At 70.0% G+C, this 47,491-nt stretch carries 39 protein-coding genes and 1 tRNA gene; 19 read left to right on the top strand and 21 right to left on the bottom strand.

The genetic code is table 11. The features are described 5' to 3' along the window. The coding region (locus tag MET9862_RS14950; protein ID WP_280178970.1) for a Holliday junction DNA helicase RuvB C-terminal domain-containing protein at positions 1-138 on the top strand (138 nt) is incomplete at its 5' end. A 54-nt stretch (positions 139-192) separates the two neighbouring features. Here the strand turns inward: MET9862_RS14950 and MET9862_RS14945 are convergent. Then, entirely contained in the window at positions 193-642 is a 450-nt protein-coding gene (locus MET9862_RS14945; protein WP_142583735.1) for a GNAT family N-acetyltransferase, read from the bottom strand. A 62-nt stretch (positions 643-704) separates the two neighbouring features. Beyond that, positions 705-2,327, bottom strand: a complete 1,623-nt coding sequence (locus MET9862_RS14940; protein WP_142583734.1) for an ABC transporter substrate-binding protein — start codon at positions 2,325-2,327, stop codon at positions 705-707. A 276-nt stretch (positions 2,328-2,603) separates the two neighbouring features. Here MET9862_RS14940 and MET9862_RS30765 point away from each other — a divergent pair, with 276 nt between their 5' ends. Both MET9862_RS30765 and MET9862_RS14930 read left to right on the top strand, forming a co-directional pair. Continuing rightward, a complete protein-coding gene (locus MET9862_RS30765) occupies positions 2,604-2,915 on the top strand; it encodes a DUF6894 family protein (RefSeq protein WP_142583733.1) in 312 nt (103 codons plus the stop codon). Between the two features lie 372 nt (positions 2,916-3,287). Further along, positions 3,288-5,333, top strand: a complete 2,046-nt coding sequence (locus MET9862_RS14930) for a putative bifunctional diguanylate cyclase/phosphodiesterase (protein ID WP_142583732.1) — start codon at positions 3,288-3,290, stop codon at positions 5,331-5,333. On the opposite strand, the gene MET9862_RS14925 is transcribed toward MET9862_RS14930, so the two are convergent. Then, positions 5,309-6,256 (bottom strand): class I SAM-dependent methyltransferase, encoded by a 948-nt coding sequence (locus MET9862_RS14925; RefSeq protein ID WP_142583731.1) that lies wholly within the window; start codon positions 6,254-6,256, stop codon positions 5,309-5,311. The genes MET9862_RS14930 and MET9862_RS14925 overlap by 25 nt on opposite strands. A 666-nt stretch (positions 6,257-6,922) precedes the next feature. Here MET9862_RS14925 and MET9862_RS14920 point away from each other — a divergent pair. From MET9862_RS14920 to MET9862_RS14910, 3 genes are all read left to right on the top strand, one after another. After that, entirely contained in the window at positions 6,923-8,488 is a 1,566-nt protein-coding gene (locus MET9862_RS14920; protein WP_142583730.1) for a 2-isopropylmalate synthase, read from the top strand. 106 nt (positions 8,489-8,594) lie between these two features. Continuing rightward, a tRNA-Lys gene (locus MET9862_RS14915) sits at positions 8,595-8,670 on the top strand. Between the two features lie 431 nt (positions 8,671-9,101). Further along, positions 9,102-9,281 (top strand): hypothetical protein, encoded by a 180-nt coding sequence (locus tag MET9862_RS14910; protein ID WP_142583729.1) that lies wholly within the window; start codon positions 9,102-9,104, stop codon positions 9,279-9,281. 179 nt (positions 9,282-9,460) lie between these two features. On the opposite strand, the gene MET9862_RS29410 is transcribed toward MET9862_RS14910, so the two are convergent. Together MET9862_RS29410 and MET9862_RS14905 are read right to left on the bottom strand one after the other, a co-directional pair. Beyond that, the gene (locus MET9862_RS29410) at positions 9,461-9,610 is read right to left on the bottom strand and encodes a hypothetical protein (RefSeq protein ID WP_185156877.1); all 150 of its coding nucleotides are present in this window, start codon (positions 9,608-9,610) and stop codon (positions 9,461-9,463) included. Positions 9,611-9,938: 328 nt separating this feature from the next. After that, positions 9,939-10,577: a DNA-3-methyladenine glycosylase family protein gene (locus tag MET9862_RS14905; RefSeq protein ID WP_142583728.1), complete on the bottom strand. Its 639-nt coding sequence runs from the start codon at positions 10,575-10,577 to the stop codon at positions 9,939-9,941. A 986-nt stretch (positions 10,578-11,563) separates the two neighbouring features. Between MET9862_RS14905 and oxc the strand changes: the two genes are divergently transcribed. Beyond that, a complete protein-coding gene (oxc, locus tag MET9862_RS14895; protein ID WP_142583726.1) occupies positions 11,564-13,369 on the top strand; it encodes an oxalyl-CoA decarboxylase in 1,806 nt (601 codons plus the stop codon). An 83-nt stretch (positions 13,370-13,452) separates the two neighbouring features. Next, positions 13,453-14,181 carry an alpha/beta hydrolase gene (locus MET9862_RS14890; RefSeq protein ID WP_142583725.1) on the top strand — a complete coding sequence of 243 codons (729 nt, stop codon included), beginning with the start codon at positions 13,453-13,455 and terminating at the stop codon, positions 14,179-14,181. A 170-nt stretch (positions 14,182-14,351) separates the two neighbouring features. On the opposite strand, the gene MET9862_RS14885 is transcribed toward MET9862_RS14890, so the two are convergent. Further along, the gene (locus tag MET9862_RS14885) at positions 14,352-15,764 is read right to left on the bottom strand and encodes a TAXI family TRAP transporter solute-binding subunit (protein ID WP_142583724.1); all 1,413 of its coding nucleotides are present in this window, start codon (positions 15,762-15,764) and stop codon (positions 14,352-14,354) included. A 678-nt stretch (positions 15,765-16,442) separates the two neighbouring features. Between MET9862_RS14885 and MET9862_RS14880 the strand changes: the two genes are divergently transcribed. Beyond that, the gene (locus MET9862_RS14880) at positions 16,443-17,822 is read left to right on the top strand and encodes an HD-GYP domain-containing protein (protein WP_142583723.1); all 1,380 of its coding nucleotides are present in this window, start codon (positions 16,443-16,445) and stop codon (positions 17,820-17,822) included. Positions 17,823-17,849: 27 nt separating this feature from the next. On the opposite strand, the gene MET9862_RS29405 is transcribed toward MET9862_RS14880, so the two are convergent. The 3 genes from MET9862_RS29405 to MET9862_RS14870 all read right to left on the bottom strand — a co-directional run bounded on the left by MET9862_RS29405 (position 17,850) and on the right by MET9862_RS14870 (position 20,427). Beyond that, positions 17,850-17,999 carry a hypothetical protein gene (locus MET9862_RS29405; RefSeq protein WP_185156876.1) on the bottom strand — a complete coding sequence of 50 codons (150 nt, stop codon included), beginning with the start codon at positions 17,997-17,999 and terminating at the stop codon, positions 17,850-17,852. Positions 18,000-18,538: 539 nt separating this feature from the next. Continuing rightward, positions 18,539-19,789, bottom strand: a complete 1,251-nt coding sequence (frc, locus tag MET9862_RS14875) for a formyl-CoA transferase (protein ID WP_142583722.1) — start codon at positions 19,787-19,789, stop codon at positions 18,539-18,541. Positions 19,790-19,974: 185 nt separating this feature from the next. Continuing rightward, on the bottom strand, positions 19,975-20,427 hold the full coding sequence (locus tag MET9862_RS14870; RefSeq protein WP_142583721.1) for a PAS domain-containing protein: 453 nt from the start codon (positions 20,425-20,427) through the stop codon (positions 19,975-19,977). A 429-nt stretch (positions 20,428-20,856) separates the two neighbouring features. Here MET9862_RS14870 and MET9862_RS14865 point away from each other — a divergent pair, with 429 nt between their 5' ends. From MET9862_RS14865 to putA, 4 genes are all read left to right on the top strand, one after another. Further along, positions 20,857-21,339, top strand: coding sequence for an OsmC family protein (locus MET9862_RS14865; RefSeq protein ID WP_142583720.1), 483 nt, complete (start codon positions 20,857-20,859; stop codon positions 21,337-21,339). Then, positions 21,336-21,728, top strand: a complete 393-nt coding sequence (locus MET9862_RS14860; protein WP_142583719.1) for a YybH family protein — start codon at positions 21,336-21,338, stop codon at positions 21,726-21,728. The genes MET9862_RS14865 and MET9862_RS14860 overlap by 4 nt, the downstream gene beginning before the upstream one ends. Positions 21,729-21,785: 57 nt before the next feature. Continuing rightward, positions 21,786-22,544: a GntR family transcriptional regulator gene (locus tag MET9862_RS14855; RefSeq protein WP_142583718.1), complete on the top strand. Its 759-nt coding sequence runs from the start codon at positions 21,786-21,788 to the stop codon at positions 22,542-22,544. 84 nt (positions 22,545-22,628) lie between these two features. Further along, positions 22,629-26,285 (top strand): bifunctional proline dehydrogenase/L-glutamate gamma-semialdehyde dehydrogenase PutA, encoded by a 3,657-nt coding sequence (gene putA, locus MET9862_RS14850; RefSeq protein ID WP_142583717.1) that lies wholly within the window; start codon positions 22,629-22,631, stop codon positions 26,283-26,285. A gap of 119 nt (positions 26,286-26,404) precedes the next feature. On the opposite strand, the gene hemC is transcribed toward putA, so the two are convergent. From hemC to kdoO, 3 genes are read right to left on the bottom strand one after another with little or no spacing between them, the layout of a single operon-like run. After that, positions 26,405-27,328, bottom strand: a complete 924-nt coding sequence (hemC, locus tag MET9862_RS14845) for a hydroxymethylbilane synthase (RefSeq protein WP_142583716.1) — start codon at positions 27,326-27,328, stop codon at positions 26,405-26,407. A gap of 8 nt (positions 27,329-27,336) precedes the next feature. Then, positions 27,337-27,636, bottom strand: coding sequence for an antibiotic biosynthesis monooxygenase family protein (locus MET9862_RS14840; protein WP_142583715.1), 300 nt, complete (start codon positions 27,634-27,636; stop codon positions 27,337-27,339). A 9-nt stretch (positions 27,637-27,645) separates the two neighbouring features. Next, positions 27,646-28,506 carry a Kdo hydroxylase KdoO gene (gene kdoO / locus MET9862_RS14835; RefSeq protein ID WP_142583714.1) on the bottom strand — a complete coding sequence of 287 codons (861 nt, stop codon included), beginning with the start codon at positions 28,504-28,506 and terminating at the stop codon, positions 27,646-27,648. 228 nt (positions 28,507-28,734) lie between these two features. On the opposite strand from kdoO, the gene MET9862_RS14830 reads away from it, so the two are divergent. Together MET9862_RS14830 and MET9862_RS14825 are read left to right on the top strand one after the other, a co-directional pair. Then, the gene (locus MET9862_RS14830) at positions 28,735-29,157 is read left to right on the top strand and encodes an RNA polymerase subunit sigma-70 (protein ID WP_142583713.1); all 423 of its coding nucleotides are present in this window, start codon (positions 28,735-28,737) and stop codon (positions 29,155-29,157) included. A gap of 63 nt (positions 29,158-29,220) precedes the next feature. Further along, positions 29,221-29,517 carry a hypothetical protein gene (locus MET9862_RS14825; RefSeq protein WP_142583712.1) on the top strand — a complete coding sequence of 99 codons (297 nt, stop codon included), beginning with the start codon at positions 29,221-29,223 and terminating at the stop codon, positions 29,515-29,517. A gap of 59 nt (positions 29,518-29,576) precedes the next feature. On the opposite strand, the gene MET9862_RS14820 is transcribed toward MET9862_RS14825, so the two are convergent. Continuing rightward, positions 29,577-30,044, bottom strand: a complete 468-nt coding sequence (locus MET9862_RS14820) for an Hsp20 family protein (protein WP_142583711.1) — start codon at positions 30,042-30,044, stop codon at positions 29,577-29,579. Between the two features lie 197 nt (positions 30,045-30,241). Here MET9862_RS14820 and MET9862_RS14815 point away from each other — a divergent pair, with 197 nt between their 5' ends. Then, positions 30,242-31,315 carry an alpha/beta fold hydrolase gene (locus MET9862_RS14815; RefSeq protein ID WP_142583710.1) on the top strand — a complete coding sequence of 358 codons (1,074 nt, stop codon included), beginning with the start codon at positions 30,242-30,244 and terminating at the stop codon, positions 31,313-31,315. A 10-nt stretch (positions 31,316-31,325) separates the two neighbouring features. Here the strand turns inward: MET9862_RS14815 and MET9862_RS14810 are convergent, their stop codons facing one another. From MET9862_RS14810 to MET9862_RS14795, 5 genes are all read right to left on the bottom strand, one after another. Continuing rightward, entirely contained in the window at positions 31,326-31,853 is a 528-nt protein-coding gene (locus MET9862_RS14810) for a SixA phosphatase family protein (protein ID WP_142583709.1), read from the bottom strand. A 165-nt stretch (positions 31,854-32,018) separates the two neighbouring features. Next, entirely contained in the window at positions 32,019-32,876 is an 858-nt protein-coding gene (locus MET9862_RS14805) for an AAA family ATPase (protein ID WP_142583708.1), read from the bottom strand. An 85-nt stretch (positions 32,877-32,961) separates the two neighbouring features. Next, positions 32,962-33,108, bottom strand: coding sequence for a hypothetical protein (locus tag MET9862_RS29400; RefSeq protein ID WP_185156875.1), 147 nt, complete (start codon positions 33,106-33,108; stop codon positions 32,962-32,964). 164 nt (positions 33,109-33,272) lie between these two features. After that, the gene (locus tag MET9862_RS14800) at positions 33,273-33,905 is read right to left on the bottom strand and encodes a hypothetical protein (RefSeq protein WP_142583707.1); all 633 of its coding nucleotides are present in this window, start codon (positions 33,903-33,905) and stop codon (positions 33,273-33,275) included. After that, positions 33,902-35,104: an ATPase gene (locus MET9862_RS14795; protein WP_142583706.1), complete on the bottom strand. Its 1,203-nt coding sequence runs from the start codon at positions 35,102-35,104 to the stop codon at positions 33,902-33,904. The genes MET9862_RS14800 and MET9862_RS14795 overlap by 4 nt, the downstream gene beginning before the upstream one ends. Before the next feature lie 356 nt (positions 35,105-35,460). Here MET9862_RS14795 and MET9862_RS14790 point away from each other — a divergent pair, with 356 nt between their 5' ends. Then, positions 35,461-37,308: a cation:proton antiporter domain-containing protein gene (locus tag MET9862_RS14790; RefSeq protein WP_142583736.1), complete on the top strand. Its 1,848-nt coding sequence runs from the start codon at positions 35,461-35,463 to the stop codon at positions 37,306-37,308. A gap of 4 nt (positions 37,309-37,312) precedes the next feature. Here MET9862_RS14790 and MET9862_RS14785 read toward each other — a convergent pair whose 3' ends face one another. Further along, complete coding sequence (locus MET9862_RS14785) at positions 37,313-37,720, bottom strand: hypothetical protein (RefSeq protein ID WP_142583705.1); 408 nt, start codon at positions 37,718-37,720, stop codon at positions 37,313-37,315. Between the two features lie 234 nt (positions 37,721-37,954). Between MET9862_RS14785 and MET9862_RS14780 the strand changes: the two genes are divergently transcribed. Further along, the gene (locus tag MET9862_RS14780) at positions 37,955-39,130 is read left to right on the top strand and encodes a vWA domain-containing protein (RefSeq protein ID WP_142583704.1); all 1,176 of its coding nucleotides are present in this window, start codon (positions 37,955-37,957) and stop codon (positions 39,128-39,130) included. A gap of 31 nt (positions 39,131-39,161) precedes the next feature. Here MET9862_RS14780 and MET9862_RS14775 read toward each other — a convergent pair whose 3' ends face one another. Together MET9862_RS14775 and MET9862_RS14770 are read right to left on the bottom strand one after the other, a co-directional pair. Then, positions 39,162-39,482 (bottom strand): 2Fe-2S iron-sulfur cluster-binding protein, encoded by a 321-nt coding sequence (locus tag MET9862_RS14775; protein ID WP_142583703.1) that lies wholly within the window; start codon positions 39,480-39,482, stop codon positions 39,162-39,164. Between the two features lie 149 nt (positions 39,483-39,631). Continuing rightward, positions 39,632-39,952: an Hpt domain-containing protein gene (locus tag MET9862_RS14770; protein WP_142583702.1), complete on the bottom strand. Its 321-nt coding sequence runs from the start codon at positions 39,950-39,952 to the stop codon at positions 39,632-39,634. 395 nt (positions 39,953-40,347) lie between these two features. Here MET9862_RS14770 and MET9862_RS14765 point away from each other — a divergent pair. Then, a partial coding sequence (locus MET9862_RS14765; protein WP_142583701.1) for an apolipoprotein A-IV repeat region-like domain-containing protein occupies positions 40,348-47,491 on the top strand: 7,144 nt, incomplete at its 3' end.

Raw genomic sequence — 47,491 nt, 5'->3', positions numbered from 1 at the left:
CCCTACCTGATCCAGCAGGGCTTCGTGCAGCGCACCCCGCGCGGACGCGTCCTCACACCACACGCCTTCCGCCATATGGGCCTCACTCCACCCAGGCGGCCGGACATGCCGGCGGCCTACGAGGCCGAGGACGCGTGAACCATCCACAGTGTCCACGGGCCGTCACCCACAGGCGCGATCCATCGGCTGCCCTCAGCTCCGCTTGCGCAGCGGACGCTCGTAGATCGCCGCGCCGGGGGTGAAGCCGGTCGCCGCGCAGAAGGCGCGCAGCTCCGCCTGATCGGGCGCGATCTCCATGTGCAGCGTGCCACATCCCGCGATCCGGGCCGCCTGAGAGGCCGCCTTGAGGAGCAGACGGCCGATGCCGCGGCGGCGCTCGTCCGGGCTGACGAGGAGCCCATCGATCCGCGCCACCGCGAGATCCGCATCGAGGGTGTGGTGCCGGTGGAAGGTGACGAGACCGCTCGGCGGCCCCCAGGCGACCGCGATCAACGCGCTGCCGCCGGCCTGCCGCAGCGCCTCCAGGCGCTCGGCCAGCCGGTGCGGCTCGATGGGCCGGCCGGCCGCCGCCAGGAATTCCGCGAGGCCGGCTGCATCGGCACCGGTCGCGGCGCGGATCTCAAGACCGTAACGCTGTCCCACATCCGGCCCCGGCGCCCTGCCCCCCGTCGAGGTGCGGCTGGCACCGGTGCCGGTCAAGCCCCTCAGGCGAGGGTCGTCAGGTCCTGGAACCAGTGCTGGGCTTGGGTATAGCCCTTCACCCGCGGCGAGAGAGCGTGCGGATTGGTATCATGGACCACCCAGACCTGCACCGCGTCGTCCACCACGATCTCATGCATGCGGGCGAGGAGCTTGTCCTGCTCGGCCGTGTCGAGGCTGTTGCGGATCTTGTCGCAGAGCGCGTCGACCTCAGCGTTGCGGTAGTGGCTCCAGTTCACGCCGTTCGGCGCGATCTGCCGGGAATCGTAGAAGCGCAGCATCGCGTAAAACGGGTCGGAGGTGACGTAGGCGATGTTGCCTCCAGTCACGTCCTTCAGGCTCGGATCGGTCGCGCCTTGGCGCCAAGCGGTGTAGGCCACCTCCAGTTCCACAGTGCGGAACTCGACCTGGATGCCGACCTCGGCCCAGCTCTGCTGGATGAACTCGTTGATCGGGAGAGAGAGCATCTGCCCGGTGCCCCCGGTCGGGATGAGGAACTTGGTCTTGAGCGGGTTCTGGACGGAGTAGCCCGCCTCCTTCACGAGCTTGCGGGCCTCATCCATGTCGGTCCGGATCTGGAAGCCCGGCTTGCCGAACCACGGGCTTGAGGGCTGGACCTGCCCGACCGCGGGGGCGGCGAGGCCGCCCATGAGTTGCACCACGCCCTCGCGATCGACGGCGAGGTTCGCGGCCTTGCGCAGGCGCAGGTCCCGCCAGGGCGAGCCCTCGACCATCGAGAGGTGATAGTTCCAGACATGCGGCGTGTCATTGCCGACGACGCGCATGCCGGCGGCCTTGAGACGCGGCACCGCGTCGGGCGCGGGTAGCTCGATCAGGTCGAGATTGCCGGAGAGCAGCGCGTTTACTCGGGCAAGATCCTCCGGCACGCAGGCGAGCGTCAGCTTGGCAAGTTTCGGCGCGCGCTTCGGATTCCAGTAGCTCTCGTTCGGCACGAACTCGGCGCGGACTCGCGGGGTCAGACCAGCCAGCTTGTAGGGGCCGGTGCCCGACGGGGCGAAGGCGAATTTCGACCAGTCGCGCCCGACCTTCTCGAACTGTGCCGGCGACGAGATCAGGAACCATAGCATCTGGTAGGGGAACAGGCTGTCGACGCTCTTCGTCGTCACCTGCACCGTCATCGCGTCGAGCTTCTTGTAGGCGGCGACACCCGGCAGGCGCGGACGCACCTGCGCCGCTTGGCGCTGATCGAAATGCCCCGCCTCCTTATTGAGCACCTTGTCGAAGTTCCAGATCACCGCGTCAGCGTCAAAAGCCGAGCCGTCGTGGAAGGTGACGCCCTCGCGGAGTTTGAAGATCCAGTTCTTGCGATCGGCCGGGTCGCTCTCCCAACTCGTCGCCAAGCCCGGCACCATCTTTCCCGGCCGGTCGGCCAAGTCGAGCTCCCAGGCGACCAACGGATCGTAGAGCGTGAGTCCCGTGAACTGATAGCCGCCCGCGCCTCGGTCCGGCTGCCCGGTGGTCAGCGGCAGATCAGTCATCGAGATGCCGTAGGTCAGGCTGCCGTTCGGCCGGCCCGTCTGCGCGAGCAGGCTGCCGGTCGGGCCGAGAGCAGCGACGGCGGCGCTTCCGGCGAGCAGCGTGCGGCGGGTCAACGGGATGCGATCCATTGAAACTCTCTCAACAGGCGAAGGGCGTGCGGCGCGAAAGGAAGAAGACGACCTCACGGATGCGTGAGGCTTGGCAGATGGCATGCAATGTACAGGCCAGTGCCGGCCGGGCTTGCGGGCATTGGGCGCGGGCTTTGCTCGCGGCTTCGATGTGGAGGACTACCCGCGCGGCCATGCCGCGCTGCCGCGTGACAGCACGGCTGGCGGCGCGCACACTGGCTCCGACGCGACCGGGCAGAGATTCCGGCACGACCGGGGGCGGCAACGGAGGGCGCGATGCCGCGGTACTTCTTCGACGTTCAATCCGGGTCCGGGCTTGTCTGCCTCGACTATGAAGGGCTCGACTGCGCCGACGATCAGGCTGCCCTCGATGCGGCCCGGCACGGTGCCGGGTTCACCTCGCACGGCGATTGCGCGCGTAACCCGCAACTCACACGCTACCGGTTCTCGGTCGCTGATGCTGAGCATCGCCCACTCTTTGAGGTCCCGTTCACGGAATTGGAGCCTGACCGGCCAATGGCCCGCAAGCGTCCACGCAACCCGGCCCGCGCGTCCCGCAGCGGACGAAACCGAGCGGCCCTCCACTAGGGCGCTCTTTGCCGGAGCGGACACCGGCTCCGCGCATGAGCGCAGTTAAAGCAGAGATTTTAGAGCCTGACCGACAGCCCACTCGATCAGGTTCTCACGCGCATCAGAGCTATGCTTGACCTCGTGGCGAACGAAAGGATGGCACGAGCCGGATCTCCGTACGACGATCGGCCGATCCTGCTTGAACAGGTTCTGAGCGGGGCAGCCACTCTTGCCCTCTTACGCCGTATACAACCGTGAACTGCGGCGCTCGATCGCATCCAGCACTGATCGGAAGGGGCGGAACCGACGCTTTCCCACAAGGGGAGACCGTGACCTTCATAGTTTCGTAAGGCAGGCGACGGCCATGTGGTTCGGTACGTGGACCGAACCATGCAACCGGAAATTGCCGATCTGATAGACGGCGAACTGGCGAAGGGCTGGCACGAGCGGCGGTCGCAGGATCTCTGCCGACTTCTGCGCGCGCGTCGCGATTCCGCGCAGGAAAGGCAGGATTACCGCGCCGCTGTCTGGGTCGCGGGACTACTCTACCTGATCTTCACGGCCACCGACGCACTGTTGATCCCCGACGTCCTGGCCTATACGAGCATCGCCCGCCTCGGCATCTGGGTGGTCTTCGTCTTCGGCCTCGACGCGCAACTTCGCAGGGGCCAGCCCCTGTCGCGGATTGACAAGCAATGCGCCGTCGGGGTGATCGCCGCTTACGCGGCGTGGCTGTGCCTAACGAGCTTCAGCGTCCATCATCTGAGCGCATCGTATTACATCATCTACGGGATCATCTTCATGATGGTCTCGAACTTGTTTTTCAACTTCGGCTTCAGCCTTGCCGCAGCGACGTCGGGAGTTATCCTGGCGGGTTTCTTCCTGGCCTTGGCAACGCTGTTCCCGGTCGGCGCCACCTACACGGTCGTGGTCGGCACGCTCTACGTCGCCACCTACTTGCTGACCCTGTTCGTCAACTGGAAACTCAACCGCGAGCGATACCGGGTCTTCCTCAATGCGGTGCGTGCGGAGATCCAGCAGCGGAAGGTCGCCGAGCGCGGCGCCGACCTGCTGCGGCTCTCCACTACCGACGCCATGACCGGCCTGCCGAACCGTCGGGCGATAGACGAGGAATTGCGCATCACCTGGGAGGCCTGGCAGGCGGGAGGCGCGTCCTTCGGCGTGATCCTCATCGATATCGACTACTTCAAGCGCTACAACGACTTCTACGGCCACCAAGCGGGCGATGCCTGCCTTACGGCGGTCGCCCGCGCCATGGAGGCGGCAAGCGGCCGGCACGGTGGCTCGATTGGCCGGTTCGGCGGCGAGGAGTTCATCGTGCTCGTCTGCTCGGAGAGCCGGGACGCGACTATCGCCATCGCCGAGGGAATACGCCGCGCGGTCGCCGATCTCGACCTCGAACACGCACAGCGGCCCGACCGGCTCCGCACGGTGACGGCGAGCGTCGGCGCGGTGTTCAGCGCGGACTTGCCCGGCGCCAAGGCGGAGCGGCTGGTAACCGAGGCCGATCGCGCCCTGTACCGGGCCAAGGCGAGCGACCGGAACTGCGTGCGCGCATTCGACCGCCACGATCCCGAGCGGCTCGACCTGCGCGAGAGCGTGGCCGACATCGTGCGCACGGCGCTGGCGCAGGATCGGGTCTCCCTCGTCTACCAGCCGATCCTCGACGCCCGCACCGGCCGGGTCGATGCCGTCGAGACCCTGATGCGCCTCACGGCGCCGGGCGGCGCGCCGATCTCCCCGGCTACCTTCATCCCGGTTGCCGAACGGACCGGCGCCATTGTCGAGCTCGGCCGCTGGGCGATCCGTACCGCCTGCCGCGAGGTGCTGGTGCCCGGGCTCGCCCCACGCATCAGCGTGAACGTCTCGACGGTACAATTCCGCAATCCGGGCTTTGTGCTCGGTATCGCCGAGGTTCTGGGCAGCCTCGGCCTGCAGCCGGCACGCCTCGCCGTAGAGGTGACCGAGGGTCTGGAGATTGAGAGCCGACCCGAAGTGCTGCAAGGGATCGCCGAGCTGAGGCAGCTTGGCGTGCAGGTCTGGCTCGACGATTTCGGCACCGGCTTCTCCGGCCTCTCATGCCTCCAGACCGTCCCCTTCGACGTGGTAAAGGTCGACCGGTCCTTCCTGCACGCTGCGGCGACAGAGCGGGGCGCCGGGATGCTGCGCGACATGATCGGACTCGTGCGGAATGCCGGCCACAGGCCCTTAGTGGAAGGGGTCGAGAATGTCGGCCATCTTGATCGGCTGGCCGGGCTTCCCGTCGATCTAATCCAGGGCTTCCATATCGGTCGGCCGATGCCGATCGAGTTGCTGCGGACCCACCTCCGGCACAACGTTCAGCAGGATCTCGGGCCGGAGGCCGAACGGCATCCCGACACGGCCGCCCGTCAGGCCCGCTCCAGTTCTAGATAGCCCACGCAGCCAGCCTTGTCGGGAAAATAGCGGGTGGATCGGATGTCGTTCTCCGAGATCTCACCCGCGAAGCCGCGGATCTCGGCTTCCGTTCGGTAGATCAGCCACCAATCCATAAAGGCTTCCATGTAGCCCTGCTCGCCGAGCCCCGGCAGGAAATTCGCCACCACGAGGCGCCCCCTGGGCTTGAGCAGAGCAAAGAGCCGGCGGGTGAGCCGCGCGGCGATGCGGTCGTCGAGATAGTCGTAGAGTCCGGCTGCGTAGATCAGATCGAAGCGGCCGAGATCCTCCCGCGCCGCGATGAAGTCGCGCACGCTGCGCGCGCGGCAAGCAATGGCGGGCGACAGCGTCCTGGCTTGGTCCGCGACGACCCGGAGGCTATCTGCATCCTGATCGGTGGCGAGGAAGCGGGCGACGCGTCCCGCCCTGAGGGCCGCGCTGATCTCGGCCTCGCGCAGGTGGCCGCAGGCGACCGCCAGCATCTCGGCGCCCGGTCGCTCGGCGGCGACGCGGTCGATGGCAAGGGCGAGGATCTCACGACGCTCGCGCACGGAGCGGCAGGGCGCAGAATCCTGCGTGACGGCGTAGACCGCGCGGCCGGCCTCACCTGCCTCCGCGACCGCATCCGCCGCGTCGGGATGGCGATAGATCAGGTCGAGCAGGCCAGCATCGCCCGGATAGCCCCGCGGCCGCTGGAAAGCGTGGTCGGTGAGTGGGCAGGACCAGAGTAACGCGGCGAGCGGATGCGCACGGACCGCATCGAGCGCCAGATCGGGCCAAGCCCCCTCCCCTGCCGTCTCGCGGATCACGCGCAGGGCATCGATCACGGCCGCGGTGCGGCCCTCCGTGTCACGGATGGCACCAGCGCGGTCGAGAACCGCGACAACTTCGGTCTGCAGACGGACTTCGTCAGGGCCGAGCACGCGCGGTGGGGCGATGTCCGGCAAGACCTGCGGATGTAGCAACGCAGGCGTGGCACGCAGCGGAGCCGCTGTTGCAGCGATACCGGCATGTATTCTTCGCCGCGCGTTGCGCGCACGAAGCTGTGGCGTCGGCAAGGGACGCATGCAAATTTTCCCAAGACAAGCCCCGGACACGCGCAGCGTGCCACTGACGGGCCTTTGTTCTCAACGTTTGTTAGGTTACCGAAAGCATAACGCGTTCGTTACACATGTTTGTTCCGGCTCGGTGGTTTTCCACGGTTGACGCATGTTGTGCACAGCCCCGGCCGGCATGGCCGCACCAACCGTTCCCCTCGCCTGTGCGCGCCTACGGCTGGAGGGTTCGCTTGTGTTTTGCAGGCCGGGGGGATAGGTAGCCCCGCTGATGACATGCGGGCCGGCAACCGGTCCGCGCCCCGCCCGGAGTGACGAGCCTTGGCCAGAGCCGGCTCAGCGTCTGTGACCAAGAGCGCCGCCTTCGCGGCCGCACGGTCGCGCGCGCTCCTTCTCGGCCTTCCGCTTACCCGCCCCTGAGGGCCGTCCGGGCGCGCGCCTGGGCTCTCAGGGGGTCGCGAATCGTCATCATCGTCATTTCCAGAGTCGCCACGGCCGCAGGCTGCGCCGGGCCTCTCGCGACAGGGTTATCTTATGAGCACAACTTCTCCCGCCTCGGCTCGCGATCGCGTGCTGATCTTCGACACCACTCTGCGCGACGGCGAGCAATGCCCCGGCGCGACCATGACGCTCGACGAGAAGCTGGCGGTGGCCGAACTCCTCGACACGATGGGCGTCGACATCATCGAAGCCGGCTTCCCGATTGCCTCGATCGGCGATTTCGAGGCGGTTTCCGAGATCGCGCGGCGCTCCAAGCGCGCGGTGATCGCGGGTCTAGCCCGCGCCATCCCTGCCGACATCGCGCGGGCGGGTGAGGCCGTGCGCCATGCGCAGCGGGGCCGCATCCACACCTTCGTCTCGACCTCGCCGATCCACCTCGCCTACCAGATGCGCAAGAGCGAGGACGAAGTTGTCGAGATCATCCTCAGGACGGTGGCCCAGGCCCGCGACCTTGTCGAGGACGTGGAATGGTCGGCTATGGACGCGACCCGCACCGGAATCGACTACCTGTGCCGCTGCGTCGAGGCGGCGATCAAGGCCGGCGCCACCACGATCAACCTGCCCGACACGGTGGGCTATGCGACGCCCACCGAGTACCGCGCCATGTTCGAGGCCGTGCGCGAGCGCGTGCCGAATTCCGACAAAGCGATCTTCTCCGTCCACTGTCACAACGACCTGGGCTTGGCGATCGCCAACTCGCTGGCGGGCATCGAGGGCGGAGCGCGGCAGGTGGAGTGCACCGTCAACGGCATCGGCGAGCGGGCCGGGAACGCGGCGCTGGAGGAGATCGTGATGGCGATCCGCACCCGCGCCGACGCTCTCCCCTACGAGACCGGCATCGAGAGCACAATGCTGACCCGCGCCTCGAAGCTCGTGAGCCACGCCACGAACTTCCCCGTGCAATTCAACAAGGCGATCGTCGGCCGCAATGCCTTCGCGCACGAGAGCGGCATCCATCAGGATGGCATGCTGAAGCATGCCGAGACCTACGAGATCATGACCCCGGCCTCCGTGGGATTGACCAAGACCTCCCTGGTCATGGGCAAGCATTCGGGTCGCGCGGCCTTCCGCTCGAAGCTTGGCGAGCTCGGCCTGCACCTTTCTGACAACCAATTCCAGGATGTATTCGAGCGCTTCAAGGCACTCGCCGACCGGAAGAAGCATGTCTACGATGAGGATATCGAGGCTCTGGTCGATGAGAACCTTGCCACGGCCCACGACCGCATCCGCCTAGTCTCGCTCTCCGTGATCGCCGGGACGCACGGGCCGCAGCGCGCGACGCTGAAGCTCGCCATGGACGGCCGCACGCTGACCGAGGAGGCCGACGGCAACGGGCCGGTCGACGCAGTGTTCAACGCGATCCACGCACTCGTGCCCCATGAGGCGGTGCTGGAACTCTATCAGGTCCACGCGGTGACCGAGGGCACGGATGCGCAGGCCGAGGTCTCGGTGCGGTTGAAGGATGGCGAGCGCGGTGTCACGGCGCGCGGCGCCGATCCGGACACGCTGGTGGCCTCCGCAAAGGCCTATCTTTCGGCGCTGAACAAGCTCGCGGCGTCGGCTCGCCGCCTGCATGCACAGGATCCCGCCACCGCTTGAGAAAACCTGCGATCTGGGGGTGGACAGCCCCCGGATCGCTTGCTATCAGGCCTCACCTCGACGGCGGAACTTGGTGGCCGCCACGAGAGATCGCCGAAAGGCGGTCGGGCGCATAGCTCAGTTGGTAGAGCAGCTGACTCTTAATCAGCGGGTCCTAGGTTCGAACCCTAGTGCGCCCACCAAGATCTTCCCAGGACATCTCGGGCACATAACATCCATCATAGATAGATCTGAATATCGTTCCGAGAACGACAATCACACCTCTGTCCACGCGAGACGCGCGTACGCATTCTTAGTAGCCGCAGCTTCCGCGTGCATGCCCATGCCCAATGGGCCGCGGACCGCACCGCTACGGCTCTAAGTCCGAATCTGCCGTCGGTTCGAAGCCGAGTACTGATGGCGTACGGAGCCGAGTGAGATCTGATTGCTTGGCTTAAGCCCACCCGCGCCATGGGTCCTGGCGAAGGCACGCCGCCAAGCTTTCCGCTGGCCCGAAACTCGAGTTGATCCCGTGGGACACATGGCGCGGATCAACCGAAGGTGACGTCGATTCCCTAGAACTTCGCGGAGCTGAGGTTTGTTGACTCGGTAGTTCAATTACGAGGAGACGCTCATGTCGGACAACGGCCAACTCATCATTGCTCTAGCCCTGATGACCCTCGTCATCGCCGTGGCCGTAGCCCTCGTGATGCGGATCCGGGTCGCGCAGCAGAAAGGCGACCCAAGGCGATCCAGTTTCATCCACGATCATGGGGAGGCTCCGCGCCAGAATATGCCGGGCACGGAGCACTGAGCCGTCACAACGCTTGCAAGGATTTGTTTGAGGCGGAAGGCGGATCGCTTGCGAAGCCGACCTTCCGCTCATTGGCTGATGCGGCGATCGTCCGAACCGCTATCCGCGTTGGATCGAGTTTGCAGCCCTGCCATCATAGGCTCGGGCGCGGAACAGCCAGCCACCTCACGAGGGCGAAGTCAGCCCGGCTGTCGCTCGAAGCGCTTGGCGACCTGCGCCATGCCCTCGGCCACGGCAGACAAGGCGGCGTCGCTGCCGGTGGAGACGGCCGCATGCATGCCGAGCACCGGCACGAAGACCAGAGCCATCATGAAGGCGATAACGATCACGCTGTGATCACGGCGGGCACCGCGCGCGGCACGCCGAGAGGCTCCGTTGAGAACAAACATGGCTCACCTCGTTTGCGACCAGCCGCCAAGGCCGGTCGCGGGGCGAGCCGATCCGACGATCAGGCGCGGCCCGCTCGCGCGGCCATAGGCGGCATGGTCGATCGACTACTGTCGTCGGGCATAGGGTTCGTGGTTCCAGTGAGACCGCAGGGTTCGGCGCGCGGACGCAGCACCCTGACGGACGACTAGCGCATGATGCGGCACGCATCGTTCGTCAAGTGTTAATGTCTCGTAGGCGATCCGGTTTCCGACCTTTCCCGCACATCCTTCAGGCCGCCACCAGAGAGGTCGCCGCAGCGTCGCGGCTGCGCCACAGGTAGCGGGCAAGCAACGACCGATAGGGAACGAAGGCTGCCGCCACGGGCATGGTATCGGTGCAGCCGGCGAGGCGACGCAGCGTACCGACTGCGGCAACATCGCCGACAGGCCAGATGTCGGGATCGAGGAAATGGAAGATTCCGATCATGTCGGCGGTCCACGGCCCGACCCCACGGATTCGACAGAGACGACGCGCGCGCTCCGAATGCGGGAGGGCAGCCAGATCGGGGCCGAGCAGGCCCGCGACGTCGGCCGCATGGATCGCCTGCAGCGCCCGCACCTTGTTGCCAGAGACACCACAGGCGCGCAGCAGCGCGGCGGCCTCTTGGCGTTCAGCATCGGCGAACAGATTCCGGACGGGCTCGCCGCGACGCGCGGCAGCGGCCTCGATCCGCCCCCAAATCGAAAGGGCAGCGCGGATCGAGAGTTGCTGGTTCACCACCTCCACGAACAGTCGGTCGGCGACACTCGCATGACTCGGCGGTGGCACGACAATCGGCCCGATATCCCGGAAGACCGCGTGTAGGTCGGAGGAGACTGTTGCGGCCGTCCGGCACAGGCCCTCATAGATGTCCGGGTCGAGGTGCATGCACCAACCTCCGCGGCGGGCCCGAACAGGCTTGGCCGCTTAGTGTGGAATGGCTGCGTCCGGCGAAGACTCCGCGAATGCGCGGCGCCGCTTATCCGCGCGTCGGGGGTGACCTGAGCACAGCCTCAACCTCCTCGCGGGACTTGCCACGCACTGCGTAGCCAAGGGCCTCTAGTTGCTCGATCAACGGCCCACTCTCCGCGGCCGAACAGGCAGCCCAGGCAGCAAGCAGAGCGTTGGTGCGCTCCAGCCGCTCAGCTGACGTTTTGTCGGCATGGTCCGCCGCGGTCTGCTGGTGGTCCGTCGCCATGCCTGACCCTCCGTCCATGTGGCCGGGGTGCCGCGCCCGGCCAAGCATGTCTTTGATCGCATTTCCCCCAACGCCCGGATGGCGCGAAAGTGGCCATCCACCGCGCCCGAACTGCAATGCCCTCGGATCCCGGCAGCAAAGTGCCTGCCCCCGTAGCGCGAGAGAAACGAGTGACAACCCGGCTGCAATTTCGTGCCGGATTGATTGACACCCCTCAGCGAATCTGCGCAAGGTTGCATCTGGTATACCGTCGACCAAGAAGTCGAGCAGGACATAGGATAGCAGACTTCGGCTCCGCGCACAGTTGAGCACGGAGTGCCGCTGACTTCCGCCCGAAGCTCGACAGTGCGGGCCGAAAGGATCCGTACACCGGGAGGAATGGGATGCTGGATTACAAGCGAGCGACGGGCGCTGGAAGGCGGCCAAAGCCCAGACTTGCAGCATCCCGCCTTCTCGCAACTGCGGCCGAGCATTTCATTCGGCGAGCGATGTCAGCCCTCGGGAGTGCGACGGCATTCATTATGCCTGCTCAGGCACGGATGGAGCTCGCCCGCACTCTCTGACGGACCCAACGCTCTCGCGATGCCCGCGAGGCACCGCCGCCAGCATTCGAGGCACCGCCCGGTACGGGCGGCCGAACGACAAGATCGAGAGACAAGACCTGGAAGGACGCGCCATGGACCGCACCGCCAACGACCGCACCACCGCCGATCTCGCAGCGAGCACCGTCGAGACGATCACGGAGGAGCTGCGCCAGTCGCATGCCGAGGGACCGGTCGCGGCCGAGCCCGAGCTCACCGACGGCTTCAACCTCGTCATCGACGCGCTGAAGCTCAATGGCATCGAGACGATCTACGGCGTGCCGGGCATCCCGATCACCGATCTCGGCCGCCTCGCCCAGGCTCGCGGCATGCGCGTCGTGTCCTTTCGCCACGAGCAGAACGCCGGTAACGCTGCGGCGATCGCGGGCTTCCTCACCAAAAAGCCCGGCATCTGCCTCACGGTCTCGGCCCCCGGCTTCCTCAACGGCCTGACCGCTTTGGCCAACGCGACCACGAACTGCTTCCCGATGATCCTGATCTCGGGCTCGTCCGAGCGCGAGATCGTCGACCTGCAGCAGGGCGATTACGAGGAAATGGACCAGCTCGCCATCGCCAAGCCGCTCTGCAAGGCCGCCTTCCGCGTTCTGCACGCCTGTGACATCGGCATCGGCGTGGCCCGCGCCATCCGCGCTGCGGTCTCGGGCCGTCCGGGCGGCGTCTATCTCGACCTGCCAGCCAAGCTGTTCTCGCAGGTGATGGAGGCCGAGGCCGGCGAAAAATCGCTCGTGAAGGTCATCGATCCGGCCCCGGCCCAACGCCCGGGCGAAGAGGCGATCCAGCGCGCGCTCGACGTGCTGAAGGGCGCGCAGCGTCCGCTGATCGTGCTGGGGAAGGGCGCCGCCTATGCCCAGGCGGATGAGGGGGTGCGGGCGCTGGTCGAGCGGAGCGGGATTCCCTACGTGCCGATGAGCATGGCCAAGGGCTTGCTGCCCGACACCCATCCGCTGTCGGCCGGCGCCGCCCGGTCGACGGCACTCAAGGATTCGGATGTCGTGCTGCTCGTCGGGGCGCGGCTGAACTGGCTCCTGTCGCACGGCAAGGGCAAGACCTGGGGCGCGCCCGGCTCGAAGAAGTTCATCCAGATCGACATCGAGCCGAAGGAGATGGATTCGAACGTCGAGATCGTCGCCCCCGTCGTCGGCGATATCGGCTCCTGCGTGCAGGCCCTCCTCGACGGGATGGGCAAGGACTGGCAGAAGCCCCCGGCCGCCTGGCTCGACACGCTCAAGGCCAAGAAGGAGGCCAACGTCGCCAAGATGGAGCAGAAGCTCCGCCGCAACGTGGCGCCGATGGACTTCCACGGCGCGCTCGGCGCCCTGAAGACGGTCATCAAGGAGCGGCCCGACGCCATCCTCGTCAACGAGGGCGCCAACACCCTCGACCTCGCCCGCGGCGTCATCGACATGTACCAGCCGCGCAAGCGCCTGGACGTCGGCACCTGGGGCGTGATGGGCATCGGCATGGGCTTCGCCATCGCCGCCGCCATCGAGACCGGCAAGCCGGTGCTCGCGGTCGAGGGCGACTCGGCCTTCGGCTTCTCCGGCATGGAGGTCGAGACGATCTGCCGGTACGAGCTGCCGGTCTGCATCGTGGTCTTCAACAACAACGGCATCTACCGCGGCACCGACACCGACCCGACCGGGCGCGACCCAGGCACCACGGTCTTCGTGAAGGACTCGCGCTACGACCGGATGATGGAGGCCTTCGGCGGCGTCGGCGTGAACGCCACCACGCCGGACGAGCTCAAGCGCGCCGTCGACGAAGCGATGGATTCGGGCCGTCCGACCCTAATCAACGCCGTGATCGACCCCGAGGCCGGCAGCGAGAGCGGCAATATCGGCAGCCTCAACCCGCAGAGCCAGCTCAAGAAGAAGGCCTGATGCGCCTGACATCCTGATGCGATCTCGAGCGCCGCGGCCGTCACCGGCCGCGGCGCTTCGCGTTTCGGCCCGGAGGTTTCCCGATGCTCGATGGTCTTCAGCTCGATCCCGCCCTGGCGGGCCGCCTGAGCTTCCGCCCCCGCCTGCCCGACCGGGCGCCGCTGCCGCCGGGCCGGCAGCCCCTCGGCCTGTTCGCCGAGCGCGACGCCGTGCTCGTGGTGCCGGAGGGGATCGACGCGAGCCGGCCCACGCCCCTGGTCGTGCTCTTCCACGGCGGCGGCGGCAGCGCCGAGCGCATCCTGCCGATGCTCGAGGCCCACGCGCAGGCCCGCGGCTTCCTGCTCCTCGCGCCGCAATCGCTGTTCCCGACCTGGGACCTCGTGATCGCGGGCAACGGCCCGGACCGGGAGCGCCTCGACCAGGCGCTGGCCCGCGTCTCCGCGCATGTCCTGATCGACCCGCGCCGCCTCGCCTTCGCGGGCCATTCGGATGGCGGCAGCTACGCCCTGTCGATGGGCCTGACCAACGGCGACCTCGCGAGCCACGTGATCATCTCGTCGGCGGGCTTCCTCACGGTGCAGATGCAGGCGGGCGCCCCGCGCCTGTTCCTGTCGCACGGTCGCCAGGACGAACAGATCCCGATCGACCGCAGCGCCCGGGTCCACGCGCGCAAGCTGCGGGAGGCCGGCTACGACCTGACCTATGTCGAGTATGACGGGCCCCATGCCTGGAACCCGGACGTGGTTTCCCGCGCCGTCTCGTTCTTCCTGGACGAGGCCGCGCCGGGCTCCGTCGAGGCCGCAGCCGAGTGAGCCTGTTTGCGCGAGACAGATCGCGTCATCCGGCGGACGCGCAGCCCGCCCCGCGCCGATCTCCTCCGAGGCTCAAAGCCCGCTCGGCTTGAGCGTATCGGACTCCGCCTCCGGCGTTCTGCGGGCCCTCGGAAGGTCCGGGTGCCGGCAGAGCGGTCGATGCCGCTCGTTCACGTGTCCGGCCCATGCAGGCGAAGGGGTCTGAGGGTCCGAAGCGGACCCTGGTCTTTCGCGGGGACTGCAAGGGACCGGCAATCGGCGATCGTTGCCTTCGCCGTATCGATGGCAATTGACGCGGCGGCCATCGTCCGCTCGTCCGGGTCACGCGCTCGCGCGTAGCGCACGACCTCCGTAGCAAGCCGGTCGACCTCGACGTTGAGCGCCTCGATGGCGGCCGGATCGGTCAGCGCGCGTGCCTGGTCGGTGACCTCCAGCAATCGATCGATGATTTCGTCGATCCGCTCGCGGCGCAGGCTGGACAAGCGCTGTCGCAGCCAGGCGAGCGCCGAGAACAGGCCGCCGGCCAGGGCACCGAGGAGATAGAGGGTGTCGCCGTAGCGATCGACGAAACCGTGCTGCTCGCGCTCATAGTAGTCGATGGCACCGGGATGGATCGGGACGCGCGCGCTCGTCGCCGCGGCGGTCGTGTCGTAGGCCGGCGCCTGGACGTACTCGGCGGCATCCGTCTTCTCGGCGGCCGCAGTGCGCTTCTCGAACAGCTGTTGCGTGACATCGGCTGCCACGACCCGGCTGAGGGAGGCACGCGCCATCAGCCGATAGGAGGCCCCCACGGTCTTCACGTCGTCGGCGGGCAGCTTGGGATCGCCGGCGAACAGGCCGCCCGGGATGGTCACGGCCTGGAGCCGCGGGAAGCGCTCGATGATGGCGCCATCGTCCTCGACCGCCACGAACTCGACCTTACCGGTGCGGGAGGCCGAGCGCACGGCGCCGACCAGCCCCAGCGCTTTCGGCGCCGAAGGCGCGATGATGCTGACGAAGGCATCGATCCGCTTGTCCTTGAAGGCCGCTGCGACGGCATCCTGATCGACCCGGACGAGATGCACGGACCCCTCGCGCACCGGGCCGCCTGCCGGCTCGGTGTCCAGCGCCAAGCCATGGTAGCCGAGGATGTTCTTCAGGAGCGAGACGTCCGCATCCCGGTGTGCGGCGATGCCGAGCCGCCTGCCGGCGAGCTTGGGGAAGCTCTTGATGCCGGCCTGGGCCGGTGAGGCAATGACCATCGCCTGATCGCGCAGGATGGCGAGCGTCAGCCCGTTCGTCGGCAGAAGAACATCCGGCCGGACCACCGCAAGGTCGGCGCGCCCGTCCTGGAGGGCGGCGGCGCTCTCGCGCACGTCGTCGAACGACAGGATCTTCAAGCGGACCGTCTCGTGCCCCGCATCGAGAGCATCGGCATAGGCCTTGATCAGCTCCGGCTCGGTGCCGTCGCGCGGAGCGACGGCGATCGTGAGCACGGTCGCTTGCAGCAGGTACCAGGCGATGCCGCCACTGGCACAGATCGCGAGGATGGCTGCCAGCAGCAGCGTCTCGCGGCGCATCAGCCAAGCTGGAACGGCAGGCATAGGCCTCGCGCCTCACGGAGGGAACGGGGGGTGCGCGGTCAATGCTCGAGACTGCAGGAAGTGCCGCAGCCACGCGTCTTTAGAGCCGTTCCCGATCGCGTTGCGACCGGGAACGGCTCTCAACCTTTGTTGTGACGCGCTCTCTGGCGCCGAACCGGCATCCACTTCGGCTTAAGAGCGCTCTAAGAGCCTGTTTGAGGTCGAGCGGTGTTGATCACGCGTATCCCCTCCTCGCATCTCAGGATGAGGTGGATGGGCGGGATGAGCCAAGTCTCTGCATGACGATCCGTCGATCCCGCTCAAACAGGCTCTCAGGGCGAATGATCGGATGAGGTCTTCTGATCCGTGGTCTGATTGATTCATGGACAACGGAAATGTGCCCCCTCGTCCCGACGGTGAAGCACAAGGCTGAATCTCGGCACCCTGGCGGCCAGGGGGTGGCTCTGGACGGCGTTGCGGACCCAGGGACGCTCCGCCGTCACGCTCGTGATGAGGCCTTCCGACGGCCGGGTTGGGTGGATGCGCGACGATCCGGCTCTTGGATCACGTGTCCGGAGATCGGACACGCGCAGGGCGGCTCACCGGTCTTTCGGCGCTCGTTTCGACCAGCCAGCAACGGTTTCGTCAACTTCCGTTGATACTTGTCTCGGCTACAAGACAATGGATTGAGCTGGAACGATGCGGATCGTGGCAGGTGGTGAGGCTGAAACCGAGACGGTGCAGCTGTCAGAGATCCTCGGCGCCTTGAGCCACGCCCTCGATCTCACGGAGGGTCAGCCCGCTGGCCATTGCGTCCGTGCAACTTGGATCGGCACCCATATCGGCCAACAGCTGGGCCTGCCGGAAGCCCAGCTTTGGGAACTCTATCATACGGTCATGCTGAAGGATCTGGGCTGCTCCAGCAACGCCGCCCGCATCTGTGAACTTTATTTATCGGACGATCTCAGCTTCAAGCGTGACTTCAAGACTGTCAGCGACAGCCTTCCCAAAGTGCTTGGGTTCGTCTTCTCGCACACGGGCCTCAAGGCAGGCTTGGCCGAACGGTTCCGGGCCGTGCTCAACATCCTGCAGAACGGTGGGACGATCGTCGACGACCTCATCCAAACCCGCTGCCAACGCGGAGCCGAGATCGCGCGGCAGCTTCGTTTCCCCGCAAGCGTCTGCCAGGCGATCCACGCGCTGGATGAACACTGGAACGGCAGCGGACGGCCCGACCGTCTGACCGGCCCTGCGATCCCCCTCTATGCGCGTGTGGCCCTGCTCGCCCAAGTGGTGGATGTGTTCCATACCGCAGCCGGCCCCGCAGCCGCCCTGGCTGAGGTTCGGGCGCGCTCCGGCACATGGTTCGATCCGCACATCGTCGCTTGCTTCGAGGCGGTCGCAGCCAATCCTGCCTTCTGGGAGACGCTCGCGTCCGCGGAGGTCGAGGCGGCCGTGTTCGCGCTGGCGCCGGCCAGCCCGATCATCGTGGATGAGGATTACCTCGACGACATCGCCCGAGCCTTCGCTCAGATCATCGACGCCAAGAGCCCCTTCACCTCCGGCCACTCGGAGCGGGTCGCGGTCTACGCCGACATGATCGCCGCCGAGCTCGGCTATTCACCGGAGCGCCGCCGCTGGCTGAAGCGGGCGGCGCTCCTGCACGATGTCGGCAAGCTCGGGGTATCGAACACGATCCTCGACAAGAACGGCAAGCTCGACGATGCGGAATGGCGCGACATGCGCAACCACGCCTCGCTGTCCGAGACCATCCTGACCCGCGTGGCGGCCTTCCGCGAGATGGCCCGCATCGGCGGCGATCATCATGAGCGCCTCGACGGCAAGGGGTACCCGCGGGGGCTGGAAGGCGATGCGATTGCGCGGGAAACCCGTATCGTGTCGGTGGCCGACGTTTTCGATGCGCTGACCGCCGACCGGCCCTACCGAGCGGCGATGCCGCTCGACAAGGCTCTCGGCATCATGCGCGCCGACCTCGGCACGGCCTTTGATCCGACCTGTTTCGCGGCCCTGGAGCGGGCCTTGGCAACCATCGAGGGTGATCTCGCTCGGGCCGCCTGAGCGGCTCCGGCTCAGCCGCGTACCGGATCAGGGCCGCACGCCTGACGGGCTGCGGACGGTGCTGCGACCGGGCAGGCGATCCTGCACGGTCAGGCGGGTGATCGCACGCACAGCGCCGCCGCAGGCCCGCGACTGCATGAAGCGAAGGAACAGCGAGGTGGTGACGCGGCTCAGCATGAGCACAAACTCCGGTCCTGCAAGGTGCTGACATCGGTCGGACGCGGATCGCCGCTCCCGCCATCATCCTCTCAGCACCTGCAGAATGATCGGTCCCGCAGTCTACGAATGGAAGAATGTTGGTTGCATTTGATACAACCGTGATTTCACTTTTAAATTGAAATTGTGGGCCTTGGGTGGCGGCGGGCCGTCGGTTGCCGCTCTTGCCCGCCACCTCCGCCGGCAACACGTTCCTCAGGACCAGCCTCGCAGGTCGTCGTCTCCGACCCGATCTCGGGCCTCGTGCCCAGTGCGCTCCGACCCCGAGATGAAGACCTGAGCCAAAACTCGCAGGAACCCTCCTTCGAGGTCGCCCCGTTCTGCGACAGCACCTCGGGATGAGAACGCGGGCAGGAATGACCGATCCGGATCGGTCGAACAGGCTCGGAGCGACCGGGCCGCCCGGGATGCCGGGACGGCCCGCCCAAAAGGAAGGCGGCGCGCCCCGCGAGGGACGCGCCGCCGTTTCGTCTTGACGCTGGCGCCTGAGCCTGTGCGGATCAGACCGCGCGGGCCGCGTGCAGTTCCTTGATCTGGTCGGCCGTGTAGCCGAGATCCTGCAGCACCTGGTCCGTGTGCTCGCCGAGCAGCGGCGAGGCCTTCACCTCGACCTCCATGTCGGAGAACTTGATCGGGCTGCCGACCGTCAGGTACGAGCCGAGCTTCGGGTGGGGCACCTCGACGATCGTGCCGCTGGCGCGCAGCGACGGATCGTCGGCGATCTCCTTCATCGACAGGACCGGCGCGCAGGGGATGTCGAACTTGCGCAGGATGTCGACGGCCTCGAACTTGGTCTTGTCGGCCAGCCAATCCTCGATGAAGGCGAAGATCTCGAAGATCTTGTCCTGGCGGGCGCGGGCGGTGTTGTAGGCCGGATCGTCGATCCACTCGGGCTTGCCGAGCGCCTTGCAGATCGGGGCCCAGGCATGGCCCTGGATCGTGAAGTAGATGTAGGCGTTCGGGTCCGACTGCCAGCCCTTGCACTTCAGCACCCAGCCCGGCTGGCCGCCGCCGCCCGCGTTGCCGCCGCGCGGCACCACGTCCGAGAAGGTCCCGTGCGGGTACTGGGGGTACTCCTCGAGGTAGCCCAGCGCGTCGAGGCGCTGCTGATCGCGCAGCTTCACGCGGCAGAGGTTGATCACCGAATCCTGCATCGACACGGCGACCTTCTGGCCCTTGCCGGTCTTGGACTTCTGGTGCAGCGCCGTGAGGATGCCGATGGCGAGGTGCATGCCGGTGTTCGAATCGCCGAGCGCGGCGGCCGACACGGTGGGCGGGCCGTCCCAGAAGCCCGTGGTGGAGGCGGCGCCGCCGGCGCACTGGGCGACGTTCTCGTAGACCTTCAGGTCCTCGTAGTGGTGGCCGTCCGAGAAGCCCTTCACCGAGGCGAGGATCATGCCGGAGTTGAGCTCCTGGATGCGGGCCCAGGAGAAGCCCATGCGATCGAGCGCGCCGGGGCCGAAATTCTCGACCATCACGTCGGATTCGCGGATCAGCTTCTCCAGCACTTCCTTGCCGGCCGGCGTCTTGGTGTCCAGCGTGAGCGAGCGCTTGTTGGAGTTCAGCATCGTGAAGTAGAGCGCGTCGGCATCGTCCACGTGGCGGAGCTGGGTGCGGGTGACGTCACCGGCGCCGGGACGCTCGACCTTGATCACGTCGGCGCCGAACCAGGCCAGCAGCTGCGTGCAGGCGGGACCGGCCTGGACGTGGGTGAAGTCGATGATCTTGATCCCCTCGAGCGGCTTGCTCATCTTGCGTGTTCTCCCTAATCGGCAGCGTATGCGACTGACGTGTCGTCGAGCTTGGGTTTTCCGATCCGGCCTTACCGGCCTGTTGAGCGGGCCTGACCGAGGCCGGGCCCGCAGCGTCTTCGCGTCCTCGGCGACCGGTTGCGTGGCCGGCTCCCGCGAATCCGTCTCGTGTGCCGCGTCGGCGCTCAGGCCGGCGCGGCGACCTCGGCTTCGAGTTCCGCCAGCCGGCGACGCAGCCGGCGGTCCTCGTCCCAGCGGGCGGTGTCGTCGCGGATCACCGCCACGATCCCGCTGATCGCGCCGGCCCCGTCGCGGACGAGGCCGACCGTGAAGGCGATGGAGAGGGGCCGCCCCTCCTTGTGAAGCGCGGGAACCCGCAGCACCTCGGCGCCGTAGCGGGTGACGCCCGTGCGCATGGTCTCGGCATAGCCCTGCCAGTGCCGGCGGCGGTGCCGCTCCGGCGTGATCAGGTCGAGGGTCTGGCCCAGCGCCTCGGCCTCGGAGAAGCCGAAGATGCGCTCGGCGGCCGGGCTCCAGACCGTGATCGTGCCGTCCGGATCGGACACCACGACGGCGTCACCGGAGGCGGCGACGATCGCGGCGAAATCGATGTCTCGGCTCAACGCGTCCACGCTCATGGCGGTCGCTCCTTCACTCGACACAGGCGATCCGCCGGCCTGCACCGCAGGTCCTTCGGACACCCCCGGGGCGCCCGACGGGGCCGCCCCGATCATCCTCGTCGTAAGGTCAGCGCGGGCGCTCTCGCCCGGCTTCGGGAACGGCTCTCGTCACAGCATGCGACGCCTCCCCTCGCGCGACCGGCTCGAACCGGTCTCTCTCACGGTCCGCGGCGGAATCGCCTGACCTTTCATAATGGTATGTGGTATGCCAAATGCGATGGACAGGTCAAGTCCCGGGTCGGGGGCCGAGTTACAGAACACGCCGTCTGATCGACTCGCAGGCCCAAGGCGGCGCCGTGCCGGATCGGCCGCGGATCGGATCGCCGCCTGCGGACTTGTCTGACGGCGCTCCCGATGCGGAGCGAAGCCGATGGGGACGCGGGCAGCATGAGCCAGGACGCGATCGTCACGCTGCGGCATATCGCCGATTACCGCTTCGAGGTGGATTTCGGCGGCGCCCTCCCCGCTCTCGCGGTGGACGAGGCCGAGCCGATCGGCACCGGCGCCGGGCCCTTCCCCGAGCAGTTGCTGACGGCCGCGGTCGCGAACTGCCTCTGCGCCAGCCTCGTCTTCGCCCTGGCGAAGTATCGACAACGGGCGATAGGCATCGCCGCGCAGGCCCGCGCCCAGGTCGAGCGCAACGCGGCGGGTCGCCTGCGGATGACGGGCATCACCGTCGAGATCGCCTTGGGCGCCGAGGCCGCGAGCCTCGACCGGATCGACCGGGTGCTCGCGCAGTTCCAGAACTTCTGCACCGTGTCCGAGAGCGTGAAGGCCGGCATCCCGGTCGCCGTCACCGTCTCGGACAGCGCCGGACGGCTCCTCAGCGAGAGCCACGCCGTCGCGAGCCCAACGGAGGACGCGCCATGACGGACCCCATCATAACGGATGCGAACGAGACCGCGCGCGAGCCGGGCGACCTCGCCCGCCTGTTCAACGCGCGCGCCAATGCCGGCGACGCGGACGGGCTGGTCGCCCTCTACGAGCCCGGAGCCGTGGTCGCGGCGGGCCGGGTTGTCGCCACCGGGCACGCGGAGATCCGCCGCTTCTACACGGACCTGCTGGCGCGCAAGTCGGACTTTCCCCTCCCCGACACGCCGGAGCCGATCGTCAACGGAGACGTGGCGCTGACCTCGGCGCGCCTGCCCAACGGCGTCATCTCGGTCGAGCTCGCCCGGCGGCAGCCGGACGGAAGCTGGCTCTGGGCGATCGACCAGCTCAAGATCCGCGCGCTCGTGGACGACAACGCCCAGCGTTGACTTTTGGAATTCCGTATACCAGTTTGCCTCGCACACCCGGCGGGAGGTGGACGAGCGATGGCGGAGGACGACGAGATCTCCCTGGCGCCCCTCTCTGCGGGCGCCTCGCTCAGCACCCTCGCCTACCGCGCCATCAAGGATGCCCTGGCGGGGCTCGACATCTATGCCAGCCCCGAGACGGTGCGCCTCGATGCCCGCCGCCTCTCGCGCGACCTCGGCGTCAGCCGCACCCCGGTGCGCGAGGCGCTGATGGTGCTGGAGCAGGAAGGCTTCGTCCGCTGCGAGGCCCGGCGCGGCGTCTACGTGGTGCGGCGCACGCGGGACGAGATCGTCGACATCGTCCATGCCTGGACCGCTCTGGAAGGCATGGCGGCGCGCCCCGCCTGTAGCCGGGCGACCGACGCCCAGCTCGCCGGGCTGCGCAGCGCCTTCCCGGACTTCTACGGCGAGGCGCCGCCGCCGGGCGCGACGGCCTATGCGGACGCCAATATCCGCTTCCACCAGACGATCATCGCCCTCGGGGACTGCCCGGTGATCTCGGGCCTCGCCGAGAACCTGCTCATGCACGTGCGCGGTATCCGGAACCTGGCCCTGCGCCAGGACGGGCGCGCCGAGCGCTCCACGCGCGAGCACGCCGCGATCATCGACGCCCTCTGCGCCCGCGATGGCGCGCGCGCGGAGCAGCTGGTCCTCACGCACGGGCTCAGCCTCGCGACGCTGATCGAGCAGTCCGACGAGGAGCCCGCCTGGAGCTTCGAGCCGGAGGATGCGGGACACGATCTCGGCATCCCGCACCCGACCGGCGCGGCGGGATAGGCCTGCGGCGCCCCGGGGCATCGTGCGGCGTGCCGGTTGCGTCTACACTCCGGGACAGGTGATGGCCCCGGGGGGCGCGGCACGATGAGCGAGAGCGCCGATCTGCGCGAGGCCCTCCCCCGCCCCTTCGCAACCTTCGCCGACCCCGCTTCCCCGGGTGGCCCCTTGCGCGAGCGGATCCGCGCCGCGACCCGCCGGCCCGAGCCCGAATGCCTGAGCCCGCTCCTCGAACAGGCCGCACCGACCCCGCGCGAGGAGGCGGTCGCCGCCCCCCTGGCCCGCCGCCTCGTCGGCGCCCTGCGCGCCAAGGGCACCCGCGGCCCGGTGGCGCAGGTGATGCAGGAATTCGCCCTCTCAAGCGCCGAGGGCGTGGCGCTGATGTGCCTCGCCGAGGCGTTGCTGCGCATCCCCGACGAGCCCACCCGCGACGCACTGATCCGCGACAAGATCGGCACGGGCGATTGGAGCGCCCATCTCGGCCACGCTCACGGCCTGTTTGCCGGGGCCGCGACCTGGGGCCTCGTCGTCACCGGGCACCTCGTCGCGCCGCATGACGAATCCGGCCTGTCGGCGGCACTTTCGGGCCTCGTCCGCCGACTCGGCGAGCCGGTGATCCGCCGCGGCGTCGATCTCGCCATGCGGATGCTGGGCGGCCAGTTCGTCACCGGGCGCGACATCGGCGAGGCGCTGGACCGGGCCCGCGCCATGGAGGCGCGCGGCTTCTCCTATTCCTACGACATGCTCGGCGAGGCGGCGCTGACCGCTGCCGACGCCGCGCGCTACGAGCGCGACTACGCTGGCGCCATCGCGGCCATCGGCCGGGCGGCGGCCGGGCGCGGGCCCTATGCCGGGCCCGGCATCTCGATCAAGCTCTCGGCGCTCCACCCGCGCTATGCCCGGGTGCAACGCGGCCGGGTGATGGCCGAGTTGCTGCCGCGGGTGCAGGGCCTCGCCCGCGCGGCCCGCAGCCACGATATCGGCCTCAACATCGACGCCGAGGAGGCCGACCGGCTCGATCTCTCCCTCGACATCCTCGAGGGCCTCGCCCTCGATCCCGACCTTGCCGGCTGGGACGGCCTCGGCTTCGTGGTCCAGGCCTACGGCAAGCGCGCCCCGGCGGTTCTGGACGCCCTGATCGACCTCGCGGCACGCGGCCGGCGGCGGATCATGGTCCGCCTCGTCAAGGGCGCCTACTGGGACGCCGAGATCAAGCGCGCCCAGGTGGATGGGCTCGACGATTTCCCGGTCTTCACCCGCAAGCTCCACACGGACGTGTCCTACCTCGCCTGCGCCCGAACGATGCTGGCCGCCCGCGACCGGATCTTCCCGCAATTCGCCACCCACAACGCGCGCACGCTCGCCTCGATCGTCGCGATGGCCGGCCCGGATTTCCGGTTCGGCGACTACGAGTTCCAGTGCCTGCACGGCATGGGCGAGGCGCTCTATGAGGAGGTGGTGGAGAGCGAGTTCGGCCCGCCCTGCCGGATCTACGCGCCGGTGGGCAGCCACGAGACCCTGCTCGCCTATCTCGTCCGGCGGCTCTTGGAGAACGGCGCCAACGCCTCCTTCGTCCACCGGATCGGCGATTCCAGCGTGCCGGTCTCCGACCTCGTGGCCGATCCGGTGGCGCAGGCCCGCGCGATCGAGCCGAGGGGCAGTCCGCATCCGGGCATCGCCCGGCCCGGCGACCTCTACCGCCCGGAGCGGGCCAATTCCCGCGGCCTCGACCTCGCCGACGAGACCGTGCTCGCCGCCCTGCAGGCGAGTCTCGCGGCGGCAGCGCATGGGCCGCGAACCGCGCACCCGCCGCTCGGCCCCGGCGCCGACGGGTCGAAACGTCCGGTGACGAACCCGGCCGACCGCGCCGACATCGTCGGCCACGTGGTCGAGGCCGATGCGGAGACGGTGGAGGCCGCCCTCGCCCGGGCCGAGGCCGCAGCCCCCGCCTGGGCCGCCATCCCCGTGGCCGAGCGCGCCCGGCGCCTCGCCCGCGCCGCCGACCTGTTCGAGGCGCGCAGCGACGCGGTCCTCGCCCTGCTGGTGCGCGAGGCCGGCAAGACGCTGGGCAATGCGGTCTCCGAGTTGCGCGAGGCCGTCGATTTCCTGCGCTATTACGGCGCGCAGGCGCGGAGCCTCGACGCGGACACCTGCCGTCCCCTCGGGCCCGTGGTCTGCATCAGCCCATGGAACTTCCCGCTCGCGATCTTCACCGGCCAGGTCGCCGCAGCGCTCGCCGCCGGCAATCCGGCCCTCGCCAAGCCTGCGGAGGAGACGCCCCTCGTCGCCGATCTCGCGGTGTCGCTCCTGCACGAGGCCGGCATTCCTGCGGAAGCCCTTCAGATCCTGCCCGGCGACGGCGAAGTCGGCGCCCGGCTGGTGGCCGATCCGCGCTGCCGCGGGGTGCTGTTCACCGGCTCGACCGCGGTCGCGCGCGCGATTCAGCGCAGCCTCGCGGACCGCCTCGATCCGGAGGGGCGACCGGTGCCGCTGGTGGCCGAGACCGGCGGCCAGAACGCCATGGTGGTCGATTCCTCGGCGCTGCCGGAACAGGTCGTGGCCGACGTGCTCGCTTCCGCCTTCGATTCCGCCGGTCAGCGCTGCTCGGCGCTCCGTGTGCTCTGCCTTCAGGCCGAGATCGCGGAGCGCGTCCTGACCATGCTGAAGGGCGCCATGGCCGAGCTCGGCATCGGCCGTCCAGACCGGCTCGCCACCGATATCGGCCCGGTGATCAGCGCCGAGGCCCGCGACGGCATCCTGAGCCATGTGGCGCGGATGCGCGCGCTCGGCCGTCCCTTCCATGCCCTCGAGCTGCCGGCCGCGTGCGCGGGCGGCAGCTTCGTCGCGCCGACGCTCATCGAGATCGCGGGGCTCGACGACCTCGACCGCGAGGTGTTCGGCCCGGTCCTCCACGTGTTGCGCTATCCCCGGGACGGGCTCGACCGGCTGGTCGCCGACATCAACGCCACCGGCTACGGCCTGACCTTCGGCCTGCACAGCCGGATCGACGCCACGGTGGCGCGCGTCACCGAGGCGGCCCAGGCCGGCAACCTCTACGTCAACCGCAACATGATCGGGGCGGTGGTCGGCGTGCAGCCCTTCGGCGGCGAGGGCCTGTCGGGGACGGGGCCGAAGGCAGGAGGTCCGCTCTACCTGCGCCGCCTCGTGGCCGGCGCCGCGTCCGAGCCGCAGTCCGGCCACGCCCCGCCCCCGGCCTTGCGGGCGCTCCGCGACGCGCTGCGCGCAGCCGGCCGGATCGAGGAAGCCGAGATCTGCGCACGGGACGCGGCCCACTCGCTTCTCGGACTGGAGCTGGCCCTGCCGGGGCCCGTCGGCGAGAGCAACCGCTACGGCCTGCGCCCGCGCGGCCCCATCCTGTGCCGGCCGCTGAGCGAGGGCGGCCTCGTCGCTCAGCTCTCGGCGGCGCTCGCCACCGGCAACCCGGTCCGGCTGCACGCAGCTCCTGATCTGTGGGAAAGGGTCGCCGGCCTGCCGGAAGCGGTCCGCGCCGCGATCAACCGCGCGGAAGCCTTCGATCCGGCGGGCTGCGCCGCGCTCCTCGTCGAGGGCGAGGCGGAGACGCTGGCGGCCTTGCAGGAGGTGGCGGCCTTGCCCGGCCCGATTCGCCCGGTGCTGCGCGTGCCCTCGGCCGACGAGCCGCTGCCCTGGCTCCTGCGCGAGCGCAGCCTCAGCGTGAACACCGCCGCGGCCGGCGGCAACGCCTCGCTGATGGCGCTCGGCTGAACATCCGGGATCTTAAAGGGATCATCCCTTTGGTGGGGTATCGGGGCGAAGCCCTGATGGATATCCCAGGGCTCCGCCTTGGACCCGTCAAAGGCCTGAGGCCTTTGGAAACCCGGACCCTATTTCAGGTCCCGTATGTAGGTGTCGCCCGCGGCGGCCTTGAGCGCGGCGCCGGCCTCGCGGCCGATCGCCTCCGCGTCGGCGGCAGCGCCGCCGCGGCGGACCGCCCAGTGGCGGCTGCCGTCGGGCAGGAAGAGCAACCCGTCGAGATGCAGGCTCTCGCCCTCGATCCGGGCGAGCGCCGCGATCGGCGTGCGGCAGGATCCGTCGAGCTCGGCAAGCAGCGCCCGCTCGGCCGTGATGGCGGTGGTGGTTCGGGCACAGGCGACGGGCGCGAGCAGGGCGCGGATCTCGGCATCGTCGGCGCGGCACTCGATACCGAGCGCGCCCTGCGCCACCGCCGGCAGCATCTCGTCGGTGGAGAGGACGCTGCGCGCCATGGCCTCCAGGCCCAGGCGTTCCAGGCCGGCGAGCGCCAGCAGCGTCGCGTCGCATTCGCCCGCCTCCAGCTTGCGCATGCGGGTGTTGGCGTTGCCGCGCAGGGGCACGATCCTCAGGTCGGGCCGCCGCATCAGCACCTGCGCCCCGCGCCGGAGCGACGAGGTGCCGACGCGCGATCCGGGCTTCAGCCCGGCGAGGGTCTCGGCGTGCGGCGAGAGGAAGGCGTCGCGCGGGTCGTCCCGCTCCAGGATGCAGGCGATGACGAGCCCGTCCGGCAGCCAGGTCTCCACGTCCTTCATCGAGTGGACGGCGACGTCCACCTCGTCGGCGAAGAGCGCCTGCTCCAGCTCCTTCGTGAACAGGCCCTTGCCGCCGATCTCGGAGAGCGGCCGGTCGAGCACCTTGTCGGCCACCGTGGTGATGACGACGATCTCGGTCTCGAGCCCGGGATTGGCCGCGACGATGCGGTCGCGGACCATGCCCGTCTGGGCGAGCGCCATCGGGCTGCCGCGGGTGCCGATGCGCAGGGGCCTGTTCAGCATGGGAAGCCTCAGAAGGCGCTGAGAACCAGCTCGGTGTGCTCGACGCTCGGCGGCCCCTCGAAGGTCGGCGAGACGATGGCGCGGTAGTCCTTCCAGGCCTGGGAGCCGGTGAAGTCCTGGGTATGCGCCTCAAGGGTCTCCCACTCGATGAGGAGGCGGTAGCGCTGCGGCTTCTCCACCGAGCGGCGCACGTTGAAGCTGACGCAGCCCTTCGCCGCGCGGAAGATCTCGGAAGCCCGCTTGATGCCGGCCTCGAACTCGGCCTCCGAGCCGGGCTTCACATCGATCTGGGCGATCTCGAGGATCATCGGATTCTCCTACTGAAGGGGGCGGCCGAGCTTGCGCGCCAGGATGCGCTGCGGGCTCTTCTCGGGATCGGCCTGGGCGGCGACGGGCAGATAGGCGGTCTGCTCCAGCATGTAGCGTCCGCCCATGGCGCCGTGCATCACGAGGTCGGAGAAGGTGACCCAGGTCTGGCCGGGCAGGAACTCCACGTCGGCCTGGGGGGCGCTCGCCTGATAGCCCTCGTCCTGCTTCAGGGCGTCGTGCAGGTGCAGCATCAGGTGGTCGTACTCGGAGCGGCGCGCCTTGGTGATGCGCAAGGCCGCGAGCAGCCGCGCCGACAGGGGCGAGTAGCCGGGGAGCTTGGGCAGGAACCTGTCCGCCATCGAGCCGAAATCCTCGCCGACGCGCCAGCGCCGGGGCTGGCCGCTCGGGTTGATGTTGCGGAAGACCCGCAGGATGCGCTTCTCGCCGATCGGGTTCGAGGGGAAGGCGTCGACGTGGAGGCGCGTATCGTCGCGCCGCCAGCTCAGCTTGCGCTGGTCCACCTCGAAGGGCCGGTAGGAGGTGCCGGCCAGGCTGATCCGGCCGGCATATTCGGGCAGATGACGCGCGATCAGCCCCTCCGCGAAGCTGCGGTAGCGGATGAGGAGCTGGCGCAGGGCCTCCTGCTCCTCGGGCGTGCCGGCCGCCCCGCGCAGCTCGGCCTGGGTGCCGCGGATGTTGACGTTCTTGGCCTTGCCGTCGGCGAACGGGCGCTCGACGAAGCGGCTCTCGAAATCGCTGAAGGGAAAGTCGAGGTCGGGGAAGAGCAGCACCGCGCCGTCCTCCAGGGCCGCCGCCAGCGAGCCGCCGCGCGCCTCGGCCTGCGTGACCGTGTGGATGGGGCTGATCATCTCGGCCGAACTCCCGGACTTCCTGCAGCGAAGACGGTTCCGCCGTGTAGCCGAGCCGCCGCCGCAGCGCCAGGGAGGCGATTTTGCGGTGGATGACATCCGGCCGGGGCCCTGCCCGCGCTCCGGCGAGCCCGGGTCGGCTTGCGCAACCGGTCGCCGATCCGGCACGTTCAGGCTACGTTCCGGGCCCGCGCGCCCACCTGCACGCCCTGTCGCGAGAGAGCCTCCATGGCGACGCTGAAGGAATTCGAGGACGCCCTGCGCGAGCACGGCATGAACATGGCGCTCGCCCTGCTGGAGCGCCTGCGCGAGCGCGACCGCGCCACCCGCACGGTCAAGCCCGCCCGCCGGCTCACCGGGCAGAAGATGACGCCCGAACTCGCCCGCGCCATCCTGGACCTGCACGCCACCACCGGCATGACCCAGCAGGAGATCGCCTTCAAGGTCGGCGTGAACCAGGGCCGGGTGAACGAGGTGATCAAGCGCGGCAAGTGGCTGACCGACGACCCGCAGGCGCCGGAGGCGGTGGCCCGCGACAAGGCGAAGGCGCGCCTGCGCGGTGAGCCGAAGCCGAAGAAGGCCGCCGTGAAGGAGAAGAAGGTCGCCCCGCGACGCACGAACCAGGGCCAGCTCGCCCTGGGCGACCTCTGAGCGCAGCCCGGAAACGGGCGGGCCTTGCAACGTTCTCCCCGCACCCAACCGGGAGCGGACCCGATGCGACGCCTTCTTGCCCTCGCCCTCATCCTTCCGGCCCTGCCGGCGCTTGCGCAGACACGGCCCGACACCACGGCGATGAGCTGCGGCCAAGCCCGCGGCACCGTGGCGCGGGCCGGCGGCATCGTGCTGGGCACCGGCGGCCCCACCTACGACCGCTTCGTGCGCGACCGCCGGTTCTGCGAGCCGACCGAGTTCACCAAGGCCGCCTTCGCGCCGACGCGCGACAATCCGCGCTGCTTCGTCGGCTATACCTGCTTCGAGCCCGGCGCCTCGGACTGGCCGGGCGATTACTGACCCGACATGAAAACGCCCCGGCCATCGGCCGGGGCGCCCCCTCTCGGGTCGGCCGCGGATTACGCGGCCGCGCGGACCTCACCCTCGATCGCCTGGGCCGGGCGGCCGGTGGCGATCTGGATCTGGCGCGGCTTCTTCGCCTCCGGAATCTCGCGGACGAGATCGATGTGGAGGAGACCGTTCTCCAGCGCCGCGCCCGTCACCTGGACGTAGTCGGCGAGCTGGAACCGGCGCTCGAAGCCGCGCGCGGCGATGCCCTGGTGCAGGAACTCCCCGCGCTGGCCCGGATCAGCCTTGCGCTCGCCCTTCAGGGTCAGCGCGTTCTCCTTGACCTCGATCGCGAGATCGGCCTCGGTGAAGCCGGCGACCGCGACTGTGATCCGGTACGCGTTCTCGCCGGTGCGCTCGATGTTGTAGGGCGGGTAGCTCGGCACGGCGTCCGCGCTCACGAACTGGTCGAGGGCGGAGAAGAGCCGGTCGAAGCCGACGGTGGAGCGGTAGAGGGGAGCAAGATCGAACTGACGCATAACATATCCTCCGTGGAGCAACATGCTTCTGATGCATTCACGCAGGTCCGCCCGTGGGCCGGACCTTGTCGTGCCGCCGTCTGGCCGGCACAAGAGCGATATCGGGGCGCCTCCGGCCCCGTTCAAGAGCCGTGAAGCCTTCCGCAATGCTGGTGCCGTAAATTTTTTCGCCGATCCCTCGTGCCCCCGAGCCCCGGATGCTGACGCTGCGCTCCACTCCCGACAACCCGGTGCCGCCGGGCGGCATCCTCGTCCCCGTGCGCACCGCCGACGGCTGCGACCTGCGCGCCGCCTACTGGCGTCCCGCCGGCCGGACGACGAAGGGCACGGTCTGCCTGCTCCAGGGCCGGGCAGAGTTCATCGAGAAGTACTACGAGACGATCCGCGAGCTTCTGGGGCGGGGATTCTGCGTGGTCGCCTTCGACTGGCGCGGCCAGGGCGAGTCGGGCCGGCGGGTGAAGGATCCGCGCAAGGGCCATGTCGGCCATTTCGACGAGTACCGCCTGGACCTGAAGGCGGTGGCCGAGACGGTGCTGGTGCCCCTGCTGCCCGAGCCCCATGCCTGCCTCGCCCATTCCATGGGCGGCTGCGTGGCGCTCACCGGCGCCCATGACGGCTGGCTGCCCTTCGCGCGGATCGTCACCGTGGCACCGATGCTGTCGATCCGCATGGTGACATGGCCAGCCGGCGCCTCGGGCCTCGCGCGCACGCTGAAGGCGCTCGGGCTCGGCCGCTGCTTCGTGCCGCGCCTGTCCCGGGTGATGCCCTTCCCCCTGCTGCTCGGGCTGGTCGGCCGGGTCACCGGGCGCCACTACATCCCGCACGATCCCGGCGCCTCGATCGCCACCATGCCCTATCCGGGCAATCGGCTGTCGCGCGATCCGAAGCGCTACGCCCGCAACGCCGACGCGGCACGGGCGGTCGGGGCGAGCGCGGTCGGCGACCCGACGGTCGGCTGGCTCGCCGCCGCCTTCCGGGCGATGGCACGCCTGCGCGACCCGCGCGTGCCGGCCCGCATCCCGATCCCGACCCTGATCATCGGGGCCGGCGCCGACCCGGTCTGCGGCACGCCCGCCGCCGAGCGCTTCGGCGCGCGGATGAAGGCGGGCGACATTTTGGTCCTGCCGGATGCCCGGCACGAGATCCTGAGCGAGCGCGACGCGATCCGGCAGGATTTCTGGGCGGCCTTCGACGCCTTCGTGCCGGGCAGCCCCGTCCCGAAGGCGGCGCAGGCCGAGGCGGAGCCCCGCCTGCGCGAAGCGGTGGGCTGAGCGCCGCGGATCAGTCCAAATCGGCGTCGGGATCGAGATCCTTCGGCTTGACGAAGCGCTCCAGGGTCCCGGTGCCCCAGGCGATCCCGGACCAGGACTCGGCCTCGAAATCGATCACGGCCAGGGCGGCGGTGGGGAACTGCGTGGCGAGACGCTTGCGGTCGGCCTTCTTGCCGTGGCCGACAATCTCCACGGCGAAATCCTGCAGCCCCGGATTGTGGCCGACGACGAGGAGCGTGCCGGCATTGTCGGGCGCGCCCTGGATCACATCGAGGATCTGCGGCGCCATCGCCTCGTAGAGGGCATGGGCGGTCTCACCCGGATTGCCGCCGAGCGGCCCGCGCGCGCCCTCCCAGGTCTCCAGGGTGCGCCGGGCGGAGGAGACCAGCACGTAATCGGGCCGCAGGCCGGCTTCCGCGAGATAGGCGCCCATCCGCGGCGCGGCCTCCTGCCCGCGCGGGTTCAGGGGACGGTCGTGATCGGCCGTGCCGGCCGGATGCTCGGACTTGGCGTGGCGGAGAAGAAGCAGGCGGCGCATCGATGGTTCCTGTGACCGGGTCAGGGTCGGTGCGGCGCCATCGGGCGCCGCTCGTTCCGGAATTGCGGCCCGGGCGAGAGCCCGAGACCTCCGCCGGCAGTCCTCGACCATCGATGCGCAGGAGTAAAGTCCGTATCTGCCGGGGGTGCCTGCGGGGCGGGACCGTCAGACCGGTCCGCCGCGCCCCTCGCGCCGCATCATGAAGGCGAGCTTCTCGAACAGGCTGACATCCTGCTCGTTCTTGAGCAGCGCCCCGTGCAAAGGCGGGATCAGCTTGCGGCCGTCGCGCTCGCGCAGGGTCTCCGGGGAGATGTCCTCGGAGACGAGGAGCTTCAGCCAGTCGAGGAGTTCCGAGGTCGAGGGCTTCTTGCGCAGGCCCGGCACCTCGCGGGTCTCCAGAAAGACCCGCAGCGCCTCCTCGACGAGGCGGTGCTTGATGCCGGGGTAGTGGACCTCGACGATGCGATGCAGCGTCTCGGCGTCCGGGAACTGGATGTAGTGGAAGAAGCAGCGCCGCAGGAAGGCATCCGGCAGCTCCTTCTCGTTGTTCGAGGTGATGATGACCACCGGCCGCCGGGCCGCCTTCACCGTCTGCCCGGTCTCGTAGACGTGGAACTCCATCCGGTCGAGTTCGGTGAGAAGGTCGTTCGGAAACTCGATATCGGCCTTGTCGACCTCGTCGATCAGCAGCACCGGCCGGACCTCGGCCGTGAAGGCCTCCCACAGCTTGCCGCGGCGGATGTAGTTCGCGATCTCCGAGACGCGGGGATCGCCGAGTTGCGAGTCGCGCAGGCGCGAGACCGCGTCGTACTCGTAGAGGCCCTGCTGCGCCTTCGTGGTCGACTTGACGTTCCAAGTGAGCAGCGGCGCGCCGAGGCCCTTGGCGATCTCCTCGGCCAGGACCGTCTTGCCCGTGCCCGGTTCGCCCTTCACCAGCAGCGGCCGTTCCAGAACGATCGCGGCATTCACCGCTGCGGTGAGGTCCGGCGTCGCGACATAGCTCTCGGTCCCGGTGAAGCGCATGCGCCGCCCCTTCTCATCCCGTCGATTGCGACCGAGTTAGAGTGCGCGCCGCCGGAGGGGAAGCCGGTTCGACGCCGGGATGCGCTCAGGAGCGCTCACCGGCGTAGCTGATCGAGGAGGTCTTCGGGAGCTGCCAGACGTCGTCCTTGCGCGGGTGGCGCTTCAGCACGCCGTCCACGGCCAGCGTCACGGCCATCAGAACGATCGGCATGCCGATGATTGCTGCGATCACGACCACCCCGCCCCTGCCGGTCCTATCGACCGTGCAGCAGGTTACACCGACACGATGACGGTGAACAAGGTGTTAATTCTGAATTGACGGCCGAGGCTCCGCCTCGGAAAGCGAATATTCGACCCAGATACAACCGAAAGTTTTATATTCGTGTCTGGTCCGATTCAGACCTTCTTGGGATCGAACCAGATGCAGCTCTTGGACAGGCGCTTGAGGTCGAGCTCCGAGTTCGTCTGGGGCGCCACCTGGCCGTTGATGGCGATGTTCACCTGGGTCAGCACGTCGCTGCCGAATTTCTGCGGATGCGAGAAGTAGCAGTACTGGGATTCGGGCTGCTTCTCGTCACCCTTGAACTGCCAGCCGGTGACGATGTTGCCGTCGAGATGGGGCACCGATTTGAACACGGTGAAGGTGGTCCGCACCGCCGCGTTGCCGTCGTCCTTCTGGCTCGCCACCACGGAGGCGAAGTCGGGCTTGGCCGGCGCGGCCGGCTGGTCGAGGCGCAGCACGTTGTCGGTCAGCGTCACCTCGCCCTTGGTCTTCAGCGTCACCTCGGAGAGCGCGCTCTGCATCGCCTGGGCGATGCGCTCGGCGGCCGTCTCGTACTGGTTGAGATAGGCCCAGCCGAAGGCCGCCGCGCCGATGCCGGCGCCGAGCAGGGCCGCGAACAGGCCGGCGCCCGCAGCGCGCATCAGGAAGGCGCGCGCGGCGATCAGGCTCGCATCGGCCCGCAGCCGGCCGTTGACGCTCTGGGCGAGCACGACGTTCTCAGGGATACCCGGCGTGTGGATGGTCATGCACCGGCTCCGGCGCTGGCATTGACGGGCGCCTGCGCCGCAGCGGGCGGACGCCGGTCGAGGGGAATGACGGCGCCCGAGGAGGCGGCCTCACGGGGAGCTCCGGGCCGGTTCAGACCCAGTTCCTGGCGCAGGCCCTCGGTGAGCTGGTCGATCAGGTAGGGCGTGGCGGCCGGGTCGATCGTGGCGCCGAGGTCGTCCTCGTCCATGAAGGTCTTGCGCACCGAGACGGCGCAGAGTGCCAGGATGGTCGAGGCGAAGGCGGCGCAGAGCGCGGGCACGAACACGAAGATGCGCAGGAAGGCATGGACCTGGGCGTCGGTCACGTCGATCGGATCGACGCCGTAGACCATGGCCGTGAAGGAGTGGAGTTGCGAGCGGTTGACCGCGTTGCGATAGGCCTGCTCGGCATCGGCGACGCGCCGGTCGGCCTGGCCGCGGTCGAGGGCGGCGCGGGCTTTCCGCGCCTCCTCCAGGTCCTTGGTCAGGGCCGTGCGGTCGGCCCCGGCCTTGGCGACGCTGGCGGAGAGCGTCTGCGTGCGCGGGTCGGTCACGCATTTCAGGTTCTGGTAGCGCACGCCCCGGCTGTTGGTGCCGAACACCTTCTCGCAGCGCTGGGCCGGCAGGCCCGCGAGCTGGGCGGAATTCTCGGCGGCGCGCTTCTCGATCTGCTCCAGTTCCGTCGTGTATTGCTGCACCCGGGCATCGGCCGCCGCGATGCGGGTGTCGATGCTGGCGCGGTCGGCCTGCGCGTCCTTGAGCGCCGTCTTGGTGCGCGCGGCCTCCATCAGGCGGGGATGGAACATCATCTCGCCGAGCTGCGAGACCGACTTCGTGGTGACGCCGGCCGCGAACAGGATGCCGAGGACCGCCAGGCACCGCACGAAGTAGGAGCGCTGGGTCCGCGCCAGGATGCCGAGCGGCACGCGGCACAGCTCCACGGCAGCGTAGACCAGCGGGGCAAGCAGCATGAAGTAGAAGGCGTGGTTGTCACCGTCGCTGTAGACGCCCGCGAACAGCCACGCGCCCCAGAGCGAGGCGCCGATCACCATGAACTCGACGAGATAGGCGATCGCGACATAGCCCCACTTGATCCGGTAGCCCTTCTCGACGTGCCGCTCGTGGGTCCACCGTTGGGACTCGAGCGCCCAGGCGCGGCGCTCGCGCTGGACCTCCCGGCTCGGAGGGGCTTTCGGCATAGGGCTCTCTCGGACGCGTACGGCTGGGCAAGCTTAACCCTGCGTTAAACTTCTCCGATATGCGCGCATTGTGCCGAATTTACGCCGCGGCCGCGCAATCCCCGAGATCCCGGGCCGGGTGGCACAAATGCCTCACCGCCGGTTGCCTCGACCGGCGCGCCGTGAAATGGCCTGAGGACGCGGGGTCACGCGGGATTCCGATTGCCGGCCCTCCCCGCAGGACCCATGATCGCCCGCGGAGGCGCCCGGCCGCAGGCAGGCCGCCCGGCTCCACATCATCGGTCTCTCGCGCTCCCTTGCCGGGACGGCACCCGGTTCGGCGGGGAGCGCTCCAGCGCGAGGTGAACCCGACCGACATGCCCGAGGTCCACGCCGGCTCCTACAAGGAAGCGATCCTGTTCCTCATGACCGCGGGGATCGTGGTGCCGCTGTTCCACCGCCTGCGGATCAGCCCGGTCCTGGGCTTCATCGGCGCCGGGGCGCTGCTCGGGCCGTTCGGCCTCGGCCGGTTCGCCGACGATCACCGCTGGGTCTCGCTGTTCACGATCGGCAATCGGACCGAGATCGCGCATCTCGCCGAGTTCGGCGTGATCTTCCTGATGTTCATGATCGGCGTGGAGCTGTCCTGGGAGCGCCTGCGGACCTTGCGCCGCCTCGTCTTCGGCCTCGGCTCGATCCAGGTCCTGTGCTCGGCCCTGGTGATCGGGGCGATCCTGTTCGGCCTCAAGGTGCCGCTGGCGGGCGCGGCGATCGTCGGGATCGCGCTGGCCCTGTCCTCGACCGCGGTGGTTCTGCCGGTGCTGGCAGAGCAGAGGCGGCTGAACGCGCCATCGGGCCGGGCGAGCTTCGCGGTCCTGCTGTTCCAGGACCTCGCGGTGGCGCCCGTCCTGTTCGCCATCGCGGTGCTCGGCCGCTCGGACGGGGCGGATATGGGCACGGCGCTGGCCTTGGCGCTGGCCCAGGCCGCCATCGCCCTCGTGCTCATCGTGGTGGCCGGCCGCCTCGCGCTCCGCCCGCTCTTCCACCTCGTGGCGCGGACGAAGTCCACCGAGCTGTTCATGGCGGCCTGCCTGCTCGTGATCGTGGCCACCGCCCTGACCGCGGCCGCGAGCGGGCTCTCGATGACGCTCGGCGCCTTCGTCGCCGGCCTCCTCCTCGCCGAGACCGAGTACCGCCGCGCGATCGAGGCGACCATCGACCCGTTCAAGGGCCTCCTGCTCGGCGTGTTCTTCGTCTCGGTCGGCATGAATCTCGATCCGGCGCAGCTTCTCGCCGCGCCGGGCGCCATCCTCGGCCTGTCGCTCGCGCTCATCGCGATCAAGGCCGTGGTGGTGATGATGGCCGCGCCCGTCCTGAAGATCCCGCGGCCGGTGGCTGCCGAGGCCGCGCTTCTGCTCGGTCCCGGCGGCGAGTTCGCCTTCGTGCTGATCGGGAGCGCCCTCGCCTCGGGCCTCGTGCCCGAGGAGGTGGGTGGCGCCGCTCTCATCGTCACCACCGTCACGATGATCCTGATCCCCGGGCTCGCCGCCCTCGCCCGCCTCGTCGGCCGGCGCAGCGCCGGCCAGCAGCACGCGCGGGTGCGGGCCGAGCCGCCGCCGGACAAGCAGCAGAACCGCGTCATCATCGCCGGCTACGGCCGCGTCGGGCGGCAGGTCGGCGAGATGCTCACCCGCCACAAGATCCCCTACATCGCCCTCGACTCGGATGCGGGGCGGGTGGCCGAGCAGCGCCGCCTCGGAAATCCGGTCTATTTCGGCGATTCCGGCAGCGTCGAGCTGCTGCGCCGCTGCGACATCGCCTCGGCCCGCGCCCTCGTCGTCACCCTCGACAACCCGCACGCCGTCGAGGCGGCGGTGGCCGCCGCCCGCGCGGAGCGGCCGGACCTCACGATCGTGGCCCGCGCCCGCGACGCGCGCCACGCCACTGCCCTCTATGACATGGGCGTGGACGATGCGGTGCCGGAGACGATCGAGGCCTCGCTGCAGCTCTCGGAGGCGGTGCTCGTCGATGTCGGCGTGCCCATGGGCCTCGTCATCGCCTCGATCCACGAGCGGCGGGACGAGTACCGGGCCATGCTGAAGCGCAAGGAGACGGACACGCGCCCGGTCTTCCGCGCCCGCCGCACGGTCGGCAAGCAGGCGGAGGCGCCGCGCGAGGCGGGCGCTGCGAAGGAGGAACCGGCCTCGGTCGGCCGTCGGGCCTGACCGGTCAGGCCGGCAGCGCGTCGAACAGGTCGGTGCGGATCGCCGTCCGCACCGGCTTGGCCCTCGGCCGCGGCTCCTCTCCGGCGAGACTGCAGCGGTAGGTGATCTCGTCCGGGGGGCCGAGCCCGGTGACGAGGGGCACCGTCACCGTGTCCTCGTGGAACTTCCAGCCGCGGGCGCCCTTGTCCCAGTACAGCCAGACCGTGCCGGGATGGCCGGCGATCGCGAAGATCGCCGCCTTGCGCGTCACGGCCTGGACATGCCGCGGCGCGAACAGGCCCTTGGCCCTGTAGGCCTCGATCGTCCCGGCAGGCTGCCGCTCGACGAAGGTGTTGCGCACGATCTGAATCGTCGCGCCCGGTTTCTCGAGAAACCGCTTGAAATCGCGCATGCTGCGGAGGACAACCGCCATCGCAGACCTCCCGTGCGGCTCAGCTTCGACTCGAACGCGCCGCCACGACTCGATGCCGCAGGATTGTGCGCCGCACCGGCCAGGTTTCGTGACTGAAATCGTCGGAATCGCGAGTCTATCAACAGACTTCGGGAGTCATGCACAGGATTCCTGAACCCGGATCGACTCAGGGCGCGCGCCGGGCGACTCGGCCGCACGCTTGACCCGGCGCCTCCGACTGCGCGTTATCCCGCCATGCTGCTGCACTTCTTCACCGCGCTCCGCGACGCCAAGGTGCCCGTCTCCCTGCGCGAGTACCTCGTCCTGCTCGACGCCCTTGAGCGCGACCTCGCGGAGAAGCGCGTCGAGGAGTTCTACTTCCTGGCACGCACCGCGCTCGTGAAGGACGAGAGCCATCTCGACCGATTCGACCGGGTCTTCGGCACGGTCTTCAAGGGCCTGGAGAGCATGGGCGAGGCGGTCGCGCCGGCGGCGATCCCGGAGGAATGGCTGCGCAAGCTCGTCGAGAAGCACCTCACCGAGGCGGAGAAGGCCGAGATCCAGGCGCTCGGCTGGGACAAGCTGTTCGAGACCCTGAAGCAGCGGCTCGCCGAGCAGAAGGGGCGTCACCAGGGCGGCTCGAAATGGATCGGAACCGGGGGCACCTCGCCGTTCGGCGCCTACGGCTACAATCCGGAAGGCATCCGCATCGGACAGGATGGGAACCGCAACTTCCGCGCCGTGAAGGTCTGGGACAGGCGCGAATTCCGCGATCTCGACGACACGGTGGAACTCGGCGCCCGCACCATCCGCGTGGCGCTGCGGCGCCTGCGCCGCTTCGCCCGCACCGGCGCGGCGGAGGAGCTCGACCTCGACGGCACCATCCGCTCCACCGCCAAGGCCGGCTACCTCGACGTGCGGATGCGGCCGGAGCGGCACAACGCGGTGAAGGTGCTGCTCTTCCTCGATGTCGGCGGCTCGATGGACTGGCACGTGGAACTCGCCGAGACCCTGTTCTCGGCAGCGCGCTCGGAATTCAAGCACCTCGCGCACTACTACTTCCACAACTGCCCCTACGAGGCGGTCTGGACCGAGAATGCCCGCCGCCACGACGCGCGGACGCCGCTCCTCGACGTGATCCGCACCTACGGCTCGGATTACCGCCTCGTCTTCGTGGGCGACGCCGCGATGAGCCCCTATGAGATCGCCATGGCGGGCGGCTCCGTGGAGCACTGGAACGAGGAGCCGGGCGCGGCCTGGATGCAGCGCCTGCTCGACCATTTCCCCAAGGCCGCCTGGCTCAACCCGGTGGCCGAGGCGCATTGGCCCTACACGCAGTCGATCGGGATGATGCGGAAAATCCTCGGCGACCGCATGTATCCGCTGACGCTCGACGGGATCGACCGCGCGACGCGCGGGCTCCTGCGGTGAGCCGGGCGCCGGGGCCGGGGGCGGCCTTGCCTCAGCCCTGGCGGGCGGGCGTGTGCACGGTCAGCCCGTCGAGATCGGGCGCGATCTTGATCTGGCAGGAGAGGCGCGAGGTCGCCCGCACGTCGGAGGCGAAGTCGAGCATGTCCTGCTCCATGTCCTCGGCCGGTCCGACCCGCTCGGCCCAGTCATCGGCGACATAGACGTGGCAGGTGGCGCAGGCGCAGGCGCCGCCGCATTCCGCGTCGATCCCCGGCACGTTGTTGCGCAGAGCCGTCTCCATCACGGTCGCGCCGACGCTGCCCTCGACGGTCCGGGCCGTACCGGCGGCGTCGATATAGGTGATCTTGGGCATTGCGGGCTCCGGTGTCGTGTCGGGCGGCTCTACATGCGGGCGAGCGGCGCGCTTGCTTGACGGGAGGAGCCCCGGATTGCAAGCGCGTCGGCGGCGCGCCTCTCAAATAGCGTGCCGCACCGCGTCTTCGCCTGTCGGCGCCTGCGCCTTCACGCCGCGTCGGCAATCTCGGCGAGTGCGGCCGCGGCCTGCTCCTGGAGCGCGGCGATATCCGGACCCGGCTCCGTCGAGTCGCGCAACGCTGCCTCGACCCGCCCGGCGAGATCCTGCACGCGGTCCGCGCCGATCCCGGCGGCCGAGCCCTTGAGGGTGTGGGCGAGGTCGGCCCGGTCCGGGAAGGCGAGGGCCCGGTCTGCGATGCCGGGCAGGAGCCGCCGGCACTGGGCGGCGAACAGGCCGAGGATCTCGGCGGCCAGTGCGTCGTCCCCGCCGGTCTGCGCGGCGAGGTGGGCTCGGTCGATCGCAGTCATCGCGGGCTCCCCTGCGGGCTCTTGGGCCCCCTCCTAGAGCCGCCCCCGAACGCGTTGCAATCGGGGATCGCTCTCAGTCCTTGTATGACGCGCTCTCTTGCGCCGAACCGGCATCCGCTCCGGCGGCGAGCGCTCAAACCCAGCCCCCGCCCGCTATCCACAGCGCCGCCCCGCGCGAGTCGCGCCGGGCGGTGCGTTGCGGCATCATGGAATCGACGGGGAGCATGGGCCCGCGGGCAGCCGTGGTAACCATTCCGTTAAGGTTTTCTGTGCGCCCGCCCGGCTCGGGTATCCGGTCCGCCGGGCGAGGTCTAAACTTCTTTGGTAAACGGGTAATCGCGCCCGCTGGCCGGATGGCGTCCGGCGGCGGGTGCGCGCGTATAGCGGGGCGTTGGATGGCCACGGACAAGAAGCTGAAGGACCCGGCCGAGGCCGCTCTGTCTGCGATCGAGCAGGCGCTGAACCTCGACGCCCTGACGCCGATCGAGACCGAGCGCCGGGCCGAGCCGCGCCTGCCGGATGTGGGGGATGCCGACCCGCTCGCCGACCCCTCCGGCCGCACCATGCCGCCGCGCCTCGACCTCGATGCGCCGCTGACCTCGGACCTGCCGCCGCCGGGCCGCGAGCGTATCCGCCGCGAGGGCGGCCTCCTGCCGCCCGACCGCTCGCTCGTGGCCAACGACGACCGGCGCAACATCGGCATCCTGCAGCAGACCCTGCGGGTGCGCCCGTCACGCAAGCCCTACCTGTTCGCTGCGGCGGCCGCCTTCCTCTGGCTCAACGGCCTTCTGCTGATCGCCTGGAGCCATTCCGGTGGCGACCTCAAGGGCTTCCTCGGCGGCCTCGACGCGCTCCAGGCCACCGTCGGGGCGGCGGCACTCGCGGGGCCGATCTTCCTGTTCCTGATCGCGGCGATGCTGGCGGTGCGCGCGCAGGAGATGCGCCTCGTCGCCCGCGCGGTCGGCGAGGTGGCGATCCGGCTGGCCGAGCCCGAGAGCTTCTCGACGGACGCCGTGCTGACCATGTCGCAGACGGTCCGCCGCGAGGTCGCCGCGGTGGGCGACGGCGTCGAGCGGGCGCTCGCCCGCGCGGGCGAGCTCGAGACCCTGGTGCGCGGCGAGATCGCGACCCTCGAGCGCGCCTATTCCGACAACGAGATCCGCATCCGCGCCCTGGTCGACGAACTCGTCGCCCAGCGCGAGGCGATCGTGGCCAATGCCGACCGGGTGCGCGGCGCCATCACCGGCTCGCACCAGAGCCTGAGCCAGGAACTGGAGGGCGCCTCCGAGCGCATCGTCGCGGCGATGACCGGCGCGGGCGACCGCGTCACCCAGGCGCTCGACGCCCGCGGCGAGGCGATCACCGCCTCTCTCGGCGAAGCCGGCGAGCGCGTCGTCGGCGCCATGACCGGCCGCGGCGACGCCCTGATCGAGCGGCTCGTGGCCACCAGCGACGGCGTGCGCGGCAGCCTCGGCGAGATCGGCGAGACCCTGACCCGCAGCTTCGAGACCCGGGCCACCGAGGTCACCCGCGCCTTCGAGGCGGCGGGCAGCGGCCTCACCGAGCAGCTGGCCGCGAGCACCGGCCAGGTGGCGCGCACCCTGGCCGAGACGGGGGCCGGCGTGATCGAGGCGCTGGATCGCCAGGGCAGCGCCGTCCGCGCCAGCTTCGAGCGCTCGGCGGGCGAGCTGGAGAGCACCTTCCTCACCCGTGGCGGCGCGCTGACCGAGCAGTTCGTGGCGACCGGCGATGCGCTGACCGAGCGTTTCGCGGCCACGGCCGGCGCGCTGACCGAGCGCTTCGCGGAAACCGGAAGCGGCCTGTCCGAGCGCTTCGCCACAACCGGCGGCGAGATCACCGCGCGCTTCGCCGAGACCGGCAACGCCTTCACCCAGGACCTCGCGAGCCGCGGCGCCGCTTTGCGCAGCGAGATCGAGAGCGCCGGCACCGGCGTGGCCGAGACCATCGAGGCCCGCGGGCGCGAGGCGCAGGCGGCGCTGGCGCTGGCGGCCGGCGGCATCGTCGAGACCTTCACGGCGCGGACCGGCGCGCTGCGCGACGACCTGCTCGGCACGGCCGAGCGCGTCGGCGAGACGGTGGCCGAGCGCGGCAGCGCGGTGGCCGAGCGCATCGCGGGCGTGGCCGAGCGCCTGCACGAGACCGTCACCGTACACGGCGCGGATCTGGAAGCCCGCCTCGACGCTGCGGGCGAGCGGGCCGGCAGCCTCGTGGCGCGGCACTCGGCCGAGGCGGCCACGAGCCTGGAGACCGCCTTCGCCGATCTCGGCCGCACCTTCGAGACGGGCGCGGCTGACGCGGTCGCCTCCCTGCGCGGCTCGGTCGAGACCCTCACCGCGGCTCTCGGCAGCGGCAGCATGGAGGCCGCCGAGGCCCTGCGCCGCTCGGCCGCCACGGCCACCGGCGAGATCGAGATGCGCACCGTCGAGGCCGTGGAGGTCTTCGAGCGCCGGCTCGACGCCTTCACGGAGACCCTCGCCACGCGCACCGGCGCGGCGGCGGAGAGCCTGAGCAGCGCCGCCCGCGACGCGCACGAGACGACCGAGGCGCGCACCGCCGCCATGACGGCCGCCGTTGCCGAGAGCATCGAGGCCCTGCGCCGTACGGCCACCGGCACCACCGGCGAGCTGGAGACCCGCACCGTCGAGGTCGTGCAGATCTTCGAACGCCGTCTCACCGAGTTCGCCGAGGCGCTGGCCGCCCGCACGGGCGGCGCGGCCGAGACCCTCACCCTCGCCGCCCGCGAGGCGCAGGAGAGCGCCGCCACGCGCAGCGCCGAGATGAGCGCGGCGATCACCGCCAGCATCGCCGTGCTGCGCACCATCGCCACCGAGGTCCACGACACCGTGGAGGCTCGCGCCGCAACGAGCCTGCAGCAGCTGCGCACTGGCACCGCGCAGGCCGGCAGCGAGATCGGCGAGCGGACGGAGGCCGCGGTCGCGGCCGTGCAGGCCGCGATCGCGCGCATCGGCAGCGAGATGGAGGCCCGCACCAGCGAGGCCACCGGCACGCTCGCCCGCACGGCGGCCGAGGTCCGGGAGGAACTCTCCGCCCGCCTCGGCGAGATCGAGGGCGCTCTCGGCACCCACGGCCGCGGCGTCGCCGACCTCCTCAGCACCCATGCCGAGGAGACGCATGCCCGCATCGCCGGCACCGGCCGCGACATCGTGCTCGCCGTCGCGACGCAGGGCGCGCGGATCGCCGACACGCTCAGCCAGACCGGCGCCAGCATCGCCGAGACCGCGGATGGCCGCGTCAAGGCTCTCGACGAGACCATCGGCAGCCGCCTCGCCACCCTCCAGGAGACCATCGCCAGGGGCGACATCCTGGCCGACCGGATCGCGCAGGGCACCTCCGCCTTCGGGCAGACCGTGGACGCGCGCCTCGGCGAGATGGACCGCATCATCACCCTGGAAGGCCCGGCCGTCATCGACCGGATCGCCGAGCGCGCCCGCGACGCGCAGGCCGCGGTCGACACCCATCTCGGCGCCCTGGAGGAGCGTGCCGCCAAGCGCTCGGCCGAGATCGGCGAGACCTTCGCCAACCTCGTCACCCATATCGACGGTCATCTCGGCGCCCGCGCCACCGCGCTCAACGAGGCGCTGATCGTGCGCACCGGCGAGATCGCCCGGGTGATGACCGAGGGCGGCCGCGACCTCGTGCAGGCCCTCGACGGCCGCACCGAGGCCCTGACCCAGGATATCGGCGCCCGCGCCGCCGAGATCGCCGGCCGTCTGGAGAGCCAGATCACAGAGCTCGCCCGGCAGCTCGACGCCGGCGCCGGCCGCCTCGACAGCGGCGTCCTCGCCCGCATGGAGGCGATCGGCGCCGCGCTGGAGGAGCGCTCGCGCCTCCTCGACGAGCGATTCGGCGCTCAGGCCTTCGAGGCGGTGCGCCTGCTGGAGAGCCGCACCCGTGCGGTGGACGAGGAGCTTGCGGCCCGCACCCGCGAGCTGGTGGAGATGGTCGAGGCCCGCACCGGTGGCATCGGCGGGGCCCTGGCCGAGCGCGTCGCGGCCTTCGAGCAGAGCTTCGAGGCACGCGCCAACGGACTCGACCGCAGCCTCGGCGAGCGCGTGCAGGAGATCGTCGGCCTGATCGAGGCCCGCGCCCGCGAGGCCGATGCGGCGCTGGCCGCCCGGACCGACGCGGTTCGCGCCGCCTTCGCCGAGCGCTCGGACCTGCTCGGCCGCTTGATCGACGAGCGAACCGCCGCGATGTCGAACGAACTCGACGAGAAGGGCCGCAGCGTGTTCGGCGCCATCGGCGGGCGCATCACCGAGCTTGCCCGCCTGTTCGACCGCGGCGGCTCCTCGCTCGCCGAACTGATCGACCAGCGCGGCGAGAGCGTGCTGGCCAGGCTCCAGCAGACCATCGCCGATGCCGAGCACATGCTGGAGGACGGCGAGGGCCGCCTCGGGCGCACCCTCTCGGCGCGCACCGCCGACATCAGCACCCTGCTCGACGAAGGCGTGCGCACGGTCCATGGTCTGCTGGACGAGCGCACCACGCAGATCCGCGGCCTGCTCGACAACCACGCCACCACCCTGTCGAGCAGCCTCGACGGCCGCATCGGCCCGCTGCATGACGCCCTCGACGACCGCGGCCGCGAGATGGTCGCCTCGATCGAAGGCGCGGTCGGCTCGGCCGCGGAGACGCTCGAGGCGCGCACGCGCTTCCTCAGCGAGCTGTTCGAGCAGCGCCTCGGCGCCCTCGAAGCGCTGGTCGACGGGCGCGGCGACCGCATCGCGCAGAGCCTCGATGCCCGGGCGCAAGCCCTGCGCAGCCTGTTCGACGAGGCCGGCGCGGCCCTCGATGCCGCGGCGGGCGATCACAGCCGCCAGCTGGCGGGCAGCGTCGACCAGCGCGTTCGCTCGCTGCGCGCGCTCCTCGACGAGGCGCCGGCCGTCATCGGCGGCCTGCTGGAATCGCGCGAGCGCCAGATGGCCGACAGCCTCGACACCCGTACCGAGCGGCTGCGCAGCGTGCTCGACGCGGCGCACACCGCCCTCACCAGCACGATCGACGGACAGGGTGACCGCCTGACCGGCGTCGTCGAGACGCGGATCCAGGCGCTCCGCACGCTTCTCGACGAGGCGCCGGCCGCGCTCTCCGGCCTCATCGAGGCCCGCGAGAACGCCCTCGCCGAGAGCCTCGACAGCCGCCTGGAGCGCCTGCGCGGCCTGTTCGAGGAGGCCCGCTCCACCATCGATGCCGTCGTGCAAGGCCAGGGCGGCCGTGCCGCGGCGGCCATCGAGGCCCAGGTCGAGGCCCTGCGCACCCTGCTCGACGGGGCGCCGCTCGCCCTCGCCGGCTTGGTGGAGAGCCGCGAGCAGGCCCTCGCTCAGACCCTCGACGCCCGCACCGACCGGCTGCACGGCCTGTTCGAGGAAGCCCGCGGCGCCATCGACGCCACGGCCGACCTGCACGCCACCCGGTTCGCGAGCGAGATCGAGGCCCGCATCCAGGCCCTGCGCAGCCTGATGGACGAAGCGCCGGCCGCGATGACCGGCCTGATGGAGGCGCGCGAGCGCCAGATGGCCGACAGCCTCGACAGCCGCACGCGCCGCCTGCGCGCCCTGTTCGAGGAGGCGCAGGACGGCCTCGGCGCCCTGGTGGAGGAGCGCAGCCGTGCGCTCACCGAGACCGTGGAGACGCGCATCGAAGCCTTGCGCGGCCTGTTCGAGGAGACCCGCACGACGATCCGCGACCTGCTCGACGGCCGCGCCCTCAACCTCACCGACGCGGTCGAGGCCCGGGCGCAGGCGCTCGCCGCGACCTTCGACGCGCGCCTCGCCGATCTCGACGCCCTGGTCTCCGAGCGCACCGCGGCGCTCGCCCGCCAGGTCGAGGAGCGCGGCACGGCGCTGACCCAGGCCGTGGACGAGCGCAGCGAGGCCTTCACCCAGCGCATCGACAGCCGGATGAAGCTGTTCGCGACCCTGGTCGCGGCCCGCGGCGACGCACTGGCCACCGCCTTCGACGACCGCCACGACGCCTTCGGAAACCTCGTGGACGCACGCATGGCCGGACTGGTCGCCGCCCTCGACGAGCGCGCCCGCAACCATGCGGCCCTCGCCGAGGCCCATACCGCGGCGCTCGCCGCCGCCCTCGACGAGCGCAACGGCGCCATCGCCCAGCTCCTCGACGAGCGGACGAACCAGATGTCGGCCACCTTCGAGCGGCGCGCCACGGCGCTCGGCAGCCTGGTGGATGCCCGCGGCGAGGCCCTCTCCCGCCGGCTCGCCGAGAGCGCCGAGGCCCTGGTGCGCACGATCGAGGACAAGGGCGGCGCCCTGGTTGCCAGCGTCGGCGAGCACGGAGAGGCGGCGAGCGACGCCATGGAGCGGCAGGTCGAGCGCCTGCGCGCAGCCATCGACGGCCCGGTCCTCGATCTCGCCGCGGCGCTGGAGGAGCGCGGCCACGCCATCGAGCGCGCGCTCGCCGAAACCGGCGCGCCGCTGCTGGAGGCCCTGCGCGAGCGCACCGAGGCCCTGGCCGCCCAGTCCCAGGACTCCGCCCGGATCCTGCGCACCGCCGTCGAGGAGGGCGCGGCCCAGGCCATCGCCGGCCTCGGCGAGACCAACGAGCGCCTGCGGCGCGACCTCGGCAGCGTGCTGGTCCGCATCGACAGCGCCAACGAGGTGCTGCGCGAGCTGCTGACGGAGGCCGGCGGCAGCCTCGGCGCCGTCGAGCAGGGCCTTGCCGGCCGCGTCGAGCAGATCCAGGCGGCGCTCGCCGAGATCGCCCGGGAGACCGGGCGGGCGAGCGAGGGCGTCGCGGCCCAGGTCAGCGCCCTGCAGGCGGTGGCCGAGAGCGCGGCCCGCGAGACCGCCGGCCTCGCCGAGGCGCTCGACGGGCGCGGGCGCTCCCTCGCCGACCAGACCCGCACCCATGTGGCGGCCCTCGACCAGGCGGCGGCCGCGCTCGCCGCGATCGAGGAGCGGCTCGCCGCGACCCTGGCGGGCCGCGAGGGCGCCGTCGAGACGGCGCTGGCCGGCCTGGAGCAGCGCTCCGACAGCCTGGAGAGCCGCACCCGCGCCTTCGCGGAGGGCATCGAGCAGAGCCTGCGCGCGGCGGAGGAACGCGCCCGCACCGTGGGCGAAACCCTGACCCGCTCGGCCGAGACCGCGAGCGCGGCGGTGACCGGCGCCTTCCGGGACCTCAGCACGGGGGCCGGCGCCGAGGGCGAGAAGGCGACCCAGGCGGTGCGCAGCGCCATCGAGACCGCCGCGCAGGAGATCCGCACCGGCTTCGAGGCGGCCGAGGCCCGATTCGGCGAGTCGGTGTCGGCCCTGCGGGGGATGGCGGCCTCGATCCGCAGCGAGCTGGAGACGACCCGGGCCGACCTCGCCCGCGGCGTGCTGGAGATTCCGCGCGAGACGCAGGACGCGGCCGGCGAGATGCGCCGGGTGGTCTCCGACCAGATCAAGGCGCTGAACGAGCTCTCCGCCCTGGTCGCCCGCTCGAACCGCGCGGTCGACGTGGCCCAGCCGGCCGAGCAGAAGCGCGCGGCCGAGG

Origin of the sequence: Methylobacterium symbioticum, from assembly GCF_902141845.1 — a bacterium.
GTDB lineage: Bacteria > Pseudomonadota > Alphaproteobacteria > Rhizobiales > Beijerinckiaceae > Methylobacterium > Methylobacterium symbioticum.
Note: the sequence above shows the minus strand (reverse complement) of the source record. Positions and strands in the feature narration are given on the sequence as shown.

Coding starts and splice junctions, on each gene's coding strand:
- hemC (WP_142583716.1), bottom strand. CDS start 27,328: ATGCTGAACAGGCCCCTGCGCATCGGCACCCGCGGCAGCCCGATGGCG.
- MET9862_RS14795 (WP_142583706.1), bottom strand. CDS start 35,104: ATGCCGAAAGCCCCTCCGAGCCGGGAGGTCCAGCGCGAGCGCCGCGCC.
- MET9862_RS14825 (WP_142583712.1), top strand. CDS start 29,221: ATGCGACGCCTTCTTGCCCTCGCCCTCATCCTTCCGGCCCTGCCGGCG.
- MET9862_RS14780 (WP_142583704.1), top strand. CDS start 37,955: ATGCTGCTGCACTTCTTCACCGCGCTCCGCGACGCCAAGGTGCCCGTC.
- MET9862_RS14815 (WP_142583710.1), top strand. CDS start 30,242: ATGCTGACGCTGCGCTCCACTCCCGACAACCCGGTGCCGCCGGGCGGC.
- MET9862_RS29405 (WP_185156876.1), bottom strand. CDS start 17,999: ATGCTGAGCCGCGTCACCACCTCGCTGTTCCTTCGCTTCATGCAGTCG.
- MET9862_RS14805 (WP_142583708.1), bottom strand. CDS start 32,876: ATGCGCTTCACCGGGACCGAGAGCTATGTCGCGACGCCGGACCTCACC.
- MET9862_RS14865 (WP_142583720.1), top strand. CDS start 20,857: ATGAGCCAGGACGCGATCGTCACGCTGCGGCATATCGCCGATTACCGC.
- MET9862_RS14830 (WP_142583713.1), top strand. CDS start 28,735: ATGGCGACGCTGAAGGAATTCGAGGACGCCCTGCGCGAGCACGGCATG.
- oxc (WP_142583726.1), top strand. CDS start 11,564: ATGGACCGCACCGCCAACGACCGCACCACCGCCGATCTCGCAGCGAGC.
- MET9862_RS14775 (WP_142583703.1), bottom strand. CDS start 39,482: ATGCCCAAGATCACCTATATCGACGCCGCCGGTACGGCCCGGACCGTC.
- MET9862_RS14820 (WP_142583711.1), bottom strand. CDS start 30,044: ATGCGTCAGTTCGATCTTGCTCCCCTCTACCGCTCCACCGTCGGCTTC.
- MET9862_RS14910 (WP_142583729.1), top strand. CDS start 9,102: ATGTCGGACAACGGCCAACTCATCATTGCTCTAGCCCTGATGACCCTC.
- MET9862_RS14905 (WP_142583728.1), bottom strand. CDS start 10,577: ATGCACCTCGACCCGGACATCTATGAGGGCCTGTGCCGGACGGCCGCA.
- MET9862_RS30765 (WP_142583733.1), top strand. CDS start 2,604: ATGCCGCGGTACTTCTTCGACGTTCAATCCGGGTCCGGGCTTGTCTGC.
- MET9862_RS14870 (WP_142583721.1), bottom strand. CDS start 20,427: ATGAGCGTGGACGCGTTGAGCCGAGACATCGATTTCGCCGCGATCGTC.
- MET9862_RS14860 (WP_142583719.1), top strand. CDS start 21,336: ATGACGGACCCCATCATAACGGATGCGAACGAGACCGCGCGCGAGCCG.
- MET9862_RS14790 (WP_142583736.1), top strand. CDS start 35,461: ATGCCCGAGGTCCACGCCGGCTCCTACAAGGAAGCGATCCTGTTCCTC.
- MET9862_RS14810 (WP_142583709.1), bottom strand. CDS start 31,853: ATGCGCCGCCTGCTTCTTCTCCGCCACGCCAAGTCCGAGCATCCGGCC.
- MET9862_RS14880 (WP_142583723.1), top strand. CDS start 16,443: ATGCGGATCGTGGCAGGTGGTGAGGCTGAAACCGAGACGGTGCAGCTG.
- putA (WP_142583717.1), top strand. CDS start 22,629: ATGAGCGAGAGCGCCGATCTGCGCGAGGCCCTCCCCCGCCCCTTCGCA.
- MET9862_RS14930 (WP_142583732.1), top strand. CDS start 3,288: ATGCAACCGGAAATTGCCGATCTGATAGACGGCGAACTGGCGAAGGGC.
- MET9862_RS14800 (WP_142583707.1), bottom strand. CDS start 33,905: ATGACCATCCACACGCCGGGTATCCCTGAGAACGTCGTGCTCGCCCAG.
- MET9862_RS14940 (WP_142583734.1), bottom strand. CDS start 2,327: ATGGATCGCATCCCGTTGACCCGCCGCACGCTGCTCGCCGGAAGCGCC.
- MET9862_RS14885 (WP_142583724.1), bottom strand. CDS start 15,764: ATGCCTGCCGTTCCAGCTTGGCTGATGCGCCGCGAGACGCTGCTGCTG.
- MET9862_RS14785 (WP_142583705.1), bottom strand. CDS start 37,720: ATGGCGGTTGTCCTCCGCAGCATGCGCGATTTCAAGCGGTTTCTCGAG.
- MET9862_RS14890 (WP_142583725.1), top strand. CDS start 13,453: ATGCTCGATGGTCTTCAGCTCGATCCCGCCCTGGCGGGCCGCCTGAGC.
- frc (WP_142583722.1), bottom strand. CDS start 19,789: ATGAGCAAGCCGCTCGAGGGGATCAAGATCATCGACTTCACCCACGTC.
- MET9862_RS14770 (WP_142583702.1), bottom strand. CDS start 39,952: ATGACTGCGATCGACCGAGCCCACCTCGCCGCGCAGACCGGCGGGGAC.
- kdoO (WP_142583714.1), bottom strand. CDS start 28,506: ATGATCAGCCCCATCCACACGGTCACGCAGGCCGAGGCGCGCGGCGGC.
- MET9862_RS14855 (WP_142583718.1), top strand. CDS start 21,786: ATGGCGGAGGACGACGAGATCTCCCTGGCGCCCCTCTCTGCGGGCGCC.
- MET9862_RS14920 (WP_142583730.1), top strand. CDS start 6,923: ATGAGCACAACTTCTCCCGCCTCGGCTCGCGATCGCGTGCTGATCTTC.
- MET9862_RS14840 (WP_142583715.1), bottom strand. CDS start 27,636: ATGATCCTCGAGATCGCCCAGATCGATGTGAAGCCCGGCTCGGAGGCC.